36 protein-coding genes are annotated in these 47823 nt (G+C 63.3%); 16 read left to right on the top strand and 20 right to left on the bottom strand.

All coding sequences use genetic code 11. The annotated features are described in order from the left end of the window. Positions 1-47 precede the first annotated feature (47 nt). The 10 genes from L0F51_RS19620 to tssH all read right to left on the bottom strand — a co-directional run bounded on the left by L0F51_RS19620 (position 48) and on the right by tssH (position 12191). Complete coding sequence (locus L0F51_RS19620) at positions 48-1097, bottom strand: hypothetical protein (RefSeq protein WP_234630863.1); 1050 nt, start codon at positions 1095-1097, stop codon at positions 48-50. An 11-nt stretch (positions 1098-1108) separates the two neighbouring features. Continuing rightward, the gene (locus tag L0F51_RS19615; RefSeq protein WP_234630862.1) at positions 1109-2140 is read right to left on the bottom strand and encodes a DUF2169 domain-containing protein; all 1032 of its coding nucleotides are present in this window, start codon (positions 2138-2140) and stop codon (positions 1109-1111) included. 6 nt (positions 2141-2146) lie between these two features. Further along, positions 2147-2395: a hypothetical protein gene (locus L0F51_RS19610; protein ID WP_234630861.1), complete on the bottom strand. Its 249-nt coding sequence runs from the start codon at positions 2393-2395 to the stop codon at positions 2147-2149. A gap of 782 nt (positions 2396-3177) precedes the next feature. Beyond that, positions 3178-3486: a hypothetical protein gene (locus L0F51_RS19605; RefSeq protein ID WP_234630860.1), complete on the bottom strand. Its 309-nt coding sequence runs from the start codon at positions 3484-3486 to the stop codon at positions 3178-3180. 55 nt (positions 3487-3541) lie between these two features. Continuing rightward, positions 3542-4666 carry a hypothetical protein gene (locus L0F51_RS19600; protein ID WP_234630859.1) on the bottom strand — a complete coding sequence of 375 codons (1125 nt, stop codon included), beginning with the start codon at positions 4664-4666 and terminating at the stop codon, positions 3542-3544. A 106-nt stretch (positions 4667-4772) separates the two neighbouring features. Next, entirely contained in the window at positions 4773-5918 is a 1146-nt protein-coding gene (locus L0F51_RS19595) for a hypothetical protein (protein WP_234630858.1), read from the bottom strand. 6 nt (positions 5919-5924) lie between these two features. Then, complete coding sequence (locus L0F51_RS19590; protein WP_234630857.1) at positions 5925-8090, bottom strand: type VI secretion system Vgr family protein; 2166 nt, start codon at positions 8088-8090, stop codon at positions 5925-5927. Between the two features lie 76 nt (positions 8091-8166). Continuing rightward, entirely contained in the window at positions 8167-8757 is a 591-nt protein-coding gene (locus L0F51_RS19585; protein ID WP_234630856.1) for a hypothetical protein, read from the bottom strand. Positions 8758-8870: 113 nt separating this feature from the next. Further along, on the bottom strand, positions 8871-9347 hold the full coding sequence (locus L0F51_RS19580) for a type VI secretion system tube protein Hcp (RefSeq protein ID WP_092809956.1): 477 nt from the start codon (positions 9345-9347) through the stop codon (positions 8871-8873). A 45-nt stretch (positions 9348-9392) separates the two neighbouring features. After that, a complete protein-coding gene (tssH, locus tag L0F51_RS19575) occupies positions 9393-12191 on the bottom strand; it encodes a type VI secretion system ATPase TssH (RefSeq protein WP_234630855.1) in 2799 nt (932 codons plus the stop codon). Between the two features lie 257 nt (positions 12192-12448). Here tssH and tssA point away from each other — a divergent pair, with 257 nt between their 5' ends. The 13 genes from tssA (at position 12449) to tagF (ending at position 30696) form a co-directional block, all read left to right on the top strand. Further along, a complete protein-coding gene (gene tssA / locus L0F51_RS19570; protein ID WP_255701555.1) occupies positions 12449-13567 on the top strand; it encodes a type VI secretion system protein TssA in 1119 nt (372 codons plus the stop codon). Between the two features lie 53 nt (positions 13568-13620). Then, positions 13621-14148 carry a type VI secretion system contractile sheath small subunit gene (gene tssB / locus L0F51_RS19565; protein WP_234630853.1) on the top strand — a complete coding sequence of 176 codons (528 nt, stop codon included), beginning with the start codon at positions 13621-13623 and terminating at the stop codon, positions 14146-14148. Positions 14149-14165: 17 nt separating this feature from the next. Beyond that, complete coding sequence (gene tssC / locus L0F51_RS19560) at positions 14166-15644, top strand: type VI secretion system contractile sheath large subunit (RefSeq protein ID WP_128293171.1); 1479 nt, start codon at positions 14166-14168, stop codon at positions 15642-15644. 56 nt (positions 15645-15700) lie between these two features. Then, a complete protein-coding gene (gene tssC / locus L0F51_RS19555) occupies positions 15701-17101 on the top strand; it encodes a type VI secretion system contractile sheath large subunit (protein WP_234630852.1) in 1401 nt (466 codons plus the stop codon). Further along, on the top strand, positions 17098-17928 hold the full coding sequence (locus tag L0F51_RS19550; RefSeq protein ID WP_234630851.1) for a type VI secretion system accessory protein TagJ: 831 nt from the start codon (positions 17098-17100) through the stop codon (positions 17926-17928). Before tssC (L0F51_RS19555) ends, L0F51_RS19550 begins: the two co-directional genes overlap by 4 nt. Continuing rightward, positions 17921-18430 carry a type VI secretion system baseplate subunit TssE gene (gene tssE, locus L0F51_RS19545; protein ID WP_234630850.1) on the top strand — a complete coding sequence of 170 codons (510 nt, stop codon included), beginning with the start codon at positions 17921-17923 and terminating at the stop codon, positions 18428-18430. The genes L0F51_RS19550 and tssE overlap by 8 nt, the downstream gene beginning before the upstream one ends. After that, positions 18423-20198, top strand: a complete 1776-nt coding sequence (gene tssF / locus L0F51_RS19540; protein ID WP_234630849.1) for a type VI secretion system baseplate subunit TssF — start codon at positions 18423-18425, stop codon at positions 20196-20198. The genes tssE and tssF overlap by 8 nt, the downstream gene beginning before the upstream one ends. Beyond that, on the top strand, positions 20195-21229 hold the full coding sequence (gene tssG, locus L0F51_RS19535) for a type VI secretion system baseplate subunit TssG (RefSeq protein ID WP_234630848.1): 1035 nt from the start codon (positions 20195-20197) through the stop codon (positions 21227-21229). The genes tssF and tssG overlap by 4 nt, the downstream gene beginning before the upstream one ends. Then, positions 21219-22724 carry an FHA domain-containing protein gene (locus L0F51_RS19530; RefSeq protein WP_234630847.1) on the top strand — a complete coding sequence of 502 codons (1506 nt, stop codon included), beginning with the start codon at positions 21219-21221 and terminating at the stop codon, positions 22722-22724. The genes tssG and L0F51_RS19530 overlap by 11 nt, the downstream gene beginning before the upstream one ends. Further along, positions 22721-24061 carry a type VI secretion system baseplate subunit TssK gene (gene tssK, locus L0F51_RS19525; protein ID WP_128293154.1) on the top strand — a complete coding sequence of 447 codons (1341 nt, stop codon included), beginning with the start codon at positions 22721-22723 and terminating at the stop codon, positions 24059-24061. The genes L0F51_RS19530 and tssK overlap by 4 nt, the downstream gene beginning before the upstream one ends. Positions 24062-24129: 68 nt before the next feature. Continuing rightward, positions 24130-25626: a type VI secretion system protein TssL, long form gene (gene tssL / locus L0F51_RS19520; RefSeq protein WP_370642467.1), complete on the top strand. Its 1497-nt coding sequence runs from the start codon at positions 24130-24132 to the stop codon at positions 25624-25626. After that, positions 25623-29144, top strand: a complete 3522-nt coding sequence (tssM, locus tag L0F51_RS19515; protein ID WP_234630845.1) for a type VI secretion system membrane subunit TssM — start codon at positions 25623-25625, stop codon at positions 29142-29144. Before tssL ends, tssM begins: the two co-directional genes overlap by 4 nt. A gap of 70 nt (positions 29145-29214) precedes the next feature. Beyond that, positions 29215-30696 carry a type VI secretion system-associated protein TagF gene (gene tagF / locus L0F51_RS19510; RefSeq protein WP_234630844.1) on the top strand — a complete coding sequence of 494 codons (1482 nt, stop codon included), beginning with the start codon at positions 29215-29217 and terminating at the stop codon, positions 30694-30696. Positions 30697-30706: 10 nt separating this feature from the next. On the opposite strand, the gene L0F51_RS19505 is transcribed toward tagF, so the two are convergent. From L0F51_RS19505 to L0F51_RS19480, 6 genes are all read right to left on the bottom strand, one after another. Beyond that, a complete protein-coding gene (locus L0F51_RS19505) occupies positions 30707-31867 on the bottom strand; it encodes a polysaccharide biosynthesis/export family protein (protein ID WP_234630865.1) in 1161 nt (386 codons plus the stop codon). Between the two features lie 681 nt (positions 31868-32548). After that, entirely contained in the window at positions 32549-33607 is a 1059-nt protein-coding gene (gene speB / locus L0F51_RS19500) for an agmatinase (protein WP_370642466.1), read from the bottom strand. 43 nt (positions 33608-33650) lie between these two features. Continuing rightward, positions 33651-34322, bottom strand: a complete 672-nt coding sequence (locus L0F51_RS19495; RefSeq protein ID WP_234630843.1) for an amino acid ABC transporter permease — start codon at positions 34320-34322, stop codon at positions 33651-33653. A 21-nt stretch (positions 34323-34343) separates the two neighbouring features. Beyond that, positions 34344-35153, bottom strand: coding sequence for a transporter substrate-binding domain-containing protein (locus L0F51_RS19490; protein WP_234630842.1), 810 nt, complete (start codon positions 35151-35153; stop codon positions 34344-34346). 16 nt (positions 35154-35169) lie between these two features. Then, the gene (locus tag L0F51_RS19485; RefSeq protein WP_234630841.1) at positions 35170-35493 is read right to left on the bottom strand and encodes a GYD domain-containing protein; all 324 of its coding nucleotides are present in this window, start codon (positions 35491-35493) and stop codon (positions 35170-35172) included. After that, entirely contained in the window at positions 35490-36164 is a 675-nt protein-coding gene (locus L0F51_RS19480) for a cysteine hydrolase family protein (RefSeq protein ID WP_234630840.1), read from the bottom strand. Before L0F51_RS19480 ends, L0F51_RS19485 begins: the two co-directional genes overlap by 4 nt. Before the next feature lie 115 nt (positions 36165-36279). Here L0F51_RS19480 and L0F51_RS19475 point away from each other — a divergent pair, with 115 nt between their 5' ends. Next, on the top strand, positions 36280-37179 hold the full coding sequence (locus L0F51_RS19475; protein ID WP_234630839.1) for a LysR family transcriptional regulator: 900 nt from the start codon (positions 36280-36282) through the stop codon (positions 37177-37179). Between the two features lie 357 nt (positions 37180-37536). Beyond that, a complete protein-coding gene (locus L0F51_RS19470; RefSeq protein WP_234630838.1) occupies positions 37537-38562 on the top strand; it encodes a DUF1963 domain-containing protein in 1026 nt (341 codons plus the stop codon). Between the two features lie 50 nt (positions 38563-38612). Here the strand turns inward: L0F51_RS19470 and L0F51_RS19465 are convergent, their stop codons facing one another. The 4 genes from L0F51_RS19465 to L0F51_RS19450 form a co-directional block, all read right to left on the bottom strand. Beyond that, positions 38613-39434, bottom strand: coding sequence for a hypothetical protein (locus L0F51_RS19465; protein ID WP_234630837.1), 822 nt, complete (start codon positions 39432-39434; stop codon positions 38613-38615). A 466-nt stretch (positions 39435-39900) separates the two neighbouring features. Continuing rightward, positions 39901-41256, bottom strand: coding sequence for a virulence factor family protein (locus tag L0F51_RS19460; protein ID WP_234630836.1), 1356 nt, complete (start codon positions 41254-41256; stop codon positions 39901-39903). Then, on the bottom strand, positions 41253-43805 hold the full coding sequence (gene mprF, locus L0F51_RS19455) for a bifunctional lysylphosphatidylglycerol flippase/synthetase MprF (protein WP_234630835.1): 2553 nt from the start codon (positions 43803-43805) through the stop codon (positions 41253-41255). The genes L0F51_RS19460 and mprF overlap by 4 nt, the downstream gene beginning before the upstream one ends. Before the next feature lie 282 nt (positions 43806-44087). Further along, positions 44088-44804: a DUF1003 domain-containing protein gene (locus L0F51_RS19450; protein ID WP_234630834.1), complete on the bottom strand. Its 717-nt coding sequence runs from the start codon at positions 44802-44804 to the stop codon at positions 44088-44090. Positions 44805-45072: 268 nt separating this feature from the next. On the opposite strand from L0F51_RS19450, the gene L0F51_RS19445 reads away from it, so the two are divergent. Then, the coding region (locus L0F51_RS19445) for a hypothetical protein (RefSeq protein WP_234630833.1) at positions 45073-47823 on the top strand (2751 nt) is incomplete at its 3' end.

Genomic DNA, 47823 nt, shown 5'->3' with positions numbered 1-47823 from the left:
CGAATGCTTGTGGCACAGCGTCAGCTCGTTCACGGCGACGGTTTCCTTCATGACGCGCTCTCCATGGACAGCACCGGTTGCCGATAGCGTTCGATCAGGGCGACGGCGCGCAGGCCGTCGAACTGGCTGGTGGAGATCAGGGTGGTTTCGGAGGCTTCGCGTCCGCCGTCTTCGACCGTCTGTCCCGGCGGCTGATCGTTCAGCGCCAGCGCCGCCATCAGCATGCCCGTCGCTGCCCCGCAATGGCCGGCGGTGAGCGGCGGCGTCTCGAAGTCGGCCTCCAGCCGATCGGGCAAAGGCGGCGCGGCGGACAGGACGACCGCCAGCTCCTCGGCACGCCAGCGCTCGCCGTTGAGATCGACCATCAGGCGATCCGGCATAGAGCGGGCGAGCGCGATGGAAACGGCTCTGGCGAGAGGGCGCCCGATCAGACCTTGCGGCCGCCGCACGTCCTCGCTCTCCCGCCCCGGCCATGCTGCCAGGACCCGACCGAGCAGCCGCGGCGGCCGGGCAGCGCTTGCTTCAGCGAGATAGAACAACACCGCCGCCTCCGACGGGATCACCCCGTGCGGCTGTTCGCGGGTGAGCAACCTGTTGTCGAGCGCCAAGCGGTCGAGCAGCTCGGCATGCAGGAAGCTGTCGAGAGCGGCCACGATCACCGCCTCCTGCTTTTTTTCTCTGATCGCCAGGATGCCGCGCGCCAGCTCGGCGAGCGCCATTGCATCTTTCGCCGAGACCAACTCGACGCTGGCGACGAGCGAGGGCCAGGTGGCAGCGATCCATTCTGACAACCGAGTGGCGATAGGATTGTCCGTCAGCCAGGCTGGGATCAGCAGGCGCAGCGGCGTCGGCTTGACCCACGACCCGAGTTGATCGGAAAGGTCCGCCGCCGCCGTCCCGAAAAGCCGCTGCAGACGGACCTCGAAATTGCGAATCTCGTGCGCGGCAAACACCGGCGCGATGCGCAGCGAGAGGCCATCGGGACCGATCAGATCGTCGGTCTTGACGAAGGCACGTACGCCCTCGCGGTAAGCGGCCGATGCCGCCTCGAAGCTGTGGCCGATCGAACAGCACAGACCGACGCCGACTATGGCCACGCCATCCTCCGTCATCGCGCGACCCCCGACATCTGCCGCAGCCTGACCGTGCTGCCGTCCAGCTCCATGTCGCGCCCGTTACAGGGCACATGGGCGTTCCAGACCATTTCGACCCTCTTTGCCTCCGTGTCGAGGCAGACGGAGATCAACCGGAAACGATGATCGATCGTTTCGCGCCCGAGTCGCGTGCGGGCCTCCAGGATCAGCTGCGGCAGCCGGAACTCGAAGAGGCCGTCCGGGTGGAGATTGATCGCGCGAATCCTCTCACCCCCCTTCAAGCCGAGGACCTGGTCGTCGGGCGCCGCCTGATGGAACCGCTCGTCGAAGTCTTCCGGCAGAAGCGGGCTGCGCGTGGCGCGCCAGGCCTCGTCATAGGTGCCGGCGTGATCGCGCCGGGGCTGCCAATACGGCTGAACCGGGCCGAAGCCGAAAGGCGCGGGCAAGGGGCGGCCGACGTCGATCCGCTCAGACGCGTTTTCGATGGATGGCAGATCAAGTTCCGTCGCATCTGGCAGCTTCGCCCATTGCGCAGTCCAGCCCTTGCCAACGGGATTGGCGAGATTGACCGCGTCTTCGCCCTCATGCGTCTCGGCGAGCGGATCGCGTCCTCCGAGGCTGTTGCGCCAGGTGAGCCGGACGCCGCCGAAGGGCTCGGGCCCTTCGATCACCGCACGACGACGCGCAACGTGCAGCTGCCGCTTGCCGCAGACGAAAGCGCGCTTTTCGAAGCCAGCGACCGCAACGCTCGCCTCGAATGCGGTGGCCTCAGCCGCGTCGGGAAGGCACGCAACGCCCTTGACGATGAAGTCGGCGCGCCGCCGAAACGGGCAGAGATCGGTTTCGGCAGCCAATTCTGCAGCCTCGTCGTCATCATATTCGGGCGCCAGACGAACCGGTTTTTGCGCCTCGGCGACCGAGACGAAGCCATCCTCGCGAATGTCGAAGATCGCACGCACACCCACGACCCAATGCTCCGCGCCATCGCGGTCGCGAACGAAATAGCCCTGACTCTCGAAAGGCGTTTGATGGTCGACCGACCACATGTCAGATCAGTTGAGATCGATGAAGGCGGCGTCTAGCGCGATGTCGCGCTCGGCCGATTGGACGATCCGCGTTCCTGAAACCCTGACCAGGCCGTCGGAGCGCAAGACGACATTCGACTTGCCATTACGAATGCTCAATGTGCCGGCAGCCTGGTCGATCTCGATCATCTCGGCGAGAGCGACGATTTTCGACCAAAAATCCATATTATCCGCCATGGCGGGATCGAATTCGTCGGGTTTCGGCAGATCAGTCATGTTCCTGCACCTTTCTGTTCGGCGTGGTATTCCTGAGGCGGCTCAAAACCCGCTCATGCCGACGATTTGCCGCCTGATTTTCACACCTGATCTGAGCGCTTATTGAGAGCAAAGCTAGGCTGATAGGGAACGCGCATCATTGAACGCCCAAAGCTTCGAACTGCCGTGCGAGATTTACGGTGTTCGCTTGGCGCCATTTGCCGATCTCTGTGCCGAGCGCATCGATGGAAGCCTTTTCATCCGCGGTCAGAATGTCCTTGGTAGCGGGGCTCGGTGAGCGCTGGCACGCTATTGAAGATGACCACAGTCTGACCGTTGACGTTGTGAAGCCCGATGCTCCATCTCAGCCAAGTCCATGGATCGGCCTCCTGTCCCAATTGTGTCCGAAGAAGACCGCTCTCGAAGGGACCATCGGTCACTTGTCCGTCCATAGGGGTCACCACGACCTCCAAATCGGACTTGCCGTCCGATGTAAGCAGTTGCGCCAGATACTTGCGGAAGCGCTCGAAACTCTCTTGCGTGATTGGCTCACGATCGAATTTGCACCGGAAAAATCGGGCTCGATTACTTCCATTTCGCTCTCGCTGCAGACTTTCGATACACGACCCGATTCGGAAATCGAGACTTTCTCGGCCATCGTATTCTCTTGTGCCGCACCTGCTGTGCAGAAGCACATGCTCACCAATAAAACTGCCAATAAACCGATGTCACCCTTGCGATGCGCTGCTGACATGACACTGGCCTCCAGTGTATCCGGGTCGACCGCTGTCGGAAGAGCCTGCCTACGGCGTGCTGTCCGAGGTGGAGCTTGCACCCGAGGCGACACGTCTCGGTACCCGCTGCGCCCGCAAGATGTGCTTCCAGATCGTTCCGCCAAAGAAACGGTTAAGAATGACGTAGTAAGCGACGACCCCTGCAAACAGCAGAAATGCTGGTCCGCCTTCAAGTGAAAAGCCTTTCTCAGTAAGTCCGCCTGTCGCCCATGCCACGAGAAAACCAAGGCCAAGAAAGGCCGTGAAGAAGTCGAGGATGAATGCCAGGACGACGCGCCAGGTCGCCACGGCATGTCGGGATGTCTCGGGTTCGCTCAATTTCGATACTCCTTCTCGCAATGCTTAGTCTGATGCGTTTTCGTACATCCAAGCGCTACTGGCCGCTCTCGCTCATCCGCTCCCAGTACGATTTCACACCTTTGCGCAATTGTTCCTCGACAAGCGTCGGATGAAGCGCTGCGCCGCGGTGAACCATGTCGGTCGGGTAGGCGGCGATCGCGGCATAGCCGGCCACTTGACCGCCCTTCACCGTGAGAAACACGCTCGTGCCAGCCGGCATGCCAAGCTTCGGGAAGTCAACCTTGAACGAATAGTAACCGTTGAAGTCCACCAGCCCGTCAAACTCCGAAAAGCGGCCAGCGCTCATCAGCTCCATCTCGCGCGGCTGATCGGGCAGGACGTTGTCGAGGAACATCCCGACGAGAACCTGCGCGAGCTCTGGCGCACTCTCTTCGTCAACCTCGCGGGATCGACCGGGCTTGAGCGAAAACAGCATTGCACCGCTGTTCTGCGCCTCGTCTGCGCCGTCGACATAGAACCTATAGACACCCTTGTTGGCATCGTCGCTGGTGATCGGAAGCACCCGCCAAGCCGGAGGCAGATTGACCATGATCGCACCAGGCCGGCCGGCGACGGCGGGTACATCCATGTTGTTCTCCTTGAAAGACGCCTGGACCGGATCCTCGGCCATGTCCTCGTCGAACATCAAGGACCCGACGAAGGCGGCCACTTGGGCGCCGAACGTCCCCCAACCCGCCTCGGGCCCGTCGGCCCGTATGATCAGGAGTTCGTCGCCGCGGCGGAAGACCGAGATGCGAGTGAAATCCTGTCCATCCTCGCTCTTGCGCCCGGTCATCACCTCGCCAAAGGTGGCCGTGTGTGGCTGCACCCCGAAATTGAGCGGCCCCCACTCGGCGGCGAGGAAGCGTCCGTAGTCGGCCGCGAGGCCAACCTTTTCCGGAACAATCTTCGCGGCGTAAACGTGGATTTCGCCGAGATCCCGATTAGCGGGATCATAGCCGAGATCGACCTCTTTGAACTTCGTGAAGAGGCCGGCCGGATCGAATTGCGACACCGCCTCCTCCCTCTCGTTCCAGATGAAGCCGTCGAGCTTGGCGGTCCGAAAATCGAGATGATCGAACCCCTCTATGGGAAACGCGGCTGCGGTTTCACGCCGATCCTCCAGCGCGAGAAGCCTGTCGGTCTGATCCTGTGCCATAAGGGCCCCGTGTTTCGTCAAAAGTACGATGCTGCCGAGCACAAGGGCGCTGGCGAGTCTCCCAAATCTGCTCTCACATCGCATGCGTCGTCTCCAGATAGCCTGTTCAAAGGCCAAACCAGCCCAGCACCTTGTCGACGCCGATGGCACTACCTTTGACTTTGGCGCTTGCCCCAACCCCAAAACCTATCTTGGCGCCAGCCTCGGCGCTCGCCGTCCCATCCTTATAGCCCGCCTCGGCTTCGACGCCCGCCTGTGCACCGACCGAAAGGCCGACCTCTCCGCCGACGCAGAGCCCTATCTCCCACTCCTCGCCCAAGCCCTCATAGTCCTCTCCGACGATCCAATTATAGGCGCTCACCCCGAGATTGGCGGCGCGACGGGGGGTGAAACAAGTCTCGCCGCTAATCTCGCCCTCGATAATGTTACCGCTGCCACTTAGCTTGAGCCCGAGCGTCGCTTCCTCGGGAGAAAGTACCACTTCGACGGTGGCTTCGGCGTCAGCCTTCGCGACTGCACCGCGAGCATCCCCTCGGACGAGACCATCCTGGTTGGTCTCGACGCTGCCTTCCATCATCGACGCTTCAGCGTCCGCGCCGGCGTGAAGCTTCAAGCCCTTGTTGCCGACGGAGGCGGAGGCATCATAGCCAGCCTCCGCGCTAAACACACTGCCTTTGCCGGAGAAGCTGCTGTTCTCATCGCCGAAGGAGCCTTCCTCGAGGATCGCCGAGACCTCATCCTCAACCTTGCCTTCGACAACCGTGACCTCGGCTTCCTCCCATTTGCCGCCGAAATCGGAGTCGACCTTGTGCTTGCTTTCCGAGGTTGTCTCGCCAGTCCTCAGGTCACGGGTGGTCTTGGTGCTGTATTCATCGCCAACGCCGAGCTCCTTGGTGTCTCGCTCGCCAGACGGTCCGTCGAGTGAGAGGTCCGGCCCTTCCTGCTGCTCCTCCCTGTCGTCGCCTTCTTCATCTTCATCGACAGAGTCTTTCTTCGGCGGAATAACGTGGTTTGCCTCCAGCCCCTGCACATACTCCTGCAAGGCCTCAAGATCGGTCTCCTCGATCTCCTGTCGATTGGGCACCCGCATGGGTCCGGCACCGTGTGGTTGCCACATTGACGGATCGTAAAGCCACTTCCGGCTCAGCGGGATGTCACTGCCGTTCATACGCCGCGCTGCATCGATTCCATCGATCGACGGAGGACCACGCAAGATTTGGGCGTCTTCGAAAACGCCGCCGAGTTTTGGCATCTGACGTTACTCGTTCAAATCGATGCTATCGGCAGCGAGCTTAATGCGCTTGCCGACGATCAAAATGTCCCCTTCCTTTGACATCGACAGCATCGAGTTCTTACCAACTTTGATTGTCAATTGCTCTCCCACGCGAATGTTGTGGACCTGCCCAATATCCATGTCGTAGCGCTTTCGCACAATGAGGCTCATCGCTCTGCCGACCGTCTGCTGAAAGGTGTGGCCAACCACTGTAGACTTCACTACGCCAACAATTTCGGATGAGGCACCGTTAACAACTTCAGACTTGTTCTTCTCCACGAACATTTGGAAATTGCCCTTCGCGAATTTAAACGGATCCGGAATTTTAATTTTTTCCATGACAGCACCAGCGAAGTCGAAGATAGTCTTTGTCTTCTCGGAGATCAGAGCAGAGAGCGGGTTGTTGCCGACGGCAATCGACATGTTGCCGGCAACGAGTTCATCGTGGTCGCCGCCGATCTGGATGGACTTGTCGCGTCCCACGACTTCCGACTGATCATTGCCAGTCCGTCGGTTGCGGTCGTTCTGAACCTCGACGTTCATGTCCTTCTGGGCATGCATAAACACTTCTTCGCGCCCCGCCTCATCCTCGAAGCGGAGCTCGTTATAGCCGGTGGCCTTGTGGCTTTTCGTCTTGAACACACTGCGTGTCTTATTGGCCGGCAGATCGTAGGGCACGGCCTGCTGCGGGTTCGGCACCAACCCCGTAATCAGCGGACGGTCGGGGTCGCCGTCGATGTAGGAGACCATCGCCTCCATGCCGATGCGCGGGATGATCTGGCCGCCCCAGGTGCCGCCGGCCCAGCTTTGCGAGACACGCACCCAGCAGGTGTCCGAGCCGTCCTTCTTCGCCCGCCGGTCCCAGGGGAACCACAGTTTGACCCGGCCGTACTGGTCGCAGTGGATCTCCTCGCCTTCCGGGCCCGCGACGATGCCCACCTGCGCCCCCTCGATGCGCGGGCGCTTCGTCGCGCGGTGCGGCGTCAGCGGAATGCGCGAGGGCATCGCTTCGAATTCGTTGCGGTATTCCGGCTCGTCCTCCGCCGTCTCGTAGGAGCGGTCCACCACCTGGTGCACCGCGCGGATCACCACATGCTCCTCGTAGCGCTTTTCCGGATGGGCCACTTCATAGGGCGCAAACCGCCGCCCGGGCTCCACCACGCGGATGTTGGAGGCCGCCTTGACCCGGTCGTGATCGGCCTCCGACGCCTGCATGCGGAGCTTTTCCATGCGCTCATGCGCGGCCACATCCATGGCGCGGGCCGGATATTCATAAAGCTCGCGTCTGGCATTCTCCGGCAGCTCGACGAGCGAGGGCGTCTCCGCCGAGGGCACCGTGTTCGGCGTCTCGAAATTCCAGTCGGCGCCGGAGCGTTTGCCCGAGACATAGGAATAGCGCCGCCGCCATGCGTCGATGTGGTTGCGGTCGGAGGACCCTTGCGCGATGCGCATCGCCGCCTCGCCTTGAGCCGCGGCCGACGGCTTCGACCAGGCGCTCTGGTGGTCGCCCACCATCAGCTTGTGCCGGCCCTCCTCGTGCTCGAACCAGTAGAACAGGCCGTCTTCTTCGAAGCGGCGCAGCACATAGGCGAGGTCCGTCTCGTTCCATTGCACCGAATAATGCTGCGCAGGCGGATTGAGGATCACGCCGGAAAAATCCGGCGCCGTCAGCCCATGCTCGGCAAACAGGAGCTCGGCCACCTCCATCGCCGTCTTGTCGAGAAAAATGCGACAGTCGGAGCGCCGCGACAGAAGCCACATTTCGGGGCGCAGCGTCAGCGTGTAGGAGCGCACGCCGCGGGTGACCATCGGGCCCTCGTCAAGATCGGTGACGAGCGCGTTGAACGGCCGGCGGATCTTGGAATCCTCGCCGCCCCCGCCGCCGAAGCCGCCGCCCTCCTCACCGGCGCCCTGCTGGATCTCCACCAGCACATCGATCCGCCGGCCGATCAGCTCGCCCGGCTCCACCGCCTCGCGCTTGGCCCTGACCACCAGCTCGATGGAGAAGAGCTCGTTCACCCCTTCGACGATCGTCGCGCGCTCCGGCAGAAGCACGTCCTCACCCAAGGGCGAGACCACCTTCAGAACACGCCCCGCCTGAATGAAATCCGAAGCCGAGCCCGTCTCGATCGTATCCGTCAGGTCGTCCATCACTTTCTCCAATTGGCGCGGGCCAGTCGACGTGGGCCAGTTGGCGCAGGCCGTTGCTCGCTGCGCGAGCCAGCCATCAGCCGAGCAAGGCCTCGCGATTGCCGAAGCGACGCAGGAACTCCGGCAACAGGCGCGCCCGCTCCGGGCTCTCGATCACCTCAAAGCGGCGCGTGCGCGTGTTGTAATAGGCGGCCGCGAGCGGCGGCAGGTCGCCGCGTTGGACGAACGGCACCATCGGGTTGCCGTAAAGCACCTTCTCGGGCGCCGGATCGTCGCCGACGAGATCAATGAAGGGGGTGGCGAAGTCGACGAGCTTCTTCTGCATGGCGATGGCCACGACGACGTTCTTCTTGCCCGTATAGGCGCTCAGCACCGAATAGTTGCCGTTCGGACGACTGGTGATCTGCTCGCCGGGCTTCAGCCATTCGGTGACGAATTCACGGATGCCCGGCATGTGATCGAGCCGGCGTCCTTCGAAATAGACGTCCTCGGCTTCGACCATCGTATAGACGTAGCGCATGATCTGCAGATGCAGCGTCCTGGCGACGGTGATGCCGCGCGTCTTGAGGCTGGGACCGGCCATATTGGCCACGCTTTCCGTCGACGTGTATTCGACGATGAGGTGCTGCGCGGTCGGCGACACCTTCTGGATATCATCAAGCGCCATCGCGAATGGCCTCCCTTCGATCAACGGGACATTGCCCACGCGCTGTGCGGCCGCGGGGCAGGTAGCCGGCCGCCAGCCTCATGCCGGCGACCGGAGATCGGTTGAGGCAGACGTTACGCCGCCTTCGTCGTCGCCAGATCGTAGGATGCGATCATCGGCGATTGCGGCGTCTGGTTCTCGTCGTACGGCGTGTACTTCACTTCCATCTTGGTGAAGTTCAGCTTGATCGTCTCCACCGGGCGATCGCCCGAGGAATCGATCGAATAATTCGCGATCAGCGTGTTGGTCAGCGTGTATTCGAGATAGGTGTTTCCGGGATTACCCGTCGTCACCATGTGGATCGTCGCCCGCTTGCCGGTGGACCCGGAGCAGGCCTCCTGGAACAACTTGGTCGCCGAGGAATCGCTCACCTTGGTCAGAACGACTTCCGAAACGGTCGGCTCGGAGGCCTCGCGGTTCGCAGCCGAGCCGGCCGACGTGTTCATGTTGCGCGACACGTTCCAGTGGATCGCCTCGATATCCATCCACTTGCGATGCTGTTCGTGGGTCGCATCGCCCTGGATACCGTCGATTTGGAGATAGATGGGCATGACGTCGTACTCTCCTGTGGTCCTCTTTGACACGAAAAGAAACTGTCAGGACGCGGATGCCTGACGGCGTTTTGCGACGTCCGGCGCGCCCAACTCGGCGTCCGGCATCGCGCGCTTCGACGGCTCGTCTCTCGAACCGGCGAATTCTTCTTCTGGCTCGACATAAACGGGATCGAGGCCGAAGCCCGCGGCGTCGTTATGGCTGACGCTCACGCGACGAATGCGGCGGCCTTCCAGCATCGACTGCAGAAAGAGGCTCGAAATCTGCGGCAGAAGATCCCGGCCGATCATTGCCTCGATCACGCGCGCGCCCATCTCGGAAACGCGTGCGGCCGAAACCAGCCGCTTGCGGGCCGAATCGCTCAGGATGAGATCGGCGCCGTAGCGCTCCTCCACGCGCACGCGGATTTTTTCCAGCTGCAGCGCCACGATTTTGGCAAGTGCCGCCTCATCCAGCGGGAGGTAGGGAAGAATGGTGGTGCGCCCGAGAAATGCCGGCTTGAAGTGCTTCTTCAATTCCCCGGCGATGAGGGCCTCGAGCGCGTCCCCGGTCGGCATGGTGTCCGGATCTTCGGCCAGCTGAGACAGAAGCTCCGCACCGCTGTTTGCGGTCATCAGGATGGTCGTGTGCTTGAAGTCGACATCCCGGCCTTCGCCGTCGCGAAGCACGCCCTTGTCGAAGACCTGGAAGAAGATGTCCTGAACGCCCGGATGGGCCTTGTCGATCTCGTCGAGGAGAAGAACTCCGTAAGGCCGCCGCCGCACCGCCTCGGTCAACACGCCGCCTTCGCCATATCCGACATAGCCGGGAGGCGAGCCGAGCAGCATCGAGACCTTATGCTCCTCCTTGAACTCCGACATGTTGATGGTCGTCATGTGCTGCGGGCCGCCGTAGAGAAGATCGGCCAGAGCCAGCGCCGTCTCGGTCTTGCCGGTGCCAGACAGACCGACGAGGAGGAACACTGCAGGCGGGCGGCGCGGATCCGACAATCCGGCACGCGCAGAGCGCATTGAGGCTGCGATCCGGTCGAGAGCCGGATCCTGGCCGATGATGCGTTCCTTCAGCCGCTCGTCCAGCGACCTGACCGTGGCGATTTCATCGGCCAAGAGCTTGCCGACCGGAATACCCGTCCAGCGCGCGACGACGGCGGCGACGGTCTCGCCGTCGACGACACGCGGCACCAAGGGGTCGGCCCCGGCCTCTTCCTTGATCCGCCGCTCGGCATCGGCGAGCGCAGCCTGGAGCGCATCGTGATCCTGCTCGCCGTCCAAAGGCAAGGCCACGATTGCGTCGTCATTCCGCGCTGCACGCCGAGGTGGGGCGCCGTCCCCCGAACCGCTCTCCCTGCCCGGCTCGGAACGCGCGAGCAACGCCTCGATCCGGTCGGCATCGTCAGCGAGCCGACGTTGGGCCTCATAGCGTCGCTCAACCTCGGCAATGGTCTCTTCAAGCTCGCTCTGCCGCGCCAGAATGGCGGCGAGCCGCTCGCTCGCTTCGGTGTTCGCCGGCTCGCGCGAAAGCCACCGATGTTCGGCGTCGAGACGCTGTTTCTCAGCTTCTGCCGCGCGGATCGGATCCGGCGGGCCGTGACGGCCGAGCGCAACGCTCGCGGCCGCCGTGTCGATGAGGCTGATCGCCTTGTCCGGCAATTGCCGGTCGGGGATGTAGCGCGCAGACAACGAGACGGCGGCGGCCAGCGCGCTGTGGCGGATGACCACCCCATGGTGCGCTTCGAAACGATCGGCGATGCCGCGGAGCATAGCGACGGCACGGCCTTCGTCTGGCTCATCCACCTTGACGGCCTGAAAGCGGCGGGTCAGAGCCGCATCCTTTTCGATATAGCGCTTGTACTCGGAGAAGGTGGTCGCTGCGAGCGTGCGGAACTCGCCGCGCGCCAGCGCGGGTTTCAACAGATTGGCCGCATCGCCTTGGCCAGCCTGGGCGCCCGCCCCCATCAGCATGTGCGCTTCGTCGATGAACAGAATGATCGGCTCGGGGCTCGCCTTCACGGCATCGATCACACCGCGCAGCCGCCGCTCGAACTCACCTTTGATCCCGGCACCGGCCTGCAGGAGGCCGAGATCGAGAGACAAGAGACGGACGTCGGCCAGCTGTTCGGGTAGCGCACCGGAGACGATCTCGAGCGCCAGCGCTTCCGCGATCGCCGTCTTGCCGACACCCGCCTCGCCGACGAGAATCGGGTTGTTCTGACGCCGCCGCATCAGGGCGTCGACCACCTGCCGCAGCTCGCGCTCTCGGCCGATCACCGGGTCGATCCGCCCTTCGCGGGCCGCCCCCGTCAGATCCTGAGTGTACAGAGCCAGAAAATCGTCGCCCGTCCCGGCTCTCGCCGCCAATGGCAGGGCGCGCGCTTCCTCCTGATCGCCTCTTGCCGCCAGAAGTTCAGCGTCCAGCGCCTCGCTCGACAGCGCCCTCAAGGACGGTACGGCTCCTCGCAGAATCGCCCGCAACGTCGGCTCATCCAGGAGTGCCGCGAGCAAATCACCCGACGCGATACGCGATCGACCATATTGCAAATTGGCGAGCGTAAAAGCTTCCCGCGCCCAAAGGATGAGGTTCGGCGAAAGCGTCAGCGATTGTCCGTCGCCTCGTGGCAAATCGTCGAGGGCGGACGTCAGTTCGCGGCGCGCCGATTCAACTGAAACGCGATTACGATCAAGCAGTTCCTGCACTTCCCGCTCATCGAGCAGGGCGGAAAGCCAGTGAGGGATGTCCACGGTCACGTTAGATGATCCGGCCGCGATTACAGCAGCTCTCTCCAGAGATGCCCGGCAAACCGAATCTAACTTCTCTATAATTTTATCTATGCTGATCCGCGACATGGATAAATCACTCGCCCCCCAGTCAGGCCGCTATCATCGCGGGCAGCCCATTTCAAGAATATGGCAGAATTAAAAAACTCCAAGATATTTTTTTTGTGAAGCCCGTCTTTACTGACGAGATATTGGCGATAAAACAATCTTTCTTGAGCTTCTGTGCAGCGACGTTTTCGCCGCTTCGGAGCCCATGTGTCGGAAGGGTCGCTCTTTGACGGCCTCCTCGATTAGGTTGCGCTGTAATCCGAGGTTGCATCGTGCGTTTGGACATTCCTGCCATCATGGCCACTTTCGATTCGCGAACGCCATGCGGTGGGAATCCACGCAGATCGCCGGACACGCGAGAGCTCTATTACCGGATCAAGGACAGCCGGAACGCCGCTCGCAGCGAAGAACGCTCGATCGCGCCCAGCGAGCCCATCCGGCTATCTCCAAAATGGCGCGAGGTTCATGACCTCGCCAACGACATCCTGATCAACCGCGCGAAGGATCTCGAAATCCTCGCCTGGCTCGCCGAAGCTCAACTGCGGCTGGAGGGCTTCGCGGGGCTGCGCGACGTCTTCACGGCGATGACAGCGCTCGTCACAGACCATTGGGATGATCTGCACTCGGTCGGTGATGGCGAATTGGAGGACAAGGTGGCTCCACTGGCCGGCTTGAACGGCATCGGTGGCGAGGGCACCCTGATTCAGCCTGTCCGCCTCACCCCTCTCATTCCAGGAGCACATTTCGGCGAGCACAGCCTATGGGATTACCAGCTGTCGCAACGCGACGACAGCGCCGACCGGAAGGAGGCGCTGGACGAAGCGGTCAGCGAAGCCGGAACCGGCGCGATGGCCACCCGCCATCGAGAAGCGACGGAATGCCTTGCCGCATTCAACCAACTGGTGGCGGTCGTCGATGAGCGGTGCGGCGCCGGTGCTCCGCCCAGTTCCAACACGCGCACTGTCCTCGCCGAGGCAGCCGCTGCCATTCGTGTCCTCGCCAACCTCCAAGACGATCGCGCAGCCGCGTCCGATGAAACCGGCGCGCGCCCCTTTTCAAATGCAAACGAAGAAATCTCGCCGAGCACGTCCGGCAATGGTGCGGATCAATCCGATGGCGCTGTCGAGCTGTCGGCGCCCAGGATTGGATCTCTGGTCATCGGATCACGCGATGAGGCGTTTGAGGCGTTGGGGCTGATCGCCCGGTATTTCCGCAGGAGCGAACCCCACTCGCCCATTGCGGCCTCGATCGAAACGCTGGTGCGCCGTGGGCGGATGGATTTCGTCGATCTGCTCGGCGAGCTTCTGCCCGATCCGGCAACTCGCAAGCAGGTGCTTACGGCTGCCGGCATCCAGCCGCCCAAAGCTGGGGCTGAGAACGGCGAGGCCGCATCGTGACCATGGCCAGCACGTCGTCGCGACGTCCATCAATCTCTTGAAGGAGCGAACCAATGGAAAGCGTTCACCAGAAACTGGAAAGGGTCCGCAAGCCGAGAGTCCACATCAAATACGAGGTGGAAACCGAAGGCGCGATGGTGGTCAAGGAGCTGCCTTTCGTCGTGGGTGTCCTCGGGGACTTTTCCGGCGATCCGACCGAACCTCTGAAGCCGTTCGGCGAGCGCAAGTTCGTGCAGATCGATCGCGACAATTTCGACGAGGTGATGCGGCGCATGACGCCCGGCCTCAACCTCTCGGTCGAGAACACGCTGGCGGACGACGGCACCGACATGCAGGTGTCGCTGCGCTTCGATAGTCTTGCCGACTTCGAGCCAGGCGCAGTCGTCAATCAAGTACCTGCACTGAAGGCTTTGCTCGATGCCCGCAATGAATTGCGCGACCTGATGAGCAAAGCCGATCGCTCCGAAGACCTGGAGCGTCTTCTGGAAGACGTTCTGCAGAACAAGGGCGACCTCGACAAGCTTGTCGGCGAATTGTCCAATCGTCGACGGGCCGAGGCGAGCAGCAGTGAGCCAGAATAAGTCGAGGGAGACCTGACATGAGCCAGGAAACGCAACTGGAGCCGAAGGCTGAGGTCGCGGTCGAGGAGGAAAATCTTCTTGCCAAAGTCGTCTCCGCCACCCGGCAGACGACGCCCGACCGTGCGGAAAACCTCTTGCGCACCCTGACAGATCAGGCGCTCAAGGGAACGGTCGTCTACGATCGCAACCTCACCGTCACCCTGAACAAGGCGATCGCCGAGATCGACCGCGTCATTTCGCGTCAGCTCGCCGCCATCATGCACACGCCGGAGTTCAGCAAGCTCGAGGGGACGTGGCGTGGCCTCCACTATTTGGTCAAGAATTCCGAGACCAGCGCCAATCTCAAAATCCGCGTCCTCAACGCGACCAAGCGGGATCTGACGCGGGATCTCGACAAGGCCGTGGAATTCGATCAGTCGCTGCTTTTCAAGTCGATCTACGAAGACGAGTTCGGCACGCCCGGCGGCGAGCCCATGGGTGCACTCGTCGGCGACTACGAGTTCGACAATTCATTCGAGGACGTACAGCTCCTACAGGGCATCTCGGCAATCTCGGCCGCCTCGTTCGCGCCTTTCATCGGAGGCGCCAGCCCAAAGATGATGGGCTTCAACGATTTCCGGGAGCTGGCTCGTCCGCGAGACCTCGAAAAGATCTTCGAGACCGTGGAATACACGAAATGGCGCTCCTTCCGCGAAAGCGACGATTCTCGCTTTGTGGCGCTTGCCATGCCTCGGGTTCTCGCCCGAATGCCTTACAGTCCTGAGACCGTGCGCATCGACGAATTCGCGTTCGACGAGACGGATGGCGCGAAGGGCGCAGAACTTCCTCACGACCATTATTGTTGGATGAACGCCGCTTATGTCATGGGCACGCGGCTCACCGACGCCTTTGCAAGAAGCGGCTGGTGCACAGCGATCCGCGGCGCGGAGAACGGCGGCAAGGTAGAAAACTTGCCGACCCACGTCTTCGCCAGCGACGACGGCGACATGGATTTGAAGTGCCCGACAGAGGTCGGGATCACCGACCGCCGCGAAGCCGAACTCGGCAAGCTCGGTTTCCTGCCGCTGTCGCACTACAAAAACACGGACTATGCGGTCTTTTTCGGCGCACAGACGGCCCATAAGCCGAAGATCTACGACCTGCCCAGTGCCACGGCCAATGCAGCGATTTCGGCACGCCTTCCCTACATGATGGCGACGTCGCGCTTTGCCCATTACCTGAAGGTGATGGGTCGGGACAAAATCGGTTCTTTCATGGAGGCCGACGACGTCGAAAACTGGCTCAACCGTTGGATCTCGAATTATGTGAACGCCAACGAGGAAGCCGGCGAAGAATCGCGCGCGAGCTATCCCCTGCGCGAGGCGAGGGTCGAGGTTCGCGAGGTGCCGGGGCGGCCTGGCTCCTACAATGCGATCGCTCATCTTCGACCCTGGCTCCAGCTTGAAGAGCTGACGACGTCATTGCGCATGGTCGCGCGTATTCCATCGAAAGGTTAGCGGCTCAATTTGGACCGGCAGCCTTGGCGCCGGTCCAACCAGTCGCGGGGGGCGACATGGATACGACCGGCAATTTGGAATGGCGCAGCGATGTCAGCCGGCTGATCGCGCGCATCGACATTGCTCTCGAACGCCAAGTGAACGCCATTCTCCATCATCCGCAGGTCATGGAGATGGAGGCGCGCTGGCGCGGCCTCGCTCTTATCGTGCGCACGGCAGCGCGCAGCGAGGAGGTCAAGGTGCGCGTCATCTCGGCAAGCCGCCGAGAATTGGCACGCAGTCTGGAGCGGGCCGGCGATTTCGACCAGAGCCATCTCTTCGAGCTCGTCTACAGCCGGGAGTTTGGCATGCCGGGGGGTGAGCCGTTCGGCCTTCTGATCGCCGACTACATGATCTCACCCGAGGACAAAAGCGAAGACGGCGACCCCGTAGGGATGCTGACCGCCCTTGCAAGCGTCGCCGCCGCGGCGTTCTGCCCGGTTATCGCCGGAGCGTCGCCCGAGGCGACCGGGCTCGGCCATTTCCGCGACCTCAATCGCGTTCAGAATCTGGCGCAAGCTCAGAACGATCCCGCAATGATCCGCTGGAACACGCTGAGAGCGCACGACGACGCGCGCTTTCTCGGACTGGTGGCGCCGCGCGTCCTCCTGCGTCAGCCGCACCGGGCCTACGATCGACGCCGCGACGACGGCTTTCCATTCCGAGAGACAATTGCCGCCGATGCCTCGACCCTTCTCTGGGGCAATGGCGCCTTCGCCTTTGCGGTCGTCGTGATCCGCACGTTTATCGAGACCGGCTGGTTCGCGGATCTTCGGGGCGTCAGCCAGGACCGAGTCGATGGCGGCATGCTCGGGGCAACCGAGCTTCCGCCTTATGACTTCGGCACAGAGAGCGGCGGCCTCTCCGCGCAATCGCCCGTCGAGGCGCGCATCACCGTGCGTCACGCACAGCAATTGTCCGATCTCGGCATCGTGCCAATCGAGACCACCTATCTGTCGTCCAATATCGTCTTCAACTCCAACCAATCGCTGCATGCTCCGCCGCACCATTCCAGCGAGAGCGCCCGACAGAATGCGCGGCTGGCGGCAATGCTGCAGTATGTGCTCTGCGCCTCGCGCTTCTCGCATTATTTGAAAGTGATCCTTCGCGACGAGATCGGCCGCCTGTCCGATGCGGCGACGATCCAACGACGGCTCGCGGACTGGTTGGCCGGCTATACGCTCGGCAATGACGACGCCAGCAGCGAGCTGCGCACGCGCTTTCCGCTACGCTCGGCCGGGATCGAGGTCGGCAACCTTCCGGGCAAACCGGGCAGCTACATCTGCACCGTGCGCCTGCAGCCTCATTTCCAACTCGACGACGTCACCACGAGCTTCCACCTCGTCGCCGAAACCGAGGCCGAGACCGCGCGATCTCAAAGCGGGGAGGCAGCTCCCGAGGAAAGGGTCTTCGCATGACGATTGCCGACGCAGTCGCGGACTATCTCGACAAAAATGCTCTCGGAGAGGCGATAGAGCATGCGGGTGCAGCAGTCCGCGAAGCTCCGCAAGACCGAAAGACACGCGTCCTCTTCATCGACCTTCTCATTCTCGCCGGGGCCTATGAACGCGCCGACAAGCAATGCGCTTTGGCCACCTCCCTCGATCCGGAAGACGCGGTTGGCCTGGCCCGGCTCAGGGCCGAGTTACGCGCCATGGCGGCGCGCGACGCTTTTTTCGAAACCGGCGCCGTGCCTGACTTTCCGGGCGCGCCAAGTCCGTGCGACCAGCTCGCGTTGAAGCTCTCGATCGCTCATCGAGATTCCGATCGCGACACGGCTTTGGCCATCCTGGACGCCCTGGAGACGGCTCGCGGCGCCCGAGCGATGACGGTCAACGGAAAAGCTGTCCAGGATTTCCGGGATTGCGACGATCGTATCCCGCACGCCCTCGAGGTCCTGACCTCCGGCGGCGCCTATCTGTGGGTCGATTTCGAGCGCATTCAGGCACTTTCATTGGCGCCGATGACGCGGCCGCGGGATCTCGCGTTCCGACCTGCAGAACTCGGCCTCACCGATGGCAGCGTCGGACCGGTTCTCCTGCCGATGATCTATCATGGCTCAGGTGACGAGCCCGCGCTGCAACTCGGCTGGGAGACCGTGTGGGACGAATGCCCGAGCGGGATCACCGCCGGTCGAGGCCAGCGCTGTTTCCTTTCAGGCGATGCGCTCATGGCCGCGCGCGAGGTCGAAAGCCTCGGTCAGGCGGCTGGCGAGGCCGGCGCGGCGGAGGCAAGCTATGGCTGACCCTCTCGACCGTTTTGTGCCTGGCCGCGGCAGCATTTCGCAGCCCCTGCTCGACCGCCTGCTCGATGCCGAGCCCGATCGCATCGAAGACCAACCATTACGTCCGGTGGATGAAGTTCGCCGCCTGCGCGAAGCGATACGTCGTGATCTGGAGGCATTGCTCAATACACGCCAGCCCCCGGTTTCGCCGCCTCCCGGTCAGTCGCATCTGGACAGCGCGCTCACCTCCTTCGGCATCGAAGGCTTCGTCGGGGCCAGCCTCGGCTCGCCCGCCGCCAAGGCGCGTTTCGCACGGGCCATCGAACGGCGCATCGAACTCTTCGAGACGCGGCTGTCCAACGTCCAGGTCACCGTTCTCAAGGGCCGCGGCGACGGCGACCGCGCGTTGCGGATGCGCATTCAGGCTCACTTCCGAGTGAACGAGGCAATGCCGCCGATCCGCCTGGAATCGATGGTCGACCCTTCTACCAACCGCATCGAGCTCGAGGCGCCCGGTGACTGACGGTTTCTTCGCACGTTATAACGAGGAACTCGATGCACTGCGCCAGCGTGCCTCCCGCTTTACCGCGGCGTTTCCGAAAGTCGCCGGGCGCCTGCGACTGACCGGAGAGGTCGCCGACGATCCTCATGTGGAGCGACTGGTTCAGAGTTTCGCCTATTCGGCAGCACGCGTGCGCCAGAAGCTCGACGACGAGTTTCCCGAGCTGACTGACGGGCTGCTCGAAACTCTCTATCCGCACTACCTCGCACCGATTCCCTCCATGTCCGTGGTGCGTTTCGAGCCGGATGCCAATCTGGCGAATGTGCGTCTGATTCCACGCCATTCGGAGATCCGCGCGGAACCCGTGGGCGGAGAAAGCTGCCGCTTCCGCACCACGCAGGATGTTGCCGTCGCGCCGATCACACTCACTGCCGCGAGCCTCGCCGGCCAGCCGCTGGATGCGCCGGCTCCCCATCACGGGGCCGCCTCCTGTCTTCGACTGTCGCTGCGCGCTCGCAGCGGCCAGGGCGGCATTGCCGGCCTCGGCCTGGACCGGCTCCGCCTGTTCCTGGCAGCCCCTTGGCGTCAAGCAAGCGCCCTCGCCGAACTTCTGATGAACCACACGCTCGGAATAGCGCTCGCCCGACATTCGGGAGACACAGATCCGATACGTTTGCCGGCGTCGAACCTCAGCCCCATCGGCTTTGGCGAGGGCGAAGGAATGCTGCCCTATCCGGCCTCAAGTTTTGTCGGATACCGGCTGCTCACCGAATTCTTCGCCCTGCCGCAGAAGTTCCTGTTCCTCGATATTCGTGGAATCGACGCGTGGGCCGGAGATGCCGTCGAGATCTTTATCTATCTCGATCAGACGGATAGCGCACTCGAACAATCTGTCTCGGCCCGAGACTTCGTTCTCAATGCCTCCCCGGTGGTCAATCTGTTTCGCCAGAGCTGCGAGCCGATCACCCTCGATGGCACCCGCACCGAGTATCGTCTCTTGCCGGATTCACGCCGCCAGAAGACGCGCGAGATCCAGTCGATCGACAGCGTGAGCATCAACGAGCGGAGCGGCGCCAGCCACCAAAGCCAGCCATTCTTTGGGCGCACGCGCACCTCCGGGCCGCCGGTCTTCTGGCAAATCACTCGCCGCTTCGACGAAGAGGACCACACCAGCGACATCGACATTGCCTTTGTCGACGAAGCGCGGAGAGTGACCGGCCCGCTCGACGCGGTCGCGAGTGTAGAAGCTCTGTGCCTCAACCGAGACCTGCCCGAACATTTGCCTTTCGGCGGCGGACATCCTCGCCTTGAATTGGTGGATAGCACCGACGGTGTCGGTGCCGTGGAGGCGCTGTTTCCTCCGACCCCCTCGGTTCGCCTGACCGATAGCGATGGCCGCAACTGGCGCCTCGCCTCCCACCTTCTTCTGAACCATCTGTCTCTGGCCGATCGCGGAGGCGGCGCGCTTAAGGATGTCTTGAAGCTCTATGCCTTCCGCGACACTTCGGAAACACGTCAGATCATCGACTCGATCTCGGGGATCGAGGTGCGGAGCGCGACGGCGCGGATCGCCGGCGGCGGCATGGTTCCGGGTACGGAAATCGATCTGACGTTCGATCCTGCAATGATCGACAGGCCCTCGGCGTATTTGTTCTCCGCCGTGCTCGATCGTTTCTTCGGCCTCTATACCGCAATCAACAGCTACAGCCGCCTCACCGTTCACCTCAGGGGCCAATCGCGCCCGGTGGCCCGCTTCCCTGCCCGCGCCGCGGAAAGGCCGCTCATATGAGCGCCCTTCGCAAACCCAACAGCGTAGCGCCCGCGGCGACCGAACCAGCGGACGACATCTCACGCCTGCGCCAGCGACTGATCCAGGAGCCTGGGCTGTTCGAGCCCTCAACGGCGTTTCGTCTGGCGGTCGAAGACGCGGACGTTCACATCACGTCACCCTTTGGCGTGGCTCCAGCATCGGTGCCGGTTGTGCTGGACCAAGGCCGCAACGGCGCGATTGCCGCCACGCCTGTATCGGGCCTGATCGGCCCGCTCGGCGTATTGCCGCCATCCTATGACGAGGCGGTGATGCGCGAAGAGCGCAACCGCTCGCACGCCTTGCTTGCCTTTTTTGACGTTTTCGGTGCCCGCCTGGCAGCGCTCTTTTTCGCCGCGGCGGAGAAGTATCGCCTCGCCAGACGGCTGCGCTGGGGCGGGCGTGGCGCCGGCAACGCTTTCCTGACGGCACTATTCTCGCTGACCGGCTTCGGAACGCGCGGCCTCAAGGAGACGAGTGGCCTCGATACCGACGTGATCCTCCGTTTCGCCGGTTTCTTCGCGCAGCGCACCCGCAACGCTTCCAACTTGAGAGCCATGCTCGCCGACTTCACCGGTCTCCCGGTGAAGATCGAGCAATTCCGGCCACGCTGGCTCACCGTTGCCGAGCACGACCGTACAGCTCTTGGCCCGACCGCTCGCCTTGGCGTCAACACGATGGCCGGCACGGCCGTGAGAGACCGCTCCAGTGGGTTTCGGATCGTGCTCGGGCCGCTGGACTATCGCGATTATTGTGCGTTTGCGCCCGGAGGCGCAGCAGCCAGAGAGCTCGTGGCGTTGACGCGCCTTTTCGTCGGCATCGGGCTGACCTTCGACGTCCAGGTGGTCCTCAAGAAAGAGCAGGTCCCATTTTGCCAATTGGGTGGCGCGGGCGCCGCCCAACCGCGGCTCGGCTGGAACAGCTGGGCACGCGTTGCCCCGGCTGCGCGAGACAGCGACGAGGCTTTCTACACGGCGGAGGCCGGGGAGAAAGGAGCCTCACATGCGGCTTGAGTTACGACAGACCGCAGGGCAACCGGTTCGGGGATCGCGTCGGCCATGGACGTTCGAGCGCGGTCGTCGCAGCCTCGGCGGCAGTCCGGACTGCGATTGGGTCGTCGAGGATCAGGACGGGACGCTGTCCGATTTTCACTGCATCATCAGCCGTGACCGCTCATCCTTCGTCCTCGAGGACCGCAGCGCGCACGGGATCCGTGTCGACAGCAATCTGTTGCGCCAGGGCGAGACAGCGCGGCTCGCGTCCGGTTCTGTCATCGCGTTCGGCGCACTCGTCTTCGAGGTGGCACTTTACGGAGAATCCGAGCCTGATCTGGATGACCCTGACGCCGACTTACGTCTCAGCGACGAGGCGCCGACCATTTCGTCGATCCTGGCCGACGTGGCGCCGGGACGTCAGCGGGGAAGTGGCCTCAGCGGCGCCGCGGCTTGGGATGACGGCGAGGCCTCTAACCGTAAACGCAACAATGCGTCCGCCCGGCGGGACACGTTTACGGTCCCCTCCTCCCGCGAGGTTGAGATCGGCTGGAGCGGACCACCCGAAACAGACGCAACGCAACCGCTCCTGCCCAACGACTGGAATGCCGACGCTGGCGGCGATTATGCCAGCAACATCGAGCACCGGCCCGCGCTAAGCACCGCGGTTCCCCGCATGGGTGCAAGGCGCCGCCGCCGCAGGCCCGACCCGGCTGCTGATATTCCCGACGACGCCTTCGATGCGCTGGCGCCACCTAGACCGGAGCCGGGGGAGACGACTGCCGGTTCGACACCCGAGGAGCGCCCGACGCCTTCGACCTCCGAGCCGGATCACGCAACGGACCCACACGCGCCGTTGAGCGAAAGCGGCCCCGCCGGACCTGATCCCGACGGGACGCCGAATGCCCCGCCCCTGGCTGCGGAGGGGCAGACAGATCCGGGAGACACCACAGAACAGGCGATTGCCGATATTCTCGGACCGCCCCGGAAGACTGGTTCGGTCCCGGCGGAACGGCCCGATCAGCCGGCGCAGCGTGAGCAAAATGCGCAGACCGCCGAGCCGTCGCATCCCGGCGGCGGTTTTGGCCGTGGAGAAGCCACTTCTCACCTGCTGCCGATGCTGCGCGAGTGCGAAGATTCTCTCGATGAAATCTACCGTCTGTTCGGCCTTGAGATCAGTCATTCCGGCGCCGGGCCGTTTCCGCGGCAGACGGACATCGGCACCCGGATCGCGGCCCTGACACAACGCCAGACCATCCTCCGCGAGACGCTGGACCGGTTGCTGCGTGAGCTCGGACCGAGGCTGGAGCCCCGCGCGCTCGAAGCCCGTGTAGACGCCAGTGCGGGCACGGTCTTGCCGTGGCCACGCCGCGACTACTGGCGCGCCTACCGCGCACAGTTCCGACAGGATGGCCGCGACCTCTCAGTTCAGGAATTTCTAAAGTCTCTCATCGCAGGCGATGAAGACATCGATACCGCCAGTAGCGTCGAAGACAGGTTGAAGCGAAGCAGATGAAGGACGAAAACCGTGTCGCGTGGAGCGAGGGCATGTTCCTTCGCGTACAACACTTCCAGCAAGCGGACCGCTGGACGGAGCGCCTCGTGCGCACCTCCAGTCAGGAAACCGTGGCCTATCCCTGGGGTATCTCCGAGATCGAGATCGATCACGGCGCACTCGCTGTCGGCCAATTCGCCCTGTCCAGCGTCAGGGGCATCCTGCCCGACGGCACTCCGTTCGAGGCACCCGGCGATACCGATTTGCCCCCGCCGGTCGCGCTTGAAGAAACCGCAAAGCAGCAGGTCATCTATCTGGCGCTGCCCGGACGGCGCCCCGGCCGCGCCTATTCGGTCGTAGACGGCGGCGATGCGCGTGCTGGCGTCAGGCTCGCCGCTTCGAACTTCGACGCGCCCGACGCAAATCTCGATACGGACTTCATTGCACCGATCGATATCTCCCGACTGAACCTGCGTTTCCTGAAGACCGGCGACGAATTGGCCGGTTACGATCTCATCGGGTTGGCCCGTGTCGTCGAGGTTCGTTCCGACCGGGCCGTCATCCTCGATCCCGAATATCTCGCCCCGTCTCTCAACTGCGCGGCCGAACCGCGCCTCGCTGAGTTGATCCGAGAACTTCTGGGCATCGTGCGCCACCGCGCCGAAGCGATCGCAGATCGCATCGGTGATCCGACGATCCGCGGCACAGCCGAAGTTGGCGACTTCTTTCTCCTGCAGATTCTCAATCGCGCCGATCCCTTGCTTGCGCACATCGCCGCGAATGCGACCCGGCTTCATCCTCTCGTACTCTACGAATTCTGCATCGGACTGGCCGGCGAACTCGCCACCTTCACCACCGAGGACAAGCGCGCCGCCGAGTTTCCGCCCTATCGCCATGACGACCTCAAGGCGACATTTGCGGCCGTCTTCGACGATCTGCGCACGTCGCTCTCCGCAGTACTGGAGCAGACCGCCGTCGCCATCGATCTGGTCGAACGTCGGCACGGCGTCCGAGTGGGCACAATTCCCGACCGGTCGCTTCTGGCCAGTGCGGGCTTTGTCCTGGTGGTCGGCGCAGACATGCCGGGCGAGGAGATCCGTCGCAAGCTGCCCGCGCAGATCAAGGTCGGCCCGGTCGAGCGCATCGTCGAACTCGTCAACGTGGCCCTGCCCGGCATTCCGGTGCGCCCGCTGCCGGTGCTGCCACGTCAGCTGCCCTACCGCTCTGGCCGGGTCTATTTCGAACTCGACACTGGATCGCCGCTTTGGCGCCAGCTCGACACGTCGGCTGCCATCGCGCTGCATCTGGCGGGAGACTTCCCCAACCTTGAAATGGAACTGTGGGCGCTACGAGAATGAGCGACCTTCCCTCTCACGGCGATCCAAACGGTGACGCCAAGCCGGATCCCGCCGCCGCGCAAGACAACATGGCGTTCGACGACATCCTGGCGTCTGGCAACGAAGCGGAAGCGCCTGACGAGCCGCGCCCGGCAACGGGCTGGTCGGCGTCCGCCATCATGCGCGACTTCCGGTTCGGCGGCGAAGAGGTGCCAGTCCTCGTCGCGTCGGCCGCTCCGCTTCTCAATCTCGCACACGAGCTGCGCCAGCGCACCAAAGCCCCGAACATGGACGAGATGCGCGGGGCGGTGATCGATGCCGTGCGACGCTACGAACGCGATCTTGCCAGCGCCCGCATCAGCCCGGAACGGGCCCGCGCCGCCCATTACGTCGTCTGTGCCACGATCGACGACGTGATCCTGTCGAAGCCGTGGAGCGAGCGGATGGGGTGGGCCCGGTCCGGCCTCGTCTCGACCTTTCACATGGACGTCACCGGTGGCGACCGTGTCTTCGATCTGCTCGACCATTTCCATCAAAGTCCCGGCGCCAACAAGGATCTGCTTCTCCTTATCTATCTCTGTCTGTCGCTCGCCTTCGAGGGACGCACGCGGGTTTCGCCGCGGGGCACGCTGGAGCTGGAGCGCATCCGCGAAAGCCTCTACCGGACGCTCCTCGGCCAGTACGGTGTCTTCGAGCGGGAGCTCTCGCCCCATTGGCGCGGAGTGGTGGCTCGTCACAAGCCGTTGCGCACCGCCACGGTGCTTTGGACGCTCCTGGCATGTCTCGTTCTGGCGCTCGGGCTCAGCTATCTTCTGTTCACTCTCTGGCTGAACCAGGACTCCGACGTGACGGCCCGTCGGCTGGCGGATCTGCCGCCGAACGAAGCGCCGAGCCTCGCCGCCATAGCTTATCCGAGCGAGCCCGAAATGCCGCCGGAGGTGGATGAGACGCCGCCAATGAAGGAGGAACCGGTTACGCGCACGGCCGTGGTCGAGCAGCCGGAGGCTCCCAAAGAGCCTAGCCGTCTCGACAATCTCCTGGCCTTTCTGCAGCCCGAGGTCGACGCGGGCCTCGTGACACTATCGGACGCGAACGGCCGGCTGAGGGTGCGCATCGCCAATTCCGGCTTGTTCGAGACGGGCAGTGCCGACGTGAACCCGGATTTTCGCGGCCTGATCCAACGTATCGGCGGCGCGCTGTCGTCGGAGGGATTCAAAGCCGTCGTGGTCGGCTACACCGATAACGTGCCGATCCGCACGGTCCAGTTCCCCTCAAATTGGGATCTGTCTGAGGCCCGCGCGAAAGCTGTCGGCGACATCCTCGCTCTCTACACGGGGCCGGGCGCGATCACCACGGAAGGACGTGCCGATAGCGACCCGCTCGCCAGCAACGACACACCTGAGGGGCGCGAAATGAATCGGCGCACCGAGATCCTCGTCCTCACCGACGCGGCGGCCCGACTCAACCAGACGTCTTCGGGCACGCCTGTGCAGGAAGCGCCAGAAGGTACGCCGCTGGAGACCCCCTCCGACCCACCCAAAGCACAGACTCCGGCCGCTCTTGAAGGCGGAGACAAGACCCAATGAACCCGCTGAGCTACTTCTACACGATCCGCTCTTACGTCGACGCCTATTCCGGCTTCATCGGCCGCCGATTCCTTTCGGTCATCTGGGTCGTCGCAATCGGTTTCGTCATCTGGTTTTACGGCTATCTCCTCAAATTCGGCGATTTCCAACCATTGGCGAGCGCCGGCAACCGCCTCATTGCCATCGGAGTGGTCCTTGCCGCCTGGCTTCTCTATCTCGGCATCTCTTTTCTCCGCTCGCGGAGGCGCGACAATGAGCTGGTCGAAGGCATCGAGCAGGATGCCGAGGCGCTCGCCGAGGGCGAGCGGACCGCCGAGGTGGATGAGATCCGCAACCAGCTCCGGCAGGCCCTGGCCCTCTTGCGTCGCGTATCGCGCAAGCGCTTCGGCTATATCTACGAGTTGCCCTGGTACGTCCTCTTCGGTGCGCCGGGCTCCGGCAAGACCACGGCCATCACTCATTCCGGCCTGACCTTCCCGGTCGGCATGGCCGAAGGGGAAGGCACACGCGGCATAGCCGGCACCCGAAGCTGCAATTGGTGGTTTTGTGAGGAGGCGATCCTCGTCGACACCGCCGGACGCTACACGACCCAAGACGATCTGTCCGGCGCGGCGAAGGCAGGGTGGGACGGGTTCCTCAATCTCATACGGAAATATCGCCGCTCGCAGCCAGTGAACGGTGTGTTGATCACCTTGTCGATCGCCGACCTCGTCGATCGTCCGCCCGAAGCACGGCTGGAGGAAGTGCGCGCCATCCGCAAGCGCCTCAATGAAATGGACGAGGTGCTCAAGGCTCGCATACCGGCCTATCTGGTCTTGACGAAAGCCGACCTTCTGACCGGCTTCATCGAGTTCTTCGACGGCTTCAACCGGAGCGACCGGGAACAGGTCTGGGGCATGACCTTCGATCTCGCGGACAGCGACAAAGCCAAGGACCTCCCCGAGCGCTTTCTCGAAGAATTCTCACTCTTGCAGGAGCGCGTCGGATCAATGCTGATCGAGCGCCTTCAGCAGGAGCCAGATGTCGCGGTGCGCGGCCGCATCTTTCGTTTCCCAGCCGAATTGTCGGCTCTCAAGGATACGGTTCATGAGATACTGGTCGAACTCTGCTCGGGTTCGAAGCTGGTAGAAGCGCCATTGGTGCGCGGCGTCTATCTCGCATCCGGAACTCAGATGACGGAAGGCGAACGGGGATTGTCCGCTCAGCCGATTCCTCGCATGCGGCGCAGCTATTTTCTTACCCGCCTGTTCAAAGACGTCATTTTCGGCGAGGCCTCACTCGTCAATCGCGATCGGCGCCTGTCGTCACGTCAGCGGATGGTGCGCCGGATAGCCTACGGTGCAGCCGCCCTTCTTCTCGCCTTCGTGCTGACGAGCTGGACGCTTACCTATTTTCGGAACACGGCAGCGCTCGCGCAGGCTGAAGAGCGGATTGACGCCTATCAGGACGCGGTCAAAGGCATTCCCGTTCGCGATGTCGACGATGCGGACTTCCTGCGCATCCTGCCCGCTCTCAACAGCCTTTCCGCGATCGCCGACAGTTTCGAGCGTCCCGGCGTATGGCCCGCCAGCTTTGGGCTCGATCAACGGCCCAAGATCGAAAGCCGTCGACGCGCGGCTTATCAGCGAGCTCTCAACGCCCTTCTTTTGCCGCGCCTGTTGGTGCAGCTTCAGACAACGATGCGCGAAAGCGACGATCCTGCCGCGCTTTTCGAGGCGCTTAAGCTCTATGGGATGCTGGGCGGCCTCGGCAGTCTCGATCCCGACTACGTCGTCTCGCAGTCGAAGCAGCTTTTTTCCGAACTCTATCCCGAAGAGGGACGCGCCGGCGTCCGCGAGGCTCTGGTCGCGCATACGGGCGCCATGGCGACGGGGACTTTGCCACCGCTCACCCTGGACAACCGACTGATTGCCGAGACGCGGGACAAGATCGCCGACCGCAGCTATGCTCAGCGAGCCTTTGATATCCTCGCATCGAAGCCCATAGCGCGCGCGCTCCCTTCCTTCGTGCCGGCTGATGGCTTGGGTCCCATCGGCGAACGCGCTTTCGAACGCGCTTCGGGCGACAGTCTGCGCGCAGGTATCGACGGTCTTTATACAGGGAACGGCTACCGTATGGCCGTGTTGCCGCTCCTCGGCAACGCAGCGAGCGAAGCGTTGAGCGAAACCTGGGTCCGCGGTTCTTCGTCGACGTTGCAGCCGACAACCATCGACGCCGTGTCGAACGCAGCACTCGACATCTACTTCGACACATTTCGGCGCCGCTGGTCCGAACTTCTCGGCGACATCAGGGTGCGTCCCGGTCAGACACTGGCGGAAGAGACCGAAACCGCGCGATTGCTCGCGACCGATCCGAGCCCGATTGAGTCCCTGGCTCAAGCCGTCGCCGAAGCGACCGACCTTCGGCCCGTCATGACAGAAGGCAAGGCTACCGAAATCGCCGAATCCGCTGGCGCGGCTGCGGCCTCGAGCTCTGCGTCCCCGCTTGCGCTCGCCAATGCGCCAGACCCATACGGACCCTTGCGCGCCGCCTTGGAAGTGCCGGAACAAGCCGAGGGACGAAACAGTGACGCGACCTCTGCCGATGGGGGCGAGAAGCCGTCACAGATAGCCGCTCTCCAACCCCTGATCGACACGATCTATCAGCAGCTCTCCCGCGCCTCGACGTCCACAGCGGCCGTGGCCGAGGTTTTCAATGCGGAGGGCGAGCTCACCAAGGCGAACCAGGATTTGCTGCAGACCGCCCGCCGCTTGCCCGAGCCGGTCGCCACGTGGATGGCGGGCCTTTCCGCAGACATCAGCGCACTTGCGGTGAAGACGGCCCGAACGAGCGCCCGCGAAGCCTGGGCAAGCAGCGGAGCGAACCTGTGTGCGGCCGCCGTCACCAACCGCTATCCGTTTACCCGCGATTCGCCGGATGATGTCTCCCTTGCCGACTTCACCCGACTGTTCGGGCCGCAGGGGCTTTTTGCAACGTTCTTCGAGGAGCGGCTTGCGCCCTTCGTCGATACCACCGCGAGCCCCTGGACGTGGCGCGGCACGTTCGGCGCCGATGGTCTGGAAGCGCAGGCGATCGCCCAATTTGAGCGCGCTCACGAGATCCGCCGCGCCTTCTTTCCACCCAACAGCGACGAGCCGTCTGTGGCGATCAACGTGGAGCCTGTCTCGCTCTCGCAAAACGCCAACGCGGTCCTGCTGGAGATCGAGAACGAGCGCGTCGTCTATTATCACGGCCCCAAAATCGGAAAGACGATCCGTTGGCCCTCAAGCGAGACCGGCAATCAGTCGCGCATCGCTTTCCAGCCCGGGGACATCAGCCAAGCGATGACGCACAGTGGAGATTGGTCGCCATTCCGCATCTTCGATGACGCGACGATCGTTTCTCATCGCAATGACCTGATGCGCGTGCGCTTCGATGACGGCCCACGCCAGGCGGTCTTCGACGTCCAGTTCGGGTCCGTCCTCAATCCTTTCCAGCTGCCGGCTCTGAGCGAATTCCAATGCCCATCGCAATTTTAGTACCCATCGGCAGCGCCCGCATAAAAAGTGCGCGTGCTCTCACTCTTGGGCCGACCTTTGGAGGCGGAGGATGATCGGCCGGAGAGGGCGCAGGACCGAAAAGCATGTCGAAGCAGCTCATCCTGGATTCTTCGGCAAAGTGCCGACGCATGGAGACTTCGTTTCGGCCGATCTCGACCCCCGCTTTCTCGAGGCATTCAGCGCTTGGTTGCAGCAAGGTTTGGTCGCCGGCCGTCAGGCGCTTGGCGACGCCTGGCGGGAGAGCTTTCTCGCGGCGCCGCCCTGGCGTTTCACCCTGGCGGCGGGGCTTTGTGGCCCGCACGGCATGGCTGGCGTCTTACTGCCGAGCCGCGACCGTATCGGGCGCTGCTTTCCTCTCATTGCTGCGGCCCGTCTCGACGCTGCCATGGACCCGCAACGTGTGGCAGACGACAGAACCTGGTTCACCGCACTCGAAGCCATGGCCGAAACGGCCCTGCAGCCGGATTTCGATCTCATTGTCTTCCGCGACAAGCTAAGGCGCCTGCGCCCACCGACCGTCTTCGGTCACAGCTCACGCCCGTCGGCCTCAATCTCAGAATGGTGGACCGAACGTGGACCGCACGGTTGGCCGACCGGCTTTACAGCCGAAGGCCTCCCGACACCGGCGGCGCTCCTCACCATGCTTTCTTCGGCGCCTGCCGCAAACAGATCGGCCCTGCACGAGCATTCCCACCTGCCGAGGAGCTTGCACACATCCGTCGGCCGCGACCCCCTTTCCGCCGCAGACGAATCTGCCGAAGCTTTCGAGCATCGAAGGATGGCCAACTCCGAAAAGACCCGCAGCCAACATAACCCGATCGAAGCAGTCGGTCCGCCGCTGCGGTTGGCACCAACTCTCGGCGAGCATCCAGGGCTGCGCTCGTCTCTTCACGCGGATGTCGCCATACAGCGCGACCATCCATCGATCATGGCCGTCGTGGACGGCATCGGCAAAGACGGTGCAGCACTGCGGGCCGCACAGACGGTCGCTCGGGCAATCAACGACATCCCGCCGCACGAGACCTTGGACCAGCTCGTCGCAGATATCAAAGGCAAGCTCGGACGGGTGCACACGCTGCTCCGGGCAGGGCAAGCGCGGGACATGAACGGAAGCGCCGCAGCCTCTGACCGCACGTCCGGCGGCGCCAGCGTGGCTTTGCTCGCCCAATTTGCGGGGCGCTTCTCCGTTTTGTGGGCGGGCGATGTCCGCTGTTACCTATTGAGGGACGGCATGATGCGTGGCTTGACGCGGGATCACGTCGAGGTCGGCATCCGGCGACGCCTCGCGAGATCCATCGGAGGCCCCGAAACCTCGGTTCTTTTGGATACGTTCAGTGACGGCCTGCAGCCACATGACCGCTTTCTCCTATGTTCCGCTCCTCTGGTGCGTGCCCTGCCGGAGCGGGCGATCGCCGAGATCCTGCTTCGTGAGGAAAGACCTCGCGCCGTCGATCTCCTCGTTCAGGACGCGCTTCTTGCCCAGGTCTCCGACAATGTGACGGCGATCGTGATCGACGCCGAACCGGCGTAAGAGCTTTGTCCTAAGAAGACGCGCTCGGCGCGGGCGCAGCAGGCAACGGCGGCGGCGACGATTTGAGGAAATTCAGATACTTCGCCCAGTCGACCGACTTCGCGTTCGTGGCATAGAGGATGTCTCCGTCGAGCATCTGGAAACTCTGCATCTGGATGAAGCTCGCCGGGTCCTTCATGTTCACCCTGACAATGATCGGCCGCAGCACTGTCGGCGCTGGTGCTCCCGGGCTCTTCCCGGCACTTACGGCTGCCGTGACGGCAGGAACCTTCTGGGTCCGGAAGAGATAGACGTTCAGCGGATCGGCCTGATCGTCACGCAATCCACCTGCCCGACCGATCGCCTTGTCGAGCGTCAACGTTCCGGGCTCGAAGGGAAATTCGCCCGCGCTCTTGAACGCGCCGTAGGTCGTATAAGAGGTCTTCCCTGCCGCCTCGTCCTCACCGAGGAAAATGCGATCTCCCGGGGCAAGCGGGATGTTCTGAGAGGGCGAGGCGAGCACTCGCTCCAACGTGGCCGACGCGCGGTGTCCCCCTCGCTCGACCGTGACCGTGGTTTCCTGTGGCTTGGATTGCGCTCCACCGGCCAGAGCGATCGCGTCCAGAACCGATACGCCTCCCGAAATGGGGAAGCGTCCGGGCGAACGCACCGCGCCATCGACCGTGACAACCGCTCCCGGCTTTTCGATGACGTTGACCACGGCCTGAGGATTGACCGCCGAGCCGCGCAGACCATTGACGATCTGGTTCTGCAGAGCGGCGGGCGTGGACTCGATCACTCGTTGGCGCCCAACGAAGGGCAGAGTTACGAAGCCGGAGGAATCGACCGTGAACCGACCAAGTGCCAACGACCGGCTCGACGTCGACGCAAACAACCCCTCTTCACCGGTGTCGAAAATGGTGACCTCGATCACGTCCCCCGGACGCAGTCGCGTCGCATTGTAACCGACCCGGCCGAGGCGCGAGAGGTCACCCCGAGGGGCATCAGGGCGCTCCATGCCCTCACCCAGTGCGGACTGCGGAGGTTCCATGTAGTAGGCCGCGACGGAAAGATCGACGACGGGAACAGGCTGACCGGACGGCGAAAGCGTCGTGTTTCGAATTGCTCCGGTCTTCGGTCCGCCCGACGGCAAATACGAAGACGCGCATCCCGCCAACGACAGCAAAACCACCAAAGTGGCTGCACCTCGGTACATTCAATCGCCCCCCAGCAAATCTAATGGAGGCATAGCGAGGCGCTTCTATGAAGACAACGCTATTCTTGTATCTAGGAAATTACCCAATATGCAATAGAAACATAAACACACACCCAAATTTCTCAGAATACTGAGTGACTTAATATATTTCGCTGAATTGAGATAATCTACCGCGGTTATGACAGTCGATGCATGTTGCACGATCAACACGGTGAGATAGAGGGAGCGCTCTAAAAGAGGCACAGCATTCGCCGGCCAAAAGCCGCGCGTCATGGCGGCCAAAAACGGCCGCCGATGCCATCAACCATGAGGAGGCAAGCTTTGTTCGACGGACTGGCCGAAGCGACGGCTGGATGCAGGCGCGGTTCACCGAGGGAACGGTCTATTTCCTGATCCGCCGACGCGATCTTGAACAGCGCCGCTTCGATGAAGTCGTGGACGTTGATCAGCAGACTTAGAGTGTCTCGTCAGCCCCCCGCCGATTTCGCTTGCGGTTCATGGCACGGACAAAGGGAACAAATACGATGAGCATCATCAGGAGATAGGATGTCGTCGTGAAGGGAAACGGCTCCGTAATGCTGTTCGGAAATGCGCTCCCGAGAACCTAAGCAAACGGCCGCGCGCCAAACATAGCGACGGCAACGATCCGCTCTCCGGTCAGCCCGCCGAGCCGCGCCTTCCGGGGGCGAAGCGAACGAGGCTCAGGATCTCGAAGAGCATCTGGGCGCCGACATGGGCGGTGTTGGTCGAGGGGTCGTATTGCGGCGCGACCTCCACCACGTCGCCGCCGACAAAATCGAGGCCCTTGAGACCGCGCAGGATCTCGAGCGCCTCGCGGCTCGTCAGGCCGCCGATTTCCGGCGTGCCGGTACCCGGCGCGATGCTCGGATCGAGGCTGTCGACGTCGAAGCTCAGATAGGTCGGCCCGTCGCCGACGACCTGGCGAGCCCTTTCGATGATCGCAGTAATTCCCATCGCCGAAACCTCCTCGGCGTGAATCACCGTCATCCCGGAATCGTAGGAGAACTCCCAGAGATATTCGGCCGGGCCGCGGATGCCGATCTGGATGGTGCGGGTCGGATCGAGCACGCCGTCGAGCACCGCGTTGCGAAACGGCCCGCCGTGATGAAATTTCGTCAGGTCGTAGGCGCCGCCGGTATCGCAATGCGCGTCAATATGGACGAGCCCGACCGGCGCCTTCCGCCCCACCGCCTTGAGGATCGGATGGGTGACCGAATGGTCGCCGCCAACGGCGAGCGGAACGACACCGGCAGCGACGATCCTTTCGAAGGCCGCCTCGATGTCCTCGTGGCTCATCTCCAGGCGGTAGCGGCTGCGAAACGGTACGTCGCCGATATCGGCGACCTTCATCTCGAAGGTGGGAGCGGTCTCGAGCACTTGGTTGTACGGGCCGACGCGCTCGATGCTGCGAACGGCCCTCGGCCCGAAGCGAGAGCCCGGGCGGTTGGTGACCCCGAGATCCATCGGCACGCCCACGAGGGCGACGTCGAGATCGCCGATGTCCGGATCGGACCAGTCGACCTCGCGGAACGGCGCGTCGAGCAGGGTCGGGATGCCGCTATAGGGCGCGGCCCGGGTGCCGCTCGCCTGAAAGATCCGGTCGGCGACGGCGCGGAATTTCGGATCGTGGACCGATCCGCCGTGGCCGGTATCGTATTTCTCGCGCAGGCGGCGCAGGCGTTCTTCGTGTTGCACGGCCAGATTCCTTTCGATGTGTCGCCTCGATGTGTCGCCCGGCCTATTTCAATCGCTTCGCCAGCCAGGACTGGAAGAGCATGAAGACGGAGACGATGACGAGATAGTAGACGAGCGCGGCGCAGTACCATTCGACGAAGCGGAAGGAGGCGGCGATGGCATCGTTGACCACCGCCATGATCTCCCGCAGCGAAATCACGTAGGCGAGCGACGTCGCCTTCAGGAGGTTGATGAATTCGTTGACGAGCGGTGGCAGCGCAACCCGCAACGCCTGGGGCATGATCACCAGCCGAAACGCCTGCAGGCGGCCGAGGCCGAGCGCCTTCGCCGCTTCCCCCTGCCCCGGCCCGATGGCGAGAAGCGCGGCCTTCATGATCTCCGCCATGTAGGCGACGCTGACCAGCACGAAGGAGACGGCCGCCGCGACGAAGGGGATGAACCAGTTCGCCTTCAGGAGCGCCGGGACGATCTGCGGCGCGCCGTTCCAGACGACCAGCAGAATGAGGATCACGGGCGCGGCCCGGAAGACCCACACGTAGAGCTGGGCGGGAAGTTTCTGCGCATTTCGCTTGGAATTCAGCGCGAGCGCCACCGGCAGACAGAGGAAGAACGAAACGGCGAAGACCATGAGCGACAGGATGAGGGCGACCGCAGCGCCCCGCAGCATCGCGGGCGAAAGCAGCGCCGATGCAAACAGTCCGACGTCGAAGGACATATCGCCGTTTCGCCCCTGCCGTCACGAATCGTAGTCGACGTCGAACACCGACGGATCGAGACCATACTTTTTTGCCAGCGCGTCGAAGAAGCCCTCTTCGCGAAGCTTCTTCAGTCCGGCGCGCACGGCAGCAAGATCGTCCGGGTTGCGGCGCATGTAGATGCCGTAGGTGAATTCTGACTGCCAGGTGTAAGAAATCGCGAGCTGATCTGGCGCCGCGGCGACGCGGTAGGCGCCCTCCGCCTCCTCCGTCAGCGTGGCGTCGGCCCGGCCGACGAGCACCTGCTGATAGGCGGCCTGCTGCGTCGGATAGGTGTCGACGGCAATCTCGGGCTTGCCGGCGGCCGCAAACTCCTTGTTGAGCGGGTCGACGCGCTCTTCCTGGTAGTAGGTGCCGGATTCCAGCGCCACCGACTTGCCGCTCAGCGTCTCCGGCCCTTCCACCGCGTCGTTCCCGGCTTTCTTCACGATGACCGTGGCCGACTTCATGTAGCGCGCGCCGTCGTAGGTCTGGCGGCGCTCGTCGTTGATATAGATGCCGCTGACGATGAGGCCGCAGCGTCCGGAGCCGAGCGTCGGCAGGAGCCCGGCGAATTCGGTGGTGGTGTAGGTGGTCGTGGCGTTCCAGGTGCCGGCAAGCGCGTCGGCGACCTCGATGTCGATGCCAACCGGCACCGTGTCGCCGACATCCTTCTTGAAGGTCAGCGGCGGGAAGTTCGCCGAGGTGCAGACGGCGACCTTGCCATCGGAGACGAAGCTCGGCTCGCCCGCCTGTGCGGCCTGGCTTGCCAGAACGGTGAACGCCACCGCGGCCCAAAACGCTTTCATCATGCTCGTTCCCCTTCTTCTACTTGATGTGTTCGACGATGCCGCCCCAGCACTCGGTGTCGAAGGCGGGGAGGATCAGGGGGTCGACATGGCCGTCGCGGCGGGCCGTGAGCACGTACTGCATCATGGCCGCGTTGCTCGGCATCTCGAACACCTGGACGAAATCGTAGGGCCCCATCACCGCGTAGAAGGCGATGGACCTGCCGCCGAGTGCGGCGACCCGCTCCTCGCTCACCTTCCTGCGCCGGACACTGTCGGAGAGCTCGGCAAGCCCCTTCTCGGTCAGGCGCATCAGCGAGACGTAGCGCTGCGGGAAGGCAGTCTCGGCCGGGCCGGCGCTCATCGGTTGCCCTCCCCGAGCCCCGCTAGGCCTTCCAGGACGGCCGCCGTTTCCGTGATCGCTCCGAAGACGCCGTTCTCCACCGTCACCATGTGGAGCGCCGCCTCGTGGGCGTAGCGGTCGCCGCTGGCGCAGGCATCGGCGATCGTCAGGCACTGGAAATTGCGGTCGCAGGCCTCGCGCAGCGTGGAGTGCACGCAGACATCCGTGGTGCAGCCGGAGAACATGAGATGCGTGATCCCCTGCGCCCGCAGCACATGCTCCAGATCGGTGTAGGTGAAGGCGCCGTTGCAGGTCTTGTCGACGACGATGTCATCGACCCGGACGTCGATCTCCGGCACGATCTCAAAGCCCGGGCTGGAACGCAGCAGGACGTTGGTGCCTTCGAGGCCGGAAAGGCTGCGGCGCCACTTCTCGTAGGCAGTCATGTCGGCGAGGTCGGCGCGATAACCCTGTCGGGTGTGCACGACCCGAATGCCGGCGGCGCGACAGGCGGCGATGAGCTGACCGACGGCCGGGAGGATGGCGCGCAGGGGCGCGGGATCGTAGCCCTGCCTGGCGAAGTAACCGTGCGGCGACAGGAAATCGTGCTGCAGATCGATGACGATCAGGGCCGTTGTGCCCGGATCGAGGTTTCCGTCATAGGGAAAATCGAATGGCCTTGCCCGGATCATGCGGCGTCGCCCCCTTTCGTCGGCCTCAAGGCAGCGCAAAACGGCGAAGAAGAAAAGCGACAAATCTCGACGTAAACCGTTCTATATAACTCAACGATCGAACCGCCGGTGACGCATGGCCCGCTCGCTGAGCTTCCTCCACTACCTGCCCGCCTTCCGCGCCGTTGCCAGGCTGAACAGCATCCGCGGTGCCGCCGAGGAATTGAACCTCAGCCCGAGTGCGGTTTCGCTGCAGATCAAGAAGCTCGGCGAGGCGACGGGCATCGAGCTCTTCGACAAGGTCGGCCGCGGCCTCGTCCTGACGCAGGCGGGCGCCGATTTCGCCGAGGCCGTCGCCCTGTCGCTCGGCCAGATCGAGACGGCGATGCGGCGCGCAGGCAACCTCGACGCCAGCGCGCGGCCGGCCGCCCTCTCGGTCTCGCTGCCGACCGCGCTCGGCGTCGCCTGGCTGAGCTCGGCGGTGGTGGAGTTCGCCGAGAGCCGCAATATCCCGAACCTGACGATCGCCGAGGCGGTCACGGCCGCCGATGTGGACTGGGACGCGGTCGATCTCGCCATCGTCTACGACAACCCGCCCTTCCCCGGCCTGAGCTGGCGGCTCCTCAGCGAGGTGCGGCTTCGGACGGTCTGCGCGCCGATCCTGTTTCCCCGCCTCGACCTGCAGCACCGGGACCGCAAGCTCAACGGCATCACCCTCCTGCACGAGGACGAGGGCGAGGAATGGGCGAAATGGGCGGTGGCGGCGCGGGTCAGCCTGCAGGGAAGCGGCAAGGTGCGCGTCAGCACGGTGGCACAAGCGATCGCCTCGGCCGTCCAGGGCCGCGGCATCGCGCTCGTCTCCGACGTGCTCACCCGCAACTACCTGGCGGAGGGGCGGCTGATCCAGCCGTTCCTCACCTCCATCAACGCGGCCCGCGCCTATTACATCCTCTGCGACACGGACCGGGCGGAGGAGCCGCTCATTCAGAACCTCATCGAGCGTATCCTCGACTACGTCAGGCCGCCCAGAAGCTAGGCTCTTCTCGCCCGGCAGTTCCAGACAGCTGTTCGCGCTGGAGGCGCCCATCCCCGGCTTCGCGCTCTATTCGGCATCCAAGGCGGCGGTTCGCTCCTTCGTGCGCATAAGTGAAATGACCTGTTAGGGCGCGCACGAGGCCCTGGTTGCGGTCTTCGGGGTTCGAAGGCTGGCGATGTTTGCAACGACTGACAAATGGACTGCTTGGCCCAATTTATCGGCTAACCCATCTTTCAATCTCACCACGGTGAGAGCCAGTGTGCGACGTGAAAGAGGCGCGGCATTTGCCAACCGAATGCGGCGCGAGATAACGGCAAGAAACGGCGGCTGATACCGGCCACCATGAGGAGGCAAGCTTTGTTCGACGGACTGGCCGAAGCGACGGCGGCACTTGCGAACTGGTTCGACCCGCCCCGGCTGGAGCAGGTGGTGGAGGCGTTGGTGCCTGCCATCATCTTCAAGCCTGCAGCGCCCGAGACAAGGCGCCTCGGCGACACCCATATCGGCGGCGTGCCCGACGTGTCAGACGAGTTCGTCTGGCCCCGACCGCCGATACCGAGCGATCCGCAGGCGATTGCCGGGCGCGCAAATGCCGAGATGGGCCGCGAGCTGCGCGCCCATATGGAGCGCGGCCTGCCCTACGCCTTCATCGCACAAGTCGACCTCCAGGAAGCGAGCACGCTTGGCGAGGCGGCGGAGATCCTTCCATCAGAAGGTCGCCTTCTCTTCTTCTACGATCATATGACGGGTCCTTGGGACACCGGCACGCGCGCGGCCCGCGTCATCTGGGACACCTCGCCCGCTGCAGGCCTCTCTCAGGCCCGCATGCCTTCCGATCTCGCCGAGGCCGCACAAGCGGAGCTGGAAGCGCTTGCGGACATAAGGCACGACGATGAGGAAGGCACGGTCTACGGCGCGCCGCAACGCGAGATGAACTTGGCCGCGACCTGGCGCCTCCCGCACCCAGCGTCGCTCGACGCCGAAAGGCTTCCCGAATTGCGGTGGGACGCCTCGGGGGACGAGAGCGAACGCTTCCGGGAGGATTATGAAGCGGCCTCGGTGGAATACCACGACATGTACACGGAAGAGCATTGGCGGCGTCAGCAATTGCTCGGCAGCTCCGAACCGGAACAGGACGATCCTCGCCTCGATGCGGTCGTGGTCTCCAAGTTCGGGGTCCAGCACCTGCCGCACGAGCTCTGGCGCGAGAATTTTCCCCGCATCAAGGCGGAAGCCGAGACCTGGACCCTCCTGCTGCAGCTCGACATCGCCGACTGGATGCAGGCGCGGTTCACCGAGGGAACGGTCTATTTCCTGATCCGACGAAGCGATCTCGAACAGCGCCGCTTCGATGAAGTCGTCGCCGTTTATCAGCAGACCTAAAGCGGCAAGAGCCCACGGCGTCCGTCCCTGTTCCGCTCTCTCGGCATGGGTTACTCGAACCGGCAAAGCGGAGGCCGGGGCGTGCCTTTTTGTGTGGCGCTGGTTCCCACGAACCAGCCGCCGCCGAGGGCCATCAGCTTCACCTCGAAGGACATAAAGACATTGCTGTTCTCGCCACCCGTAAGTTTGTGCGCAAGCTCCATGAAGCGGTAACTGGGGGCGTCATCGCGAAGGCATACGACTTCGCGGGAATCGGTGCGCACAAGCGTGTCGAACTCCCGGTCACGCAGCACCTGCGATCGCCGAATGTCTTCGATATTCGGCACATCGGCGCAATCGCCCGTCAGAACCTGGAATCCGGGAGGCGTTTTGAGTATATCATCGCTATAAAAGGTAATGTCGTGGCTGCGAAGGTTCTCCGCAAGGAACCACAGATACTCGGTATTGGCTTTCTCACGGCTCCAGCCTCGCGTTTCTTGCACGCGCTCCATGATCGCCGGTCCGTCGATAAAACAGCCGATCTCGTCGAATTCAGCATAGGCGTCGATTGATGTCGTCACCGCCTGCACCTCGGGATCATCGAGGCGGATCTCGCTTCTGACATCGGGCGGCGAAATGCGGCAAAGGCTTGTCGGAAGGACGACCCAATCTCCGGTCCGAATGGTCTCGGCATTATCATCGGCTTCCGCGACCAGAGCATCGATATCCGTGTCGGCAAAGCCAGCACTTCGGGCGATGGCCCTCGTTAAAGGTCCGATCGCGCAGCCCTGCTCAACAAAGAAATCGACCAGATCCTGCTTTGGTGCAGCATTGGCAATGCCCACTCCTGCGATCAACATGAATACTGGAATCACGGCGATCTTCGCATTCATGCAACTCTCCCCTTCATCTATGCCCTCCTCAGGGACTCGGCTGAACGCGACACCTCCGAACGCGCGCGACCACCGGCCGGACCGATTGCAAGTGCGGAAATCGGCAAGGCAATGTCTTCAGCACACGCATGGCCAGAGCGCGCTTCGGTGAACCGTGGCCTATACCGAGCGCCTCCCACCCATTTAAACCGGAGGCTCGCCTGTATTCGAGCCACACATGCCCCCTCTCAGCATCCGGTGATATCTCCGCGAGAAAATTCATACAAATACATCTCTGTATTAAATAATATATTTTATATAAAATAATTTAATATAATTATATAAATAATAAATCTTAACCTAATTGCACAACTCTTCCCATCGGCAATGGCATCCACGAAAGTTCGGAAGCCTCCATTCTCTTTGGAGACCCTAAGGAGAAAGCGGCATGGGCCGGGCGCCGGGCGTGGGGCCTGGGGCGCGTCGGCTATTCGGCTGTGAGCCGCGACTTCAGTCCAGCAAGAATTGTCGCGGCAAGCGCCTCGTAGTCGCCGTCGAAATGGTGTCCGCCCTTCGTTTCGATGATTTCGATGCGTGACCCTGACAGTTGCGGGCAGACAGTTGAGCGGCTGTCATCGGCGCCATAGACACATTGAAGCTTTGCGGGGTCGATCCGCTCGATCTGAGGCAAAGTCGGATGCGCGGAGGCGGAAGCGACGCCGAGCCATCCCGAAACCGAGATTTCGAAATCTGCGGACGGCGCGGCACCGAGAAGCGATATCTGCGCGACCTTGGCCTGATGCGGGGCATCGAGCGCATTGTAGACCTCCGGCATCATATCGGCCCCGAAGGAATAGCCGACGAGCGCAACGTGGCCGACCCCCCATTTCGCGGTGTAGGCGTCGATCAGCCCCTCAAGGTCATGCGCGACCTCCTCGGGCGTCTTCTCCGACCAGAAATAGCGCAAGGAATCGACCCCGACTGTCGGCAACCCCTTCGTCTGGAAGATGCCGGCGATCGTCCTGTCGAGATCCCGCCAGCCACCATCGCCGGAATAGACGATCGCCATCGCATCGACGGTGGGGGCGGCCGGAAGCTCGACGATCGGCATGTCGGGATCACCCTCCTGCAGCTGCGACGCGCTGTCGAGAAGCTCGTCCAGTTTCTCTCCGAACGCAGCCTCCGCCCCCTCTCCATCGGTGACCGAAACCGCGAAATGCGCAGAGACGAGGTCCGCGATATGGGCTCTCGCCTCCTGCGTTGCGGATGAGGAGAAATAGACATCGACCGGATCGGGGAGAGCCCCCGGAGACAGACCATAGACGGTCTCGCCCGCCACGGTCTCGCGTGGCGCGCCGGAGCAGAGCGGCTTTTTCAAAGAGATTCCGGGCGTCGGGTCGAGGGCGAGCGTATGGCCCACCGTCGCCTCGGGCGTCTGGGCCGCGATCGCGACCGCCAGGCCGCCGCCGGCGCCCTCTCCGGCGATGATCGGCGCGTGATAGTCCGATGTGCCTGCCTGTCTCTGCAGCGTGTGGCTCAACGCTTCGATATCGGAAACGAGATAGGCGCAGTCGTCGTCTTCGGCCTCGAGAGCCGCGAGATAACGCGGCAGATCAACGCCGACGACGATCGCACGATGATCGGCAAGCGAGAGAGCCCTCGCATCGTCGGCTTCGCTCCAGCCGTCGCGGTCGGAGATGAGGAAGACGATCCCGCTCACGGGCGCCCCGCGATTGAGGATCCGGGCGATTGCCGGCTGCCCGGAATCGAGGACGGCAGCCCACGCGTCGAAACTCGCCGACCCGCAGAGCACGGCCAGAACCGCGCAAAACAGATGCTTCATTTGGAAACCACCCCACGCAAACCGCCGCCGATGAGGACCGTGACGTCGGTCAGTGCGATCAGAGGATTGATGCCGCCGGACACGGCCATGTATCTCGGCTCCCAGTGCGGGTCGAACTTGTCCTTGAAGCCGTGCAGCCCCTTGAAATGATAGAACCGCTCGCCGTGCTCGAAGACCGCCCGTCCGACCCGGTTCCAGAGCGTCGCAGCGCTTCCCGAACGAAACCCGGAGAGCGGCGCCATGCCGAGATCGAACCATTCATATCCCTCCTCCTTGAAGAGAAGGATGAGCTTCAGGAACAGGAAATCCATCGTCCCGTTGGGCGCATCCGGTGCGACGCGCATGAGATCGATCGATGCCTCAAACCGCACCTGCGTGGTGAGAAGCGTCGCAAATGCGATGATCCGCCCCTGATGCCTGAGGCATGCCACCGGTTGCGCGGCGACATAGGCCTCATCGAAAGCCCCGAGCGAAAACGCCTTTTCACGGACGTTGTGATACGACAGCCAGACGTCTGAAACCCCCTTGAGTTCGCCGAGGATTTCCGGAACGCGCTCAGGCGGATAGACGTCGAACTCAAAGCCCGCCCGCTCCCCCTTGCGCAACGCATTGCGAAAGTTCGAGCGTCGCCCTCCTTGAAGATCGAAATCGGCAAGCTTCACCTTTGCACTCTCGCCGAGCTTGAAAGCTGCAAGACCCGCATCCGCGTAGAGGCTCAGATCGCGCGGACCGACTTCGTAGAACACGGCACGGCCGCCATGCTGCCGCGCGGTCTCGACGAACTTCCAGACGAGGCCAGGCCAGGACGCTCTCGCACCGACGGGGTCGAAAAGCGCGACCCACGACCGGCCCTGGCGCGCGAACATGATGAAGGCGTCTCCGTCTTCGGAAAACATCAGGCTTTTGTCGCCCATGCGCACCAGATTGGCATCCGGGCGATCCTGTTGCACGGCGATCGCAATGGCGTGTTCCAGCTGCTCGGCGGTCGCCTTTTCGCGAATGCCGGGCCATGGCCTGACGAGAGACCATACGGCAAGCGTCGCGAGTGCGAGCACGATGCCGACGAGCGCGCGAAGGCTGCGCGGCGCATCAGCCGTCGCTTCGAACTGCCACCAGAGCTCGTGCGTGTAGGCCACTTCCTTGTAGGCGAACATCATCACGGCGAAGGAGGAAACGAGGATCGTCGCCACGGCCACCAGCCAGCGCAGACTGAAGGTCTCATGCATCAGCGAGGACGGACGCGAAAACTCGGCTCGGGCCGTGAGAAGAGCGACGAGGAGCAGAGACAGAACGACGGTCTCGCCGACGGCAAGAGCCTTCAGGGGTGCGAATGCCAAAGCGAGAAGAGTTGCGACGACGCTCACCCACCAGGCACCGTCGAGCCGGAAAACCAGCCCCCGCGCGGTGATGAGCAAAAGCGTGCCGAGAATGCTCGAGAGGAAATGCGCGCCTTCGATGATGGGGAGCGGAACGAAGGCGTTCAGAAGGCCGAGACGTTGCGGAGCGGCAGGCGTCAGGCCGGACAGAACGAGCATGCCACCCGACAGAAAGCCGAGGGCGCCGAGAACGGGCGGGATGAGTTGGGCAGCGCCCGCCAAAGTCGCGCCCGCGACGGCCCGCCGCGCCTCCAGGCCGATGATCGTCAGAGCCGCAGCGGCAAGAGGCAGCGCGTAATAGATCAGGCGGTAGAGGACCAGGGCAGCGAGCACCCGGTCGACGGGCAAGGTGGCCGAGAGAGCGGCGATCATCACCGTCTCGAAGACGCCAATGCCGGCCGGCACGTGGCTGAGCACGCCCAGCGCGACGGCGATGGCGTAGACCGGGACGAAGCCCGCAAAGCCGATCGAATCTTGCGGAAGCAGCACCCATAGAACGGCGGCGGATGCGCTGATATCGAGGAGCGTGATGGCGAGCTGGCGCAGGATCAAGCCGGCGCGGGGCAGCACCACGCGCAGCGAACCAAATTGCAATGTCCGCGCTCGCCGCAGCGAAACGATGACAGGCGAGAATCCGAGGAGCAGCAATCCGCCTCCCGCAATATGAAGGAGTGAAACCGGCACCCGGAGAGCCGCAGCAACGGGGCCACCCGCGAAGATGAGGCCGAGACCGGCCGTTGCCACGAGACCAAGACCGAAGCCCGCGGTGATGAACGCCACGACACGCGCGATCTCCTCCGGCTTCAGGCCGAGCGGGGTGTAGAAGCGGTAGCGCACCGCGCCGCCGGAGAGCGGCCCGAAACCCGCCGTATTGCCGACGGCATAGGCGCAGAAGGACGCAAGGGCCACGCGAGGATAAGGCAGACGTCTGCCGGCATAATCCAGCCCCGAGACATCATAGAAGCTCAACGCCAGAAAGCTCAGTGCCGTCAGGGCGCCCGCCGCACCGAGCCGCCACCAGGACACCTCGGAGAGAGCCTCGACGACTGCAGAATACGTCACATCCTGGGCGAGACGGCTGACGGCGAGAGCCATGAAGGCGAGCAGCACCACAAGCAGGATGGGTGCCAGAAAGCGACGCCAACGCCGGCGCGGTTCTCTCTGTCCCTCCAAGCCACGCGGGTCAGAGCTGTTCCCACCGTCAGGCGCCGCAACCCGGCGAGATCCCGCAGCCTCCATCCCCATCAGCCTCCGACCCCACAGGACGTGCCAGCGGGACGTTCCCCGCGATCCAAGATGGTGGCGTTCGCTATATCTCTCATTTGCCTCTGTCGCGTCCACCGGAACCGGAGGGAGGGCTCATATTCGGAAGAAACGCCCGCCTTGCCGATCCGCGCGGCATGGCGGGCGAAGCTTCGCGCGGAGGAAAGGCAAGGGGAATGCCAGCCTCGGACATCACGAGGTCATGCGATCGATGAGCTTCTCCTGCAGGCGTTCGAGCCTCTCCAGCCGCGAAGATTGTTGCGAGAGCTGGTGATCGATCTTCTCATGGAGCTGCCGGACCTCCAGCTCGGCTTTCAAGTTGACCTGATAATCGTTCTGCGCCCGCATCCGGTCGCGCGCCTCCTGGCGGCGCTGGCTCATCATGATGATCGGCGCCTGGATCGCGGCCAGTGTCGACAGCACCAGATTGAGAAGAATGAACGGATAGGCATCGAACGGCTTGAAGAGCCATCCGGTGACATTGAGCATCATCCAAAGGCCGCAAACGAGCGAAAACGAAAGGATGAAAGTCCAAGAGCCGCCGAAGGCCGCCACACGGTCGGCCATCCGGTCACCGAAGGTAGCCCTCTCGTCGAAGGTGATGTCCGGCGCGGCGGTGACGATGTCGCCGGTTCTGAGGCTGTCGAGAACCTCCTGCTCCAAAGGGCCGAGATCGCCATTGGCGTCGCTGAGGAGCTCCCTCAGAGAGCGCCTTCGATAGGTCTCGAGGTCCTCGGGGCAGATCCAGGACCCCTCCGACCATTGCGGATGGTCCCTTCCGATCAGGGCCGAGATGGCCGGGCGCACCGCCGCCCACGGAACCGCCCTCTCCTGCCGCAAGCTCTTGCCGCAGACGACGCATGTGGGGTTTTTCGGGCCGCTTTGAGGAGGGGCGTCTGCGCGTTCCATCGGGCATCACACGACCAGATCCGGAGGCCGGAATTTAACTCCCCCGCCGCAGGCTGACCAGCGCTGAAGGACATCCTCGTGCGAGGCGACGTGGCCGTCCGATTTACGGGCGGACCGATCGCGATCAAAAAGACGTGTACCCTCAACGGTTGATGATACAGCTATATTGCAACCCTCGCGCAAGCTACGTATTTAGAATGCGTCCAAATCGCTTAGTTAAACCAAAAGCTGTGCTCACCTAGAGTTACCACCCCACAGGAGTGCTGTCATGGCGGATGCATCGGTGAGTCAGAGTTCGGGTCTGGAATCCAAGCTTTATGAGGCGATGGATCTCTTCGACGCCACGAATGTGGTGAACGGCGTCGACGTCAACAGTTCCTCCTTGGCCGAGACTTTCGCCGCAGCGCCACTCAACACCGCCACCAATCTCGCCCGTCCCGACAGCACGACCAACGCCGTCACCAACCTCGCATCGGACGGAACCTCCGGCCTCATGGGGGATAATGCGCTCGAGCCCCTGGCGGCCGTCCCCGAAGCCGCGACGTCCGGCACAGAGGCGTCCTCGCCGGCTCGCCCCAACGTCGATGTCAGGGAACTTGCATCCGACTTCCCCGAAATCGGAGAGACCGGCGCTTCGGGCGCGGCCAATACCGCGACGGGCGGCGCCACGGCGCCGACACTTGGCGCGTTGCAGCCGCCCGGTGTTCCCGTTGACGGCGATGCCGGTCCCGATCTTCTCGACATTCCCGGCGAACTTCCAGATACGGCGGACGAGCCGGATGCTCCGGCTCCAGGCGTCGACCCGGACCTGCCCACATCTGACCTCTCGCCTGACGAGGGCGATGATGAGACCCCAGATACGGTGGTGACCGATGGCGACGGAGGCGACCCTTCAGACGGGACGGATCCCACCGACCCGCCGACGGACGTGACACCGGATGCCCCTCTTCCGGATCCTGATCTGCCCGACGTCGATCTTGAGACACCTGTTGATATTCCGGGCACGGTCGACGACGTCGTGGATCTGGTCGACGACACGCTCGATACGACCACCGATCTCATCGACGATCTTCTCGATGATGTGACGGATACCATCACAGACACGATCGACGATCTTCTCGGCGGCGGACCCGAAGGTCCGGCTCAGGACGGCGACACCGATCTTACCCTTGATGCTGATCTCGGCCTGCCGCTCGTCGGAGATATCACCGGCGATCTCGACGTCACGCTCGATCCCGTCGAGGAAGTTCTGGGCGATATCGACATCGACATCGTCGCCGATGCGGATCTGGGCGATGTCACCGAAGAGATCACGGATGCGGCCGGAGAGGTTTTGGAAACGGTCGGCGACATCACCGACGACGTCACTGGCGGCCTGACCGACACTCTGACGGATGTCACCGGGGGTACGGACGACGCTGTCGGCGATCTTGTGGGCGGCCTCACCGGAGGTCTTCTCGGTGGCGGAACCGACGGTCCGACTCAGGATGGCGACACCGATCTCACGCTCGACGCCGATCTCGGGCTGCCGCTGGTGGACGATCTAACCGCCGACCTCGATGTCACTCTCGATCCCGTCGAGGAAGTTCTGGGCGATATCGACATCGACATGGTCGCCGATGCGGATCTGGGCGATGTCACCGGAGAGATCACGGATGCGGCCGGAGAGGTTTTGGAAACGGTCGGCGACATCTCCGACGACGTCACTGGCGGCCTGACCGACACTCTGACGGATGTCACCGGGGGTACGGACGACGCCGTCGACGGTCTTCTCGGCGGCCTCACCGGAGGTCTTCTCGGCGGCGGAACCGACGATCCGGCTCAGGATGGCGACACCGATCTCACCCTTGACGCTGATCTCGGCCTGCCGCTGGTGGACGAGACGACGGCCGATCTCGACGTCACCCTCGACCCCGTCGAAGAACTCGTCGGCGACATCGACGTCGATCTGGTCGCTGACGCGGACCTCTCCGGAACGACCGACGGCACCGCCGAGGCAGTCGGAGAGGTCCTGGAGACCGCAAGCGAAACCACCACAGAGCTGACCGACACGACAGGCGGGCTCGTTGATGGTGCTGTCGACACAACCGGCGATGTCGTCGAGACGGTCGACACCACTCTGGAGAGTGGAACCGATGCCGTCGACGGGCTGACCGGAGACGTCACCGGTGCCCTTCTCGGCGGCAATGCGACGGAAGAGCCGGCGCCTGACACGAGTGGCGATACCGATCTGACCCTGGATGCCGATCTCGGCCTGCCGCTGGTGGGAGAAACGACGGCCGATCTCGACGTCACCCTCGACCCCGTCGAAGAACTCGTCGGTGACATAGATATTGATCTGGTCGCGGATGCGGACCTCACCGGAACGACCGATGGCACGGCCGAGGCGGTCGGAGAGGTTCTGGAGACCACAAGCGAAACCACCACAGAGCTGACCGACGCAACGGGCGGGCTCGTTGATGGTGCGGTCGACACCACCGGCGATGTCGTCGAGACGGTCGACGCCACTTTGGAGAGCGGAACGGATGCCGTCGACGGGCTGACCGGAGACCTCACCGGAGGTCTTCTCGGGGGCAATGAGACGGAAGAGCCGGCGCCTGACACGAGTGGCGACACCGATCTCACGCTCGACGCCGACCTCGGCCTGCCTCTGGTGGACGAGACGACGGCGGATCTCGATGTCACCCTCGATCCCGTCGAAGAACTCGTCGGCGACGTCGACGTCGATGTCGTCGCTGACCTTGACCTTACCGGGACGACCGACGGCACGGTCGAGGCGGTCGGAGAGACCACGGGTGAGACCATCTCAGAGCTGACCGACACGACCGGCGGGCTCGTTGATGGTGCTGTCGACACCACCGAAGATGTCGTCGAGACGGTCGACGCCACACTGGAGAGTGGAACGGATGCCGTCGACGGGCTAACCGGAGACCTCACCGGCGCCCTTCTCGGCGGCAATGAGACGGAAGAGCCGGCGCCTGACACGAGTGGCGACACCGATCTCACGCTCGACGCCGAC

The organism is Afifella sp. H1R (genome assembly GCF_021462425.1).
Lineage (GTDB): Bacteria > Pseudomonadota > Alphaproteobacteria > Rhizobiales > Afifellaceae > Afifella > Afifella aestuarii.
The sequence above is the reverse complement of the archived record's forward strand: the minus strand, read 5'-3'. Positions and strand labels throughout refer to the sequence as shown.

What these genes read in the sequence shown, in the direction of transcription:
- L0F51_RS19615 (WP_234630862.1), bottom strand. Translation starts at nt 2,140, where the DNA reads ATGTGGTCGGTCGACCATCAAACGCCTTTCGAGAGTCAGGGCTATTTC.
- L0F51_RS19610 (WP_234630861.1), bottom strand. Translation starts at nt 2,395, where the DNA reads ATGACTGATCTGCCGAAACCCGACGAATTCGATCCCGCCATGGCGGAT.
- L0F51_RS19600 (WP_234630859.1), bottom strand. Translation starts at nt 4,666, where the DNA reads ATGGCACAGGATCAGACCGACAGGCTTCTCGCGCTGGAGGATCGGCGT.
- L0F51_RS19595 (WP_234630858.1), bottom strand. Translation starts at nt 5,918, where the DNA reads ATGCCAAAACTCGGCGGCGTTTTCGAAGACGCCCAAATCTTGCGTGGT.
- L0F51_RS19590 (WP_234630857.1), bottom strand. Translation starts at nt 8,090, where the DNA reads ATGGACGACCTGACGGATACGATCGAGACGGGCTCGGCTTCGGATTTC.
- L0F51_RS19585 (WP_234630856.1), bottom strand. Translation starts at nt 8,757, where the DNA reads ATGGCGCTTGATGATATCCAGAAGGTGTCGCCGACCGCGCAGCACCTC.
- L0F51_RS19580 (WP_092809956.1), bottom strand. Translation starts at nt 9,347, where the DNA reads ATGCCCATCTATCTCCAAATCGACGGTATCCAGGGCGATGCGACCCAC.
- tssH (WP_234630855.1), bottom strand. Translation starts at nt 12,191, where the DNA reads ATGTCGCGGATCAGCATAGATAAAATTATAGAGAAGTTAGATTCGGTT.
- tssB (WP_234630853.1), top strand. Translation starts at nt 13,621, where the DNA reads ATGGAAAGCGTTCACCAGAAACTGGAAAGGGTCCGCAAGCCGAGAGTC.
- tssC (WP_128293171.1), top strand. Translation starts at nt 14,166, where the DNA reads ATGAGCCAGGAAACGCAACTGGAGCCGAAGGCTGAGGTCGCGGTCGAG.
- tssC (WP_234630852.1), top strand. Translation starts at nt 15,701, where the DNA reads ATGGATACGACCGGCAATTTGGAATGGCGCAGCGATGTCAGCCGGCTG.
- L0F51_RS19550 (WP_234630851.1), top strand. Translation starts at nt 17,098, where the DNA reads ATGACGATTGCCGACGCAGTCGCGGACTATCTCGACAAAAATGCTCTC.
- tssE (WP_234630850.1), top strand. Translation starts at nt 17,921, where the DNA reads ATGGCTGACCCTCTCGACCGTTTTGTGCCTGGCCGCGGCAGCATTTCG.
- tssG (WP_234630848.1), top strand. Translation starts at nt 20,195, where the DNA reads ATGAGCGCCCTTCGCAAACCCAACAGCGTAGCGCCCGCGGCGACCGAA.
- L0F51_RS19530 (WP_234630847.1), top strand. Translation starts at nt 21,219, where the DNA reads ATGCGGCTTGAGTTACGACAGACCGCAGGGCAACCGGTTCGGGGATCG.
- tssK (WP_128293154.1), top strand. Translation starts at nt 22,721, where the DNA reads ATGAAGGACGAAAACCGTGTCGCGTGGAGCGAGGGCATGTTCCTTCGC.
- tssL (WP_370642467.1), top strand. Translation starts at nt 24,130, where the DNA reads ATGGCGTTCGACGACATCCTGGCGTCTGGCAACGAAGCGGAAGCGCCT.
- tssM (WP_234630845.1), top strand. Translation starts at nt 25,623, where the DNA reads ATGAACCCGCTGAGCTACTTCTACACGATCCGCTCTTACGTCGACGCC.
- tagF (WP_234630844.1), top strand. Translation starts at nt 29,215, where the DNA reads ATGATCGGCCGGAGAGGGCGCAGGACCGAAAAGCATGTCGAAGCAGCT.
- L0F51_RS19495 (WP_234630843.1), bottom strand. Translation starts at nt 34,322, where the DNA reads ATGTCCTTCGACGTCGGACTGTTTGCATCGGCGCTGCTTTCGCCCGCG.
- L0F51_RS19490 (WP_234630842.1), bottom strand. Translation starts at nt 35,153, where the DNA reads ATGATGAAAGCGTTTTGGGCCGCGGTGGCGTTCACCGTTCTGGCAAGC.
- L0F51_RS19485 (WP_234630841.1), bottom strand. Translation starts at nt 35,493, where the DNA reads ATGAGCGCCGGCCCGGCCGAGACTGCCTTCCCGCAGCGCTACGTCTCG.
- L0F51_RS19480 (WP_234630840.1), bottom strand. Translation starts at nt 36,164, where the DNA reads ATGATCCGGGCAAGGCCATTCGATTTTCCCTATGACGGAAACCTCGAT.
- L0F51_RS19475 (WP_234630839.1), top strand. Translation starts at nt 36,280, where the DNA reads ATGGCCCGCTCGCTGAGCTTCCTCCACTACCTGCCCGCCTTCCGCGCC.
- L0F51_RS19465 (WP_234630837.1), bottom strand. Translation starts at nt 39,434, where the DNA reads ATGAATGCGAAGATCGCCGTGATTCCAGTATTCATGTTGATCGCAGGA.
- L0F51_RS19460 (WP_234630836.1), bottom strand. Translation starts at nt 41,256, where the DNA reads ATGAAGCATCTGTTTTGCGCGGTTCTGGCCGTGCTCTGCGGGTCGGCG.
- L0F51_RS19450 (WP_234630834.1), bottom strand. Translation starts at nt 44,804, where the DNA reads ATGGAACGCGCAGACGCCCCTCCTCAAAGCGGCCCGAAAAACCCCACA.